Annotated in this window: 41 protein-coding genes, 2 pseudogenes and 1 riboswitch (1 of these 44 running past the window's edge); of the genes and pseudogenes, 32 read left to right on the forward strand and 11 right to left on the reverse strand. The window is 64.7% G+C overall.

Annotation, left to right across the window (positions count from 1 at the left end; all coding sequences use genetic code 11):
- Positions 1 to 143: 143 nt before the first annotated feature.
- From AC27E8_RS14520 to AC27E8_RS14555, 8 genes and pseudogenes are all read left to right on the forward strand, one after another.
- Positions 144 to 1,127, forward strand: a pseudogene (locus AC27E8_RS14520) (aldehyde dehydrogenase family protein); the annotation flags it as partial.
- Positions 1,128 to 1,283: 156 nt separating this feature from the next.
- On the forward strand, positions 1,284 to 1,706 hold the full coding sequence (locus AC27E8_RS14525) for a Na-translocating system protein MpsC family protein (protein WP_012810150.1): 423 nt from the start codon (positions 1,284 to 1,286) through the stop codon (positions 1,704 to 1,706).
- 280 nt (positions 1,707 to 1,986) lie between these two features.
- Entirely contained in the window at positions 1,987 to 3,501 is a 1,515-nt protein-coding gene (locus AC27E8_RS14530; protein ID WP_487099978.1) for an NADH dehydrogenase subunit 5, read from the forward strand.
- Positions 3,498 to 6,038, forward strand: a complete 2,541-nt coding sequence (locus tag AC27E8_RS14535) for a putative inorganic carbon transporter subunit DabA (protein WP_487099979.1) — start codon at positions 3,498 to 3,500, stop codon at positions 6,036 to 6,038. Before AC27E8_RS14530 ends, AC27E8_RS14535 begins: the two co-directional genes overlap by 4 nt.
- A gap of 250 nt (positions 6,039 to 6,288) precedes the next feature.
- Positions 6,289 to 7,143, forward strand: coding sequence for a hypothetical protein (locus AC27E8_RS14540; protein WP_487099980.1), 855 nt, complete (start codon positions 6,289 to 6,291; stop codon positions 7,141 to 7,143).
- Positions 7,144 to 7,214: 71 nt separating this feature from the next.
- Positions 7,215 to 8,662 (forward strand): annotated as a pseudogene (pelF, locus tag AC27E8_RS14545) (GT4 family glycosyltransferase PelF).
- Entirely contained in the window at positions 8,634 to 10,310 is a 1,677-nt protein-coding gene (locus AC27E8_RS14550) for a hypothetical protein (RefSeq protein WP_487099981.1), read from the forward strand. The pseudogene pelF and the gene AC27E8_RS14550 overlap by 29 nt, the downstream one beginning before the upstream one ends.
- Positions 10,297 to 11,355, forward strand: coding sequence for a hypothetical protein (locus tag AC27E8_RS14555; protein ID WP_487099983.1), 1,059 nt, complete (start codon positions 10,297 to 10,299; stop codon positions 11,353 to 11,355). Before AC27E8_RS14550 ends, AC27E8_RS14555 begins: the two co-directional genes overlap by 14 nt.
- Positions 11,356 to 11,381: 26 nt before the next feature.
- On the opposite strand, the gene AC27E8_RS14560 is transcribed toward AC27E8_RS14555, so the two are convergent.
- Complete coding sequence (locus AC27E8_RS14560; RefSeq protein WP_487099984.1) at positions 11,382 to 11,729, reverse strand: lipopolysaccharide assembly protein LapA domain-containing protein; 348 nt, start codon at positions 11,727 to 11,729, stop codon at positions 11,382 to 11,384.
- 148 nt (positions 11,730 to 11,877) lie between these two features.
- On the opposite strand from AC27E8_RS14560, the gene AC27E8_RS14565 reads away from it, so the two are divergent.
- From AC27E8_RS14565 to AC27E8_RS14580, 4 genes are all read left to right on the forward strand, one after another.
- Entirely contained in the window at positions 11,878 to 12,465 is a 588-nt protein-coding gene (locus AC27E8_RS14565; RefSeq protein WP_014463595.1) for a class I SAM-dependent methyltransferase, read from the forward strand.
- 171 nt (positions 12,466 to 12,636) lie between these two features.
- Complete coding sequence (gene kscP / locus AC27E8_RS14570; protein ID WP_487099985.1) at positions 12,637 to 14,295, forward strand: kumamolisin KscP; 1,659 nt, start codon at positions 12,637 to 12,639, stop codon at positions 14,293 to 14,295.
- A gap of 188 nt (positions 14,296 to 14,483) precedes the next feature.
- Positions 14,484 to 16,772 carry a 5-methyltetrahydropteroyltriglutamate--homocysteine S-methyltransferase gene (gene metE / locus AC27E8_RS14575; protein WP_487099986.1) on the forward strand — a complete coding sequence of 763 codons (2,289 nt, stop codon included), beginning with the start codon at positions 14,484 to 14,486 and terminating at the stop codon, positions 16,770 to 16,772.
- A gap of 84 nt (positions 16,773 to 16,856) precedes the next feature.
- Positions 16,857 to 17,870, forward strand: coding sequence for an LLM class flavin-dependent oxidoreductase (locus tag AC27E8_RS14580; RefSeq protein ID WP_487099987.1), 1,014 nt, complete (start codon positions 16,857 to 16,859; stop codon positions 17,868 to 17,870).
- Positions 17,871 to 17,927: 57 nt separating this feature from the next.
- On the opposite strand, the gene AC27E8_RS14585 is transcribed toward AC27E8_RS14580, so the two are convergent.
- Positions 17,928 to 18,539, reverse strand: coding sequence for a flavin reductase family protein (locus tag AC27E8_RS14585; RefSeq protein ID WP_487099988.1), 612 nt, complete (start codon positions 18,537 to 18,539; stop codon positions 17,928 to 17,930).
- A gap of 177 nt (positions 18,540 to 18,716) precedes the next feature.
- Positions 18,717 to 18,819: riboswitch (guanidine-I (ykkC/yxkD leader) on the forward strand.
- A gap of 88 nt (positions 18,820 to 18,907) precedes the next feature.
- Between AC27E8_RS14585 and AC27E8_RS14590 the strand changes: the two genes are divergently transcribed.
- Genes AC27E8_RS14590 through atzF form a run of 5 tightly spaced genes read left to right on the forward strand, consistent with a single transcriptional unit; the run spans position 18,908 to position 27,136 of the window.
- Positions 18,908 to 20,335: an APC family permease gene (locus AC27E8_RS14590; protein ID WP_487099989.1), complete on the forward strand. Its 1,428-nt coding sequence runs from the start codon at positions 18,908 to 18,910 to the stop codon at positions 20,333 to 20,335.
- Positions 20,336 to 20,387: 52 nt separating this feature from the next.
- A complete protein-coding gene (locus AC27E8_RS14595) occupies positions 20,388 to 21,122 on the forward strand; it encodes an urea amidolyase associated protein UAAP1 (RefSeq protein ID WP_487099990.1) in 735 nt (244 codons plus the stop codon).
- Positions 21,123 to 21,137: 15 nt separating this feature from the next.
- The gene (locus AC27E8_RS14600) at positions 21,138 to 21,791 is read left to right on the forward strand and encodes an urea amidolyase associated protein UAAP2 (RefSeq protein ID WP_487099991.1); all 654 of its coding nucleotides are present in this window, start codon (positions 21,138 to 21,140) and stop codon (positions 21,789 to 21,791) included.
- Positions 21,792 to 21,824: 33 nt separating this feature from the next.
- Entirely contained in the window at positions 21,825 to 25,430 is a 3,606-nt protein-coding gene (uca, locus tag AC27E8_RS14605; RefSeq protein WP_487099992.1) for an urea carboxylase, read from the forward strand.
- A 2-nt stretch (positions 25,431 to 25,432) separates the two neighbouring features.
- Positions 25,433 to 27,136, forward strand: coding sequence for an allophanate hydrolase (gene atzF, locus AC27E8_RS14610; RefSeq protein ID WP_487100045.1), 1,704 nt, complete (start codon positions 25,433 to 25,435; stop codon positions 27,134 to 27,136).
- A gap of 36 nt (positions 27,137 to 27,172) precedes the next feature.
- On the opposite strand, the gene AC27E8_RS14615 is transcribed toward atzF, so the two are convergent.
- Genes AC27E8_RS14615 through AC27E8_RS14625 form a run of 3 tightly spaced genes read right to left on the reverse strand, consistent with a single transcriptional unit; the run spans position 27,173 to position 30,291 of the window.
- Entirely contained in the window at positions 27,173 to 27,991 is an 819-nt protein-coding gene (locus AC27E8_RS14615) for a carbohydrate ABC transporter permease (protein WP_487099994.1), read from the reverse strand.
- An 18-nt stretch (positions 27,992 to 28,009) separates the two neighbouring features.
- Positions 28,010 to 28,951 (reverse strand): carbohydrate ABC transporter permease, encoded by a 942-nt coding sequence (locus AC27E8_RS14620; RefSeq protein WP_487099995.1) that lies wholly within the window; start codon positions 28,949 to 28,951, stop codon positions 28,010 to 28,012.
- A gap of 5 nt (positions 28,952 to 28,956) precedes the next feature.
- The gene (locus AC27E8_RS14625; RefSeq protein ID WP_487099996.1) at positions 28,957 to 30,291 is read right to left on the reverse strand and encodes an ABC transporter substrate-binding protein; all 1,335 of its coding nucleotides are present in this window, start codon (positions 30,289 to 30,291) and stop codon (positions 28,957 to 28,959) included.
- Positions 30,292 to 30,495: 204 nt separating this feature from the next.
- On the opposite strand from AC27E8_RS14625, the gene AC27E8_RS14630 reads away from it, so the two are divergent.
- Positions 30,496 to 30,762 carry a hypothetical protein gene (locus AC27E8_RS14630; RefSeq protein ID WP_487099997.1) on the forward strand — a complete coding sequence of 89 codons (267 nt, stop codon included), beginning with the start codon at positions 30,496 to 30,498 and terminating at the stop codon, positions 30,760 to 30,762.
- Positions 30,763 to 30,772: 10 nt separating this feature from the next.
- On the opposite strand, the gene AC27E8_RS14635 is transcribed toward AC27E8_RS14630, so the two are convergent.
- The 3 genes from AC27E8_RS14635 to AC27E8_RS14645 form a co-directional block, all read right to left on the reverse strand.
- The gene (locus tag AC27E8_RS14635) at positions 30,773 to 32,068 is read right to left on the reverse strand and encodes an MFS transporter (protein WP_487099998.1); all 1,296 of its coding nucleotides are present in this window, start codon (positions 32,066 to 32,068) and stop codon (positions 30,773 to 30,775) included.
- Between the two features lie 39 nt (positions 32,069 to 32,107).
- On the reverse strand, positions 32,108 to 33,487 hold the full coding sequence (locus AC27E8_RS14640; protein ID WP_487100000.1) for a methyl-accepting chemotaxis protein: 1,380 nt from the start codon (positions 33,485 to 33,487) through the stop codon (positions 32,108 to 32,110).
- Positions 33,488 to 33,611: 124 nt separating this feature from the next.
- Positions 33,612 to 34,526: an acetamidase/formamidase family protein gene (locus AC27E8_RS14645; protein WP_487100002.1), complete on the reverse strand. Its 915-nt coding sequence runs from the start codon at positions 34,524 to 34,526 to the stop codon at positions 33,612 to 33,614.
- A 125-nt stretch (positions 34,527 to 34,651) separates the two neighbouring features.
- Between AC27E8_RS14645 and AC27E8_RS14650 the strand changes: the two genes are divergently transcribed.
- The 9 genes from AC27E8_RS14650 to AC27E8_RS14690 all read left to right on the forward strand — a co-directional run bounded on the left by AC27E8_RS14650 (position 34,652) and on the right by AC27E8_RS14690 (position 44,753).
- Positions 34,652 to 34,777, forward strand: a complete 126-nt coding sequence (locus tag AC27E8_RS14650; protein ID WP_008336890.1) for a hypothetical protein — start codon at positions 34,652 to 34,654, stop codon at positions 34,775 to 34,777.
- 157 nt (positions 34,778 to 34,934) lie between these two features.
- Positions 34,935 to 35,825, forward strand: a complete 891-nt coding sequence (locus AC27E8_RS14655) for a phosphodiester glycosidase family protein (RefSeq protein WP_487100004.1) — start codon at positions 34,935 to 34,937, stop codon at positions 35,823 to 35,825.
- A gap of 18 nt (positions 35,826 to 35,843) precedes the next feature.
- Positions 35,844 to 36,833 carry a hypothetical protein gene (locus tag AC27E8_RS14660; protein ID WP_487100006.1) on the forward strand — a complete coding sequence of 330 codons (990 nt, stop codon included), beginning with the start codon at positions 35,844 to 35,846 and terminating at the stop codon, positions 36,831 to 36,833.
- 119 nt (positions 36,834 to 36,952) lie between these two features.
- The gene (gene lepB / locus AC27E8_RS14665) at positions 36,953 to 37,528 is read left to right on the forward strand and encodes a signal peptidase I (protein WP_367307094.1); all 576 of its coding nucleotides are present in this window, start codon (positions 36,953 to 36,955) and stop codon (positions 37,526 to 37,528) included.
- A gap of 15 nt (positions 37,529 to 37,543) precedes the next feature.
- The gene (locus AC27E8_RS14670; protein ID WP_487100009.1) at positions 37,544 to 38,524 is read left to right on the forward strand and encodes an aldo/keto reductase; all 981 of its coding nucleotides are present in this window, start codon (positions 37,544 to 37,546) and stop codon (positions 38,522 to 38,524) included.
- Positions 38,525 to 38,568: 44 nt separating this feature from the next.
- Positions 38,569 to 40,203 carry a peptide chain release factor 3 gene (locus AC27E8_RS14675; RefSeq protein WP_487100011.1) on the forward strand — a complete coding sequence of 545 codons (1,635 nt, stop codon included), beginning with the start codon at positions 38,569 to 38,571 and terminating at the stop codon, positions 40,201 to 40,203.
- Between the two features lie 5 nt (positions 40,204 to 40,208).
- Positions 40,209 to 41,891 carry a M14 family metallopeptidase gene (locus AC27E8_RS14680; RefSeq protein ID WP_487100012.1) on the forward strand — a complete coding sequence of 561 codons (1,683 nt, stop codon included), beginning with the start codon at positions 40,209 to 40,211 and terminating at the stop codon, positions 41,889 to 41,891.
- 473 nt (positions 41,892 to 42,364) lie between these two features.
- On the forward strand, positions 42,365 to 43,558 hold the full coding sequence (locus AC27E8_RS14685) for a glycosyltransferase family 4 protein (protein ID WP_487100014.1): 1,194 nt from the start codon (positions 42,365 to 42,367) through the stop codon (positions 43,556 to 43,558).
- Positions 43,539 to 44,753, forward strand: a complete 1,215-nt coding sequence (locus AC27E8_RS14690; protein WP_487100016.1) for a glycosyl transferase — start codon at positions 43,539 to 43,541, stop codon at positions 44,751 to 44,753. The genes AC27E8_RS14685 and AC27E8_RS14690 overlap by 20 nt, the downstream gene beginning before the upstream one ends.
- A gap of 19 nt (positions 44,754 to 44,772) precedes the next feature.
- Here AC27E8_RS14690 and AC27E8_RS14695 read toward each other — a convergent pair whose 3' ends face one another.
- Positions 44,773 to 45,237, reverse strand: coding sequence for a hypothetical protein (locus AC27E8_RS14695; RefSeq protein ID WP_041694980.1), 465 nt, complete (start codon positions 45,235 to 45,237; stop codon positions 44,773 to 44,775).
- A 155-nt stretch (positions 45,238 to 45,392) separates the two neighbouring features.
- On the opposite strand from AC27E8_RS14695, the gene AC27E8_RS14700 reads away from it, so the two are divergent.
- From AC27E8_RS14700 to AC27E8_RS14715, 4 genes are all read left to right on the forward strand, one after another.
- On the forward strand, positions 45,393 to 46,241 hold the full coding sequence (locus AC27E8_RS14700) for an NAD-dependent epimerase/dehydratase family protein (protein ID WP_487100018.1): 849 nt from the start codon (positions 45,393 to 45,395) through the stop codon (positions 46,239 to 46,241).
- An 88-nt stretch (positions 46,242 to 46,329) separates the two neighbouring features.
- Positions 46,330 to 48,534, forward strand: coding sequence for an alpha-galactosidase (locus tag AC27E8_RS14705; RefSeq protein WP_487100020.1), 2,205 nt, complete (start codon positions 46,330 to 46,332; stop codon positions 48,532 to 48,534).
- Entirely contained in the window at positions 48,531 to 49,655 is a 1,125-nt protein-coding gene (locus AC27E8_RS14710) for a Gfo/Idh/MocA family protein (RefSeq protein WP_487100021.1), read from the forward strand. Before AC27E8_RS14705 ends, AC27E8_RS14710 begins: the two co-directional genes overlap by 4 nt.
- Entirely contained in the window at positions 49,652 to 50,974 is a 1,323-nt protein-coding gene (locus tag AC27E8_RS14715; RefSeq protein ID WP_487100023.1) for a sedoheptulokinase, read from the forward strand. Before AC27E8_RS14710 ends, AC27E8_RS14715 begins: the two co-directional genes overlap by 4 nt.
- A 44-nt stretch (positions 50,975 to 51,018) precedes the next feature.
- Here AC27E8_RS14715 and AC27E8_RS14720 read toward each other — a convergent pair whose 3' ends face one another.
- Complete coding sequence (locus AC27E8_RS14720; protein ID WP_487100025.1) at positions 51,019 to 51,981, reverse strand: glycoside hydrolase family 113; 963 nt, start codon at positions 51,979 to 51,981, stop codon at positions 51,019 to 51,021.
- A 22-nt stretch (positions 51,982 to 52,003) separates the two neighbouring features.
- Entirely contained in the window at positions 52,004 to 52,462 is a 459-nt protein-coding gene (locus AC27E8_RS14725; protein ID WP_487100027.1) for a VOC family protein, read from the reverse strand.
- 105 nt (positions 52,463 to 52,567) lie between these two features.
- On the opposite strand from AC27E8_RS14725, the gene AC27E8_RS14730 reads away from it, so the two are divergent.
- Positions 52,568 to 57,671, forward strand: partial view of a glycoside hydrolase family 94 protein gene (locus tag AC27E8_RS14730; RefSeq protein ID WP_487100029.1) — the 5' portion only. Its footprint extends 3,119 nt past the window's final position; the window shows 5,104 of its 8,223 coding nt (coding positions 1–5,104); the start codon lies at positions 52,568 to 52,570; its stop codon lies beyond the right edge, outside the window.

Here is a 57,671-nt window from a genome sequence, read left to right on the forward strand (position 1 = left end):
TTATCCACAACAAAACGCATGCCTACAAAAATACAAATGAAAACACGGCGCATGCCTGTGGATAAGTCCGACAAGCCGCGCCGCAATAGGATCCCACATCCATCCATGAGTCTACGTGCTATGTCCAACTGTCGAAGTCGGGTTTGTCCATGCGCGCCTTGGCGCCTGCCGTCGCGTGCGGCAACGGTGTCGTCCTGAAGCCGCACGAAGAGGCTGCCATCACGGGCGGCACGCTGCTCGCGAAGGTGTTTGAGGAGGCGGGCGTGCCGAAGGGGCTGGTCAACGTCGTCGTGGCTGACGTCGCGGAGATCGGTGATGCGTTTCTCGAGCATCCGATTCCGAGAATCATCTCGTTCACCGGCTCCACAGCGGTCGGGCGGCATATCGCGGAGGTGGCGGGTCGGCACCTGAAGCGGGTGACCCTCGAACTGGGCGGCAACAGCGCGCTTATCGTGCTCGACGATGCCGATCTCGACCTCGCCGTCGACGCCGCGATATTCAGCCGGTTCACGCATCAGGGCCAAATCTGCATGTGCGCCAATCGCCTGATCGTCGTCAAGGATGTGTACGAGCAATTTCTCGGGAAATTTGTCGAACGCGTCTCGAAACTGAAGATGGGCAATCCTCGGGACCCCGAGACGGTCATCGGGCCGCTCATCAACCGCCGTCAGGTCGAGCGGCTGCTCGCCGTCGTCGATACGAGCCTTGAACAGGGCGCTCGAGTTGCCTATCGGGGACCCGTGGAGGGGAACGTCGTGGGGCCAGTGGTGCTCGTGGATGTGCGCCCGGAGATGGCGTGTGCCCGAGAGGAGATGTTCGGCCCCGTGGTGGCGGTCATACCCGTCGAGAACGAGGAAGACGCGGTGCGCGTGGCCAACGACAGCGACTACGGCCTGACGGGGGCTGTCATCACTCGCGACGTGGAACGCGGTGTGCGGATCGCCATGCAGGTGGAAACAGGGATGTTTCACGTGAACGACGGTACGGTGAACGACGAGCCTCTCGTGGCGTTTGGCGGCGAAAAGGCTTCGGGCGTCGGGCGGTACAACGGACAGTGGGGGATCGAGGAGTTTACCACGCTCAAATGGATTTCCATTCAGCGCGAACGGCGCCAGTATCCCATTTGACCACGCGGTCACGAGCGTCATGAGTACAGCGGGCCCGAGGATATCTCCGGGCCCCTCGGCCATGTTCCCCTTGTCGCCACGCGCATCCCCTTGTTACAATATTCACTGATGTCCAGCACGAGGCCGTGCAGCGACGGTGGATAGAGGGAGAGACACATGGCAGCATCCAAGCTGAAAGGCTGCATCGAGGCTGACATCTCGAACGCCTTGACGAAGTGGGAAAAGGACTATCTAGGGCGCGGCTCGGTCTCGGTCAAGACGGATATCCTGCGGGATATGATCATCGTTTCGCTGCATGGCATTCTTTCGTCCGCGGAGTATGCGCTTTGCGAGACATACGAGGGAATGTTGTCCGTTAAGCGGACGCGCACCAGCTTGGTGGAATCCGGTGTCGAGGATCTGAAAGAGATCATCCGCCGGATCACGGGCGAGGAAGTGAAGAGTTTCTTTACGGATTTGAGCACGCGGACGGGCGAGCGGATCATGGTGTTCCGATTGCATTCGGATCTCGAGCGGAAACTGGAGTCCGGCGAGTTCGAAGGCGGCCGCGAAGTCGTGGATGCGGGGCGGGACGCGTGACCGTCGCTTACGTGGGGTCATGTCCAGGCGAATGGCGGCGTAAAATCAATAGAGGAATGTCACCTATCTGTATCGGTACGGCGAGCGCAGCGCACAGCCTCTGGAGAAGGGGTTGACGAGGCGGTCCCGTATCGCCAACGTGACCGGGTGTTTGTTCAACTGGCGTGAGTTGACGAAAAACCGGCGTGACTCGAGGGACGGAGGTTTGAAACCTCTCTTCCGTCGAGCGCGCCGGTTTTTTGTATGTCAATGTCGAATGGCGCGGCGTAGGAGGGGACACATGGATTTCGTGAACGTTCGAGAAGTTGTAGCGGCCTGGGTGGTGGCCTGGATTGCCGCCGGTATGACGGGAGCCTTGGTTCAGCCTCTGCGCGAACCTTCGCGGCGCATTGGGATTCACCTTGCGAGCCTTGGCCTCGTGAGCCTCGTGTCGGTCGTCGGTCTTGTGACGGGGGCGACGGGTGTGCCATTGGGCCCGCTTCATCCGACCGGCCTCGGCTGGGCGATTTCGTTGTACATCAGTGCGCTTGGCCTCGTCGTTCAAACCTTTTCCGCACGTCACCTGGCCGGAGACGAGCGGTACGGCTCCTACTTGGCTTGGATGACCTGGATTTTGTTTTTTGCGAGTGCCGCTTGGATGGCAGACAATGTGTGGTTTTTCGCCGCGTGTTGGGTGGCGATGGACGCGGGGCTCATTCGGCTCATCGCGATGCAGCGTCGAAGCCGCGCCGCTCGGGCAGTGGCGCGGATGACCTGGGCGAGGCTCGCACCGAGCATGGCGGGCGTCCTTCTTCTTTGCAGCATGGCAGCATGGGCTGGGCAAACGTCGTCGCTCGGTGCGGGGATCCGCGCGCTCGCCGCGCACCCTGGCGCAAGCCTGGTCGCGGGCCTTCTTCTCGACATCGTGGCGCTCGCTCAGGCGGGCAACTGGCCATTCGGGCGCTGGCTGCTCGACTCCGCCGTAACGCCGACGCCCGTATCCGCTTTGATGCACGCCGGGTTCGTGAACGCGGGAGGGCTGCTTCTCGCCAAATTTTCTCCCGTCCTCGCGGCAAGGGGAATCCTCCCTCGCGCGCTGCTTGTGGCCGTGGCATGGATTAGCATCGCCATCGGCACGGGGATCCTCATGATCCATGCGGACTACAAGCGCCAGCTCGTCGCGTCCACGATGGCCCAAATGGGGCTCATGTTGACGGAGTGCGCAGTGGGTGCGTACGCCGTCGCGATGGTCCACCTGTTGCTGCATGGGCTGTTCAAAGCGACGCTCTTTCTGCGATCCGGCTCGGCCGTGCCGCGCCCAGACGAGGTATTGGTGAAGGCGGAGGAGCCCTCCCTTGGCTTTCCGTGGTCGCTGCTCGCTGGCTCAGCGTTGTTCCTGCTCTATACCCTGCCCCATCCGGCAGATGGGCTTCGCCTTCTGTCCGGTTTGCTGCTTGGCGCGGGATGTGCAGTTGCACTCACTTCCGCGATGACCCTACGGGTTGGGCGATGGGCGGGCGCCGCCGCTGTAGTTTTGGCAGGCGCGCTTGCGTTGGTGCTTCGCGACGAATTGATCCGTGCGTGGGAGGTCCTTCTGGGAACTCCACGACCGGTGGACGCGCAGCTCGCAGTTGCGGCCGCGGGCCTGATGGCGCTTCAGGCCGCGCTCTACGCTTGGCTTCGCAGTCGTTCTCGCGGTCCATGTTCCGTGCGCCTCTATGCGTGGCTCGCGTATCTCGGCGATGCGAGCCCGCATGCCATCGAAGCGCAGCCCGTGGCGCTTGAAACACTGGGAGAGGAGGCGATACTTTCGTGACCTCGTCACTCACGTTGCGTCCTGATCCCTGGACTCCGACATCCGCCGCAGCCGCGGCCGAGATAGCGCTCGACGTGACCGCCGTTCAATGGCCCCTCCCGGTGTGGATTGCGCGGCATCCCTGGCCGGAAATGGAACACATACCCTTTCTTGAGGCGATGCGGAGACTTCAGGCGCTCGGCGGGGTGCGGCTGTACCCCTCCTGGCGCCTGCTGCAGGACGCGTATTCCCGCGGAGAGATTGATCCAAACGCGCTCAAGGATCGTATGAATCGATACCTGGACCACCACGTCCCAGTGTCGCTGCGCGCGGCGTTTGCCCGTATTCAGCCCCGTCTTACGCAAGAGGAGGCCGAGCTTCCCATCACCGACGAAGCGGCGGCGCTCGCCGCGCGAACAGCTGCTCGCGTGGATCTGCCGCCTGAGGCGCTTCGCTTTGCGCTCCCGTCCGACGAATCGCGATGGCGCGTCGATGCGCTCACCGCGCGTTACCTTCGCCTGTACCTGGACCGGGGGCAGGCGGCGTGGCCGATGCCAGGGCGAGATCAGGGACTTTTCTCGGCTGCCCGCGCGCTCCTCATGCGCGATCCGTCGCTCGGCAAGGTGGAGAGGCGCCGAATGGAGGAGCTGCCGGAAGACCCGGACGCGGTGCTCGCGTTTGGGCTCGACCGGTTCCGCGTAGCGCCGCGCTTTGCGGCAGATTACTTTCGCGTGCATTATCTGCGCATGCCGGGCTTTGTGGGGGCGCTTCGGTATCAGGATAGGGAAGGCAGAGGCCAAGGCCGCCTGCTGCGCGAGTATCTGGCGTTGCGAGTGCTCCTGGAGTGGGCTTTTGCAGGGCCGGATGGCGTCTTTGCGCCGCATCCCGATCTCACCGGCCTGGCTCAGGCGGCTGCGCATGTCGCCGAGGCGGAGCACGACATGGCCGATGATCTCGTCCTGGTCGTGCACCGATACTTGACCGCGGATCGGTACGCTGTGTGGCTCGAGGCCTGGGAGCAGACGCTCGATGCGCATCTTGTCCAGTCTGGCGAGGCTCGCGTTCGCGCGCACGCAGTCGACGCCCAGTTGCTGTTCTGCATCGACGTCCGATCGGAGCCCTTGCGCCGTCACCTCGAGGCGCTTGGTCCATACGCGACGTACGGATGTGCCGGATTTTTTAACCTGGCGGTGCAGACACAGATCTTGGAGAGCGCGTATGCGCACCCGAGCTGTCCGGCTATCGTGACACCTGTGGCCCACATGCGGGAGCGAGCGATGGAGCCGAGCGCTTATCATCGCCGCCTCCGCGTCACAGGTGCTCTGCGGGCGATGTCGCTTTCGTTCAAGAAGTTGAAACAGGCAAGCGCGGCATCCCTCGCTTTGCCCGAACTGTCGGGCGGATATCTTGCGCTGCACGCCCTTCTCCAGTCGTTTCCGCGCGCATCGGCCCGGCTTCGCGGCTTCTTGCGCAATGGCCTGCTGCCCGTGGCCACGCAGTGGGAGCCTGCGGGCGAAGCGGATGACTCTGCGGCTTCAAGCCATTCAGCGGTTGGCGAAACTGCGCAGTTGTTCGCGTCGGCAGCCGCGGACTTGTTTCGCTCGATTGGGCTGACCGCGTTCGCGCCCATTGTCGTTCTCTGCGGCCACGAGGCGCGGGTCGAGAATCATCCACATCGGGCGGCGCTGGAATGCGGAGCCTGTGGCGGACAATCGGGACGGCACAACGCGCGACTGCTCGCGATGGCGCTTAATCAGGCGGACGTGAGACGCTTGCTTCGTCATCATCACGGCCTCCATATTCCGGACGAGACGGTGTTTCTCGCAGCGGTGCACGTCACGACGACGGACGAGATCGAGTGGATTGAGCTGCCGGGAATGTCTCCGGAAATGGAGCGCATGTGGCAGCAGCTCGACAGGGATTTGCGGCGAGCCGGAGCGCACGCGGCCGCCGAGCGCCTCGAGCAACTGCCCAGCGCAAAGGGGCGGATGGCTCGGCGTGAGGCCGTGCGCCGCGCGAGCGATTGGAGCGAAGCTCGGCCCGAGTGGGGGTTGGCGCGCAACCGCGCCTTTTGGATCGGCCGTCTGCCCCATCTCGATGCACAGCTGCGCGGCCAGGTGTTCGCGCACGACTACGATTGGCGGTGCGATCCCGACGGATCTCGCCTTCGCGCGATTGTGTCAGGTCCTGTGACTGTGGCGCAGTGGATCAATCTGCAGTATTACGCCTCAACGGTGGCGCCGCACGTCCACGGGGGAGGAAATAAAATCTTCCAGACGGTTACCGCCGGCGTAGGCGTGATGCATGGAAACGCAAGTGATCTGCTGCCGGGCCTTCCGTGGCAGTCGATTGCGGCCGACGACGGCCACCTGTACCACCGGCCGCTGCGGCTGACAGTGGTGATGGAAGTGCCCGTGGGGCACGCGGTCGACCTTCTCCGAGAGCATGACGACTTTCGTCAAAAGGTGAAAAACGGATGGCTGCGGCTGTGGGTGCTGGACCCGCAATGGAAGGCATGGTGGCCTGGCGACGAAGTCGTGAGACGCGCGCAGGCGTGACCGAAGTGCGTGGCGCTTTGTCATGGGGTTGTCACGTTTGGTGGTAAGCGCCCATTGCGTTACCTCCTGGTGTACCGTATCATGTGGCAACGAGGCATTCGTTCGTGCACAAAGGAATCGCGAAGGAATCAGGGGCTAGCTGCGATACCCAAGTGGGTTTGCAAGGGCGAATTTTCGTGTTTGAGCGCGGGGTGAGGGTGTGGTCGAACAATCCACACTGAGTTTCCATCAAGGCATGGAGCTCTATGCGATGGGAGAATACAGCGAAGCGCTGAAGGTGTTTTTGGAAGAGGCGAGATCGCTCGAGGGGAAGGTGCCGCAGCGGGCCGGGGTCGCATACCGCCAGGCGGCGCTCTGCGCACGGCGCCTCGGACGGATGGACGATTTCGACCACTATATGCGGCTCGCAGGCCGCGAATTCTTGCGGGCGAGCGAGTTGCCGGATCAGCCTGCCCAGCACATCCGAGAGTATTCGCTGCTAGCGGCTCAATGTTTTCTCGCAGTTGAAAATCTGGACCTGTCCTCTAAAAGCGTGACCCGAGCGAAGACGGTCGAGGTAGCCTTGGAGGAGCCCATGCCCGAGACGCTCGCCGCGGCTGGAGAAGAAGAACAAGAGGGACTGTCCGACGCTCGCGCCGGTTTGGGGGTTGGCGCGGGCGAGCCCGTGGACGAAGCGACGGAACACGGAGCTATTGAGCCGCATGGTGCGGGGCTCGGCGAGGACGCCAGACCCCTTCGCGAGGCCGCGGCAGGGGATGAGGAGAACGAATCACCGCGAAGTGAAACGCAAGACCATCTCGCGCGCGTCTTGCGGGAAGTGGAAACGCGGTTGACGGGCGCCACTGCCTTCGAGAGATTGGACGGTGCCCACGCTGGTCCTGCCGTGTCTGGAACGGGCGAGCAGGAGATCGGTACGGGTGAACCTGTCCCGCGGAACGAGCCTGCGCAGGCGCTGCCCCGCATGGAGGCGAGCTGGGCGGCTGAGGTGCTGGACGCAATTGGCGAGATCCACGCGCAGATGGTGGAGGCGGAGCGCCGCATGCTGGAGCTGGAGCGGCGGCTTCATCGGATGCTGCGCGAGCTGAGCGCGGAGGGACGCCTGTGAGGCCGCATAAGGTGCCAGTTTCGGACGTGTTGCTGGCCACCGAAGGCACGTATCCCTACACGCTCGGGGGCGTGAGTGCGTGGGCCGACCGGCTGATCCGCGGGCTTGCCGATCTGCGTTTCACGGTCTACGCGGTGGTCGCAAATCCCGGGGCGACGCCGCGCTACGCGCTGCCGGAAAACGTCGACCGGCTTCTGATGGTGCCGCTATGGGGGACGGATCGCCACGAGGAGTTCTCGTGGAATCCGCAGATGTCGTGGAACTTTGGGGTGCGCAAATCGTTTCAGCTCGATTTTCTGCCGGCCTACGAGGCGTTTTTGACAGCCTGCCTGCGGCCGGCTGAGGCGCGTCTGGACGAGGCGCTGGAGGCGCTTCGCGTGATGGCGGCATTCGCGGAGCGCGGGAACATGAAATACGCGCTTCGACACGCGAAGACCTGGGACATCCTTCGATCCCGCCTCTCAGAACATCCTTTGTTTCGCCACCTGAACTTGTTCGAGGCAGTGGACATCGGAAAGCTGTTGTATCGATACTTGGCACCCCTCGCCTTCCCGGTCCCGGAGGCTCGCATCTATCACGCTTCCGCGGCCGCCTTCTGCGCACTGCCGCTCGTGATCGCCAAAGAACGGTACCGCCGGCCGCTGCTCGTCACCGAGCACGGGGTGTATTATCGCGAGCGGCTGCTGTCCATCGGCAGGATGGAGCGGGCCGCGCCCTACCGCTACTTTCTCTCGAGTCTGTACGGCTTGGTGGTGCGCTTGGTGTATCAGGCCGCGGACAGCGTCGCGCCGGTGGCGAAATTCAACGCGCTGTGGGAACAAAAGCTCGGCGTTCCTCCTGAGCGGATTCATCCCATACCGAATGGCGTCGACCCGCGTGCGTTTCACATCACGCGCAATCCCGGATCAGGGAACCAGCCGCTTCGCCTCGTGATGATCGCGCGCATCGATCCGCTGAAAGACATTCACACCGCCATCCGCGCCATGCGTAGTCTTCACGAGACCTATGGGGGTCGGCCCGAGCTGGTGGGCGCCACGCTCACCATCTACGGGCCCGCGCCGGACCCCGCTTACGAGGCTTCGTGTCGCGATCTCGTCCGCGAGTACAGGCTGGAGAACGTCGTTCGCTTCGCCGGGCCGACGGACGACGTGAACGGCGCCCTCAACAGCGGAGATATCGCGGTCATGTCGAGCTCGTCCGAGGGATTTCCCTATGCCGCTGTGGAGGCGGTCATGGCGGGACGGCCATTGTGGCGACCAACGTCGGCGGGATGAGCGAGATTGTCCAGCCGCCGTACGGAATCCTCGTGCCGCCGCGTCGACCTCGGGAGCTGGCAGATGCCATCGCGCGGCTGGCGGCAAACCGCGGCCAACTGGCGGCGCTCGGGCGCCTAGGGCGAGAACGCATGCTGGCGGAATTTACACTTGATCGGTTTCTGGAACGGTATCGGGCGTGGTACAACGCTTGGGCGAGCGAAGGGGAGCGTGGGCATGAGCGCCGAGATCGAGAGACCGTTTGAAGGGTCGGGCGAGGACGAGATCCAGCAGCTGCACTCGCTCGCGTACCTCGTGGTGAGTCGACAACCCCATCCGCGCAACGTGCTCGAGGTGGCGGTTCACCTCGAGGACAGCGGCTATGGGAACGAGGCGGCCCAGGCCTTCGGCTTTCGCGATGTGTTCGACCTCGCTGAAGCAGTTTGGGAACGGATTCCTTTGTACCAGACGCCCGAGGAGATTGAGAAACCGAGCCCCATTGGATGGTTTCGGAAGGCGGCGGAACAGTACTTCCGCGGGGTCGGCTACACGGCCCCGTGGATGTTGAGCGTGTTGATGCTCTTCATCACGCGCGTGGCGCTTTGGTCGTCGCTCTCCGCCTCTCAGGAGGTCGCGACGGCGGTCAGCCTCGCGTTTTTCACGGCGACGGTGTGTGCCGGCGCCGTCTCGCAGGTGTTCGCTCTACGCGCGCTGTTTTACCTGGGTCAGAACAACTGGATCCTCTTCCGCTGGATTTCGACGCGCGCCATTGTGCACGGTTCAGCCGTGTCCGCGCTCGTCATTGCGCTCGTCTTCCGGTTCGCCATTGCGCCGGCATACGGCCCAGCGTACGGAAACCTCTTTCTCGAATATGCGCTCGCCATCTACGTCTTTCAGATTGCGCTGGCGCCGCTCTATCTCCTGCGGCGCATCCTCGGGCTTGCCGTGACCACGGCCGTCGCGCTCGTTATCACCTGGTTCGCCATATGGAACATCGAGCGCGTGAACAGCGGCGCGTATTTCGGCCAGGCCGTTCAACAGGCGCAGATCCTTGGACTGGTGATTGCCGGCGCAGGCGCGCTCATCGGCGTGTACTCATACGCCGTGTTGCGATCGCGGCGCCAGCTTCGCAGGCTCCTTCCCGAGGAAATCGGCGACGGCCCGCACGATCGCGACGTGCGCCGTGCCCCTGTACGCGTGCAGATTCCAAGGTTTCTGCCAGTGTGGCGTCAACTCTGGCCGTATGCGCTGTACGGGACGGGCTATTTCTCTATGCTGTTTGTGGACCGCATCGTGGCAGGTGTGCACTTCGGCGCGCTGCAGGGCGTGCACCATTACGTCTATCCGCCGACGTACGAACTGACGACGGATCTTGCCACGCTCGAGCTGTTTCCTATGATGGGGTTCGTTTTCTACTTCATGACCGAGCTCTCGGATCGATTCCTTGGGTGGATGATGCGCTATCGCGTCACTGAGGCTGAAGGGTTTCATCGCACGCTGTTTCGCTTCTTTATCACGCGCGTCGTACTGCTTTCCATCATCGGCATCGCGGTGGGGCTCGCGGCTCCCCCGGTCCTTTTGCACCTGCCGGCTACGCTCATCGCGCCCATTCTGGTGGCCGGTCCGCCGTATCAATGGGCGCTGCACCTCGCGGCCCTCACGTACGGCATTCTGCCCGTTGGGCTGTTCGCGAGCCAGTTCCTGTTCTTCTGGGGCGTGCGTTTCGCGTCTGCCCTCGCGGTGTGGGCCGGCACGCTCTTCGGCGGCCTGGTGGCGGCCGTGGCGGTGAATGGCAGCGATGCCTACGCCGTCTACGGCATGGTGACCGCCATCTTCGTGTTTTCGGCGGTCACGGTCATCGTAGGGATCCGAACCGCGCGAAGGGGAGATGTGCAACTGTATGCCAGCTATTGAGACTTCGCGCAGCGGGCGATTGCCCTATCGCCCCTTGGAGCGCGTCTTTTTGGCAATCACGCTGGTCATCTCGCTCGCGGTCGCCGCATGGGGCGTTTGGGTTGAGCGGCGCCCGCAGACCATGGCGCCGCTGCTTCGCGGCCCGGCCGGATCGCTCGTTCCGGTCGCCACGCCGGTAGTCACCGAATTTGATCAAGACTCGCAGGCGCCGCACCAGATCCAGGGCTCGACCTCCTGGCTCGTACCCCCCTATTATCAGTGGGAGGCGAACGGCAGCGCGGGCGCGAAACTCGGTTTCGTCCGCGTGCGCGGAGGGTTGCTGACGGTGGGCGTGCGAGCTGCCACGCCGGACTTCCGCGGCTATTTCCTCACGACGAGGGATCCGTTCCCGGCAGGATGGTATGCGCACACCTGGGCTGTTTCTCCGCCCGCGGTTACGTCGGGCGTGGGAGAGTTGGTGTTTGCCGTGCAGACGGCGACGACGGACCAGACGGGGCTCATCAACTACGTGTTTGTGTCCCTCGTGACGACGCGCGTCCGCGGTCATCTTCGTTCAACGTGGGAGATTGGCTACGCCTACGGATACGAGAAAAACGCGCACAGCGTGATTCTGAAAAAGATTCCCGAGAGCGCGGTTCAACCTGAAGGCGGAATGTATCACCTGGTGATTTGGACGAATGGCTCCACGGCGTATCGCGCCTGGATCAACGGCGTGGAGGTGTACGCATCCGACACACTCCACATGCAGATTGCGCCGCCATTTGACGCGTACCTGGAGGTTCAGGAAAAGAACACGCCGTACGCGGTGCAGTACCGGCGTTTCGCCGCCGTGCAAGCAGGCGGTGTCCTTCTGCGCGGCCTCCCCGCGCGCGCGGAAGTCTTGTGGCAGGGACACGCGTATCGCCCGAAGAGAGGTATCGTGGTGTTGCCCGTGTCCGCGCAGGCGGGAGAGGCAACCGGGCGCCTGTCTATCGCCATGGATGGCAAGGAGACAGGTGGCGAAGTGACGCTCTGGTCCGGGCAGGAGCTCGCGTACGAGTCGTGAGACCTTGGGGCAATCTTGCGTCCGCTCTACAGGTGAGGCGGTTCCGGTTCTCTCGATGTGCCGCTCTGTTCGGCGCCCCCGTGTTCGGCGCCCCCGTGCCCAGTCGCCGAGTTGCCTTGGCGTGCAAAGCTCGACTCGAGTTCGGCGATTCTTCGCTCTCGTGACCGGATTTCACCGCGCATGCGCCAGGCGTGGATGGACCAGAGGATGGCCATCAGGATCATGCCGAGCAGCACCGACAGGAGGATGACGAGCACCAGGTTGACGCGCGCCTGAGTGAAGACGAAGTTGACCGAGACGTCCGTCGAATTGGCGAGCGTGAAGACGACGATGAGAACCGCGAAGACGACCGCTCCAAGCACCTTCCACCGCATGAAAGCGCACCTCCTCACGAGTTATTGCCAGTATACCATCCGGGGCATCGGGGCATGTAGAACTTGACAAACGGCGCGGTGTGCGCGACGCTCGGGGTACAAAGCAAGCTACCCTGGTGTCGCGGATGCCCGGGAGGGAGGAAATCACATGCCTCACGTGTTTCGACCTGAGCACGCTGCGCGCCTCGTGGGTGAAGAGCGCGAGCGGCTGCTGCCGCCGGATCGGATCATCGATGCGATGAAGATGGACGGACAAGAGGATGTCGTCGACATCGGCGCGGGGCCCGGCTTTTTTGCCCTGCCGCTGGCGCGCCGCACGCAGGGGACGGTGTACGCTGTCGATTTGTCGCCGGAGATGCTCGCCATGCTGAGCGAGCGTGCGCGACAGGCGGGACTTGACCATGTGCAGGTCCTCGAAGCGACGGCCGATCAGCTTCCGTTGCCCGACGAGTCCGTCCATCGCGCCCTCATGGCCTTCGTCCTCCACGAAGTGCCGGACCAAGCGGCGGCGCTCCGCGAGGTGTATCGCGTGCTTCGCCCGGGCGGGAGATTCCTGCTGCTCGAATGGGACAAGCGTCCCATGGAGATGGGGCCACCCGTCGAGGAGCGTTTGTCGATCCACGCGTGTGAGGAGGCGCTTCGCACGGCCGGCTTTGAGATCCTTCATCGCATTTTTCCGAACGACGTCCACTACGGAATTGTGGCCGAGCGCCCAGGCCGCCCGTCCACGCCGTGAGCACCCGGCTGCATGTAGGACAGCAGGGGAGTCTCAGGCTCGGCGTAGCCGACCGCAGATGCCTAAATCTTGCGTAAAATCCACAACTTTTCCTCCAGCCGTGCTATACTGAGGAGAGCGAAGCCTGAAGCCCTGCATGCCCATCCGACTAGGAGAATGGAGTGGAAGGCGATGAGCGACATGGAGAAGCCTTGGAAGGAAGAGGAGAAGCGCGAGGTCCTCGCGGGGCACGCTCGCAGGCAGGCGCCGCAGGCTGTCGATAAGGGACCGGTGACCGGGGACCAGCGGATTTCCGTTACGGTCGTGCTGCGCCGCCAACGAGGCGATGAACTCGAGGCGCATGTGGAACGCCAGGCCGCGCTCGCACCTCACGCGCGAGTGCATCTGGAGCGAGAAGCGTTTGCCGCTTCGCACGGCGCTTCGCTCGACGACTTTGCGGAGATTCGAAAGTTCGCGGAAGCGCACGGGCTCACGCTCGATCGCGCCCACGTGGCTGCGGGCACCGCGGTGCTGAGCGGCCCGGTGGACGCCGTTAACCAAGCGTTTGGGGTCGAGTTGCGCCATTTCGATCATCCAGACGGATCCTATCGAAGCTACGTCGGCGACGTGCGTGTGCCGGCTTCCATCGCGCCTCTGATTGAAGCGGTGCTTGGCCTCGACACGCGCCCGGTGGCGCGGCCCCACTTTCGGCTGCGGAGGCGCACCGAGGGCGAGTTTGAGGCGAGATCGCAGTCCGCGGCGCCGACTGCGTACACGCCGCTCGACGTCGCGCAGGCGTACCAATTTCCCGAGGGGCTCGACGGACAGGGGCAGTGCATCGCCATCATCGAATTGGGCGGCGGCTACGACGAGCAGTCTCTGGCGCAGTACTTCGCATCGCTTGGCGTGTCCGTGCCGCAGGTGGTGAGCGTCTCGGTGGACGGCGCCACCAATCAGCCCACGGGCGATCCGAACGGCCCGGACGGCGAGGTCGAGCTCGATATCGAAGTGGCGGGAGCGCTCGCCCCGGGCGCCAAGATTGCCGTGTATTTCGCGCCGAACACGGACGCCGGCTTCCTCGACGCCATCACGACCGCGGTTCACGATCCGACGCACAAGCCGTCCATCGTGTCCATCAGTTGGGGTGGCCCTGAGGACAGTTGGGCGTCGGCGTCCATCGCGGCGATGAACCGCGCGTTTCTGGACGCGGCCGCGCTGGGGGTGACCGTCCTCGCCGCGGCGGGCGACAGCGGATCCACGGACGGCGAGCAGGACGGCCTGTACCACGTCGACTTTCCCGCGGCGTCGCCGTACGTGCTGGCCTGCGGCGGTACGCGGCTTATGGCGAGCGCGGGCCGCATCGAGCGAGAGACCGTGTGGAACGACGGCCCCGATGGCGGATCGACGGGCGGCGGCGTGAGCCGCATCTTTCCGCTGCCCTCGTGGCAGGAGCGCGCGAACGTGCCTCCTTCGGCGAATCCGGGCGCTGGCAGCGGCCGCGGCGTGCCGGATGTGGCCGGCAATGCCGATCCGGCCACGGGGTACGAGGTCGTGATCGACGGTGAGACCACGGTCATCGGCGGGACGAGCGCCGTGGCGCCGCTTTTCGCCGCGCTGGTGGCCCGCATCAACCAGAAGCTCGGCAAGCCAGTCGGCTATTTGAACCCGACGCTCTACCAGTTGCCTCCGGAGGTGTTTCACGACATCACCGAGGGCAACAACGACATCGCGAACCGGGCGAGGATCTATCAGGCGGGGCCGGGATGGGATCCGTGCACGGGGCTCGGGAGCCCCATTGGGATCCGATTGCTTCAGGCGCTGCTGCCGAGCGCCTCACAGGCCCAGCCGTAACGCGCGACCTCGCTTCAGGCAAGGAATACAATTGCGAAAGTTTGCAAGCGATGCTATAGTAGCGCCACGTAGAGACGGCGTCGGCACATGGCGACGCCCGGACGAACATCCGGGCGCCGCTTGTGTGTATCAGGGCCTGTTGCCCATCGCGGCGCCAGCCTTGATTCTGCGAAGGAGGAGAGCACAACTTGGCCTTCACCGCCACAATCGGATTTCCCCGCATGGGGCCTCGCCGCGAGCTCAAGCGGATGGTGGAACAGTTTTGGCAGGGCAAAATTGGGGAGGACGAGCTCACGTCCCGTGCTGCGGAACTGCGAAAACTGCGCTGGCAGGTGCAGAAGGACCGCGGCGTCGAGTGGATCGTCGCGAACGACTTTTCCTTCTACGATCACGTCCTGGACGCAGCTTGTTTGTTTCAGGCCGTTCCCGAGCGGTTCCGCGCATTGCCGTCGGGATCGCTTCAACAATATTTTGCTATGGCGCGCGGCACGCAGGACGCCACCGCGCTCGAGATGACGAAGTGGTTCGATACCAACTATCACTACCTGGTGCCGGAGCTCGAGCCTAAGCAGGTGTTCACGCTCGGCGTGAACAAGCCGCTCAACGAATATCTGGAGGCGAAGGCGCTGGGGATGGAGACGGTGCCTCAGCTCGTGGGCCCCACCACTTTCCTCAAGCTCTCCAAGGTGGTGGGCGGGGAGGCCGATCCGCTGTCGCTTCTTCCCAACCTCATCCCGGCGTACGAGGCGTGGCTTGCGTCTCTACACGAGGCGGGGGCCGCGTGGGTGCAGCTGGACGAGCCCGCGCTCGTGCTGGATCTCAGCGACGCCGAGCGCCAGGCGTTTGTGGACGCATACGCCGCGCTGGCGAAGGTAGCTCGCCCGAACATCCTCGTGGCGACGTATTTCGGCTCGCTCGGGGACAACCTGGCCATAGCGCTCGAGCTCCCCGTCGAGGGCCTGCATCTGGATCTCGTCCGTGGTCCAGACGCGCTTCAACAGGTTCATGCGCTCGGGTGGCCGAAGGGGCGCCGCCTGTCGCTCGGCGTCATTGATGGGCGCAACGTCTGGCGGGCCGATCTCGACACCGCCTACGCGCATCTGGAGCAGGGCGTGCACCTGGCTGGCGCGGAGCACGTGATGATTGCGCCCTCCTGTTCGCTCCTGCACGTGCCGTGGGACGTGGAACTCGAGACGGACATGGATCCGGAGATCAAGTCGTGGCTCGCGTTTGCGCTGCAGAAGTTGGACGAGATCGCGCTATTGAAGCGGGCCCTTGACGAAGGGCGGTCGGCCGTCGAGGCGCAACTAGAGGCCAATCGCTCGCTTCTCGCGTCCAGGCGGGCGTCGGCGAGGTTGAACCGCGAGGACGTGCGCGCTCGGCTCGACGAGGTCAAGACCTGGAAGCTCGAGCGCCAGTCCCCGCACGCGGTGAGGAAGGAAAAGCAGGCGTCGCGGTTCAAGCTCCCGCTCCTGCCCACCACGACCATCGGCTCGTTTCCGCAGACGCAAGCGGTGCGAGACGCTCGCGCGAAGTGGCGCAAGGGCGAGTGGACGACGGATGAGTACGAGGCGTACCTGCGGAGCGAAATCCGGCGGTGGATCGACATTCAGGAGGACATCGGGCTCGACGTGCTCGTGCACGGGGAGTTCGAGCGGACGGACATGGTCGAGTACTTCGGCGAGATGCTCGACGGCTTCGTGTTCACGAAGCACGGGTGGGTGCAGAGCTACGGTTCCCGCTGCGTGAAGCCGCCCATCATCTACGGCGACGTGGCGCGGCCGGAGCCGATGACGGTCCGCTGGAGCACGTACGCGCAGTCGCTCACCGAAAAGCCCGTGAAGGGCATGCTCACGGGGCCAGTGACCATCCTGCAGTGGTCGTTCGTGCGCGACGACATTCCGCGCGCGGAGACGTGCCGGCAAATTGCGCTCGCCATCCGCGACGAAGTGCTGGATCTGGAAGCGGCGGGCATCGGCATGATTCAGATTGACGAGCCTGCGCTGCGCGAGGGATTGCCGCTCCGGCGCGCGGACTGGGAGGCGTATCTCGACTGGGCCGTGGAGTGCTTCCGCATTGCGTCGTCTGGCGTGCGCGACGAGACGCAGATTCACACGCACATGTGCTACGCGGAGTTCAACGACATCATGCCGGCCATTCAGGCCATGGATGCGGACGTCATCTCGATTGAGACGTCGAGATCGCACATGGAACTCCTGAAGGCGTTCGAGCACTTCCGCTACGAGAACGACATCGGCCCGGGCGTGTACGACATCCACAGCCCGCGCGTCCCATCGGTCGACGAGATGGTGGAATTGTTGCGCAAGGCGGCGAGCGTGATTCGTCCCGAGCAGCTGTGGGTAAATCCGGACTGCGGTCTGAAGACGCGCGGTGAGCCCGAGACCGTGGCTGCGCTGCGGAACATGGTGGACGCGGCACAGCGCATGCGCGCAAGCCTGTCTCAGCCTGTCAGTTGACGCCGTTTCGGCACGGTCTGCCTCCGGGGGTATAATGGCGTTGGGCCGATTGCGCCCGCTTGGAACCGGGAGGAGGCCTGCTCAATGGACTGGGGTTTGACCAAGGGCGAGACGGCGCTGTCTGTGCTCGATCTCGTCCCCATTACGGAAGGAAGTACGCCTGAGGAGGCGTTTCGAAGGAGCGCGGAACTGGCGCAGCACGCGGAGCGGCTCGGCTACCGGCGATTCTGGGTGGCGGAGCACCATAGCATGCCGGGCATCGCGAGTTCCGCCACGGCCGTCGTGATTGCCTATCTGGCGCAGCACACGCGGACGATTCGCGTCGGCTCGGGCGGGGTCATGCTCCCGAACCACGCGCCGCTCGTGGTGGCGGAGCAGTTCGGGACGCTCGCGTCGATGTTTCCCGGCCGGATCGACCTCGGCCTCGGCCGGGCGCCGGGCACCGACGCCCCGACCATCCGCGCGCTCGGCGGCGATCCGGACCGCCACGGGCACGATTTTCCCGAGCGCCTCGCGGAGCTTATGCGGTATTTCCATCCGCCGGAGGACGAGGCGCGCCGGGTGCACGCCGTGCCCGGCGAAGGGATGGACATCCCCATCTGGCTCTTGGGCTCAAGCGACTTCAGCGCGCGGCTCGCGGCGGAACTTGGCCTGCCGTTCGCGTACGCGAGTCACTTCGCGCCAGATTACCTGATGATTGCCCTCGAGACGTACCGGGCGAACTTCCGTCCCTCGCAATGGCTGAAGGAGCCGTACGCGATGGTCGGCGCGGCGGTGGTGGCGGCGCCGACGGACGAGGAAGCTCGCTTTCTCGCGACGTCCTCGCAGCTTCAACAGCTCTCGCTGATCCGCGGCAAGCCGTCGCGCCTCAAGCCGCCTGTGGAGCGCGTGCAGGATCTGTGCTCGCCGTACGAGTGGCAGGTCCTCCAGACGCGCGGGCGCCTCGCCATCGTCGGCGGGCCGGACACGGTGCGGAACCGCCTCCGCGCGTTCGTCGAGGCGACGAAGGCGGACGAGGTCATTGTCACGTCTCAGATCTACGATCACGCCGCTCGCCTGCGATCCTTCGAAATCGTCGCGGACGTCATGCGGGCGTGAAAAGGCCCGGGTTCCTGTTCTCAGGAGCCCGGGCCTTTTCGTATCTGGGCGAACCGCTCACTTGGGCCGCTCGAGCGTGAACACCCGGCCGAGCAGGCTGTAATCGTTGCCGGCGAGCCGGGCGACGGGGGCCAGTTGATGCGGATCAATCCGCCCTTCGTGATACAGCGATTCGTCGACGTGGAAGCGGACGACGCGGCCGATGAGCAGGTCGCAGGCTGGAACGCCGCTGCGGCCTCCCAGGGGAAGTGCCCGCTCGAGGACGCATTCCATTCGCACGCGCGCCTCGCGCACCCCAGGGACTTCGACGGCGTCGCTTGCGACGGGCGTGAGCCCGGCCAGTTCCACTTCGCTCTGATCCGGCGGCAGTGTCGCCGCCGTTTGATTGATGGGTTCGGTGTATGGCTCGCTCACAATGTGGACGACAAACTCGCCTCGGTCCATGGCATTGCGCGCCGTGTCCTTCGGCTTTCCACCCTGGCGCTGCACCGACACGGAGACCATCGGCGGATCGGACGTGACGACGTTGAAAAAGCTGAACGGGGCCGCGTTCAGCACGCCGTCCTTCGAGAGCGTCGTCACAAACGCAATCGGCCGCGGAATGACGGTGCCAATGAGGAACTTGTAGCACTCGAGCGGCGTCATCTCCTCCGGATTGAGTGACAGCACGTCGATCACCTCTCTCCAAGCTTGCCCTCTTGTGAGGCGAAAGTCAAATACCCATACAGGTACATGTACATAGAAAGAAAGCGGTTGCGGTTTTGTTTGTGTAATATTACTTAACAATTTTTCTGAAAATCTCGCCGAATCTGTTGAACTTCCCGGCGAATCATGATATAGATAGTGACACAAGGTCTCTAGGGTTCCGCCGGCAAGGCCGGGTCTGGTCCGAGAGAGGCCAGCTCTCGAGCGCTCGAGAGCCGCACGGAGGGATAAAAGCCCGGGAGGTCCTGCTTTCTTGGGTTTTTGTCCCTTTTTTCATTCTCGGAAACGACAATTGGGTAGAAAACCTGACAAACGAGCGAGGAGGGTTCCCTGTGGAGGATTCGGTCGCCTTTGTCGACGCCGCGCGCCTGGAGCATCTGGGCTATCGACAGCAGTTGAGCCGGAAACTCAGCCTGCGTGACGTGGTGGGGCTCGCCATCGCCAACGTGTCGCCGACGATGGCGGTCTTGCTCCTGACGTCCGGCGTGTTTTCCATCGGCGGCACCTTTGCCATCGGGGCCGACGTCATTCTGGGCGCCGTCGTCATTCTCATCTCCATGTGCCTCGCGGAGTTGGGGTCCATGTTTCCGGTGGCGGGCGGCATGTACTCGCTCGTCCGCTTCGTGCTGCCAGCGCCTCTCGCCTTCGTGACCCTGTTCAATTACCTCATTCAGGGCGTCATCCTTCCGGCGAGCATCGCGCTCGGGATTGGCCAATTCGTCAAGGACCTCTTTCCTCATGTGCCGCTGTCGGAGCCGATGATTTCGCTCGTCTCCGTGGCCGTCGCCGTCGCGATTGGCGTCGTCCGCGTGGAACTCGGCGCGTACGTGACCATGGCCATGGTGTTCGTGGAGCTGCTCGTGCTGTCGACGGTCACGGTGGCTGCCTGGATCCACCCGCATCAGTCGCTCTGGGCGGTGACGTTTCACCCTGTGTATCTGGATGGCAGCGCACTGCGGCCCGTGACCATCGCGATGATGGCGGCGAGCCTCGCGCCGGCCTTTAACATCATCAACGGTTACGACGCGACGCTCGGGTTTGCTGAGGAACTGGTGGGCGGGCCGAAAAAGCTCGCGCGCGCCGTCATCACCGCCGCCACGACGGCGGCCATCGCCATTGTCGTCCCGCTCACCTCGGCCGTGGTCACCGCGCCCAACTTGAAGGCGTTCTTCGGCGCCGCGAGTCCCGTCATCTATGCGGTCGAATCGTCCCTCGGCCCGAATTTCCGGATTGTTCTGGATATCGGGGTGTGCATCGCGCTGTTCAACTCCATGCTGGTCTACTTCATGTACTTCGGCCGCGTGTTTTACACCACCGGGCGCGACGGCCTGTGGTGGCGATGGGCGAATCGACGCGTGGGACAGGTGAATCGCTTCAAGGCGCCAGGGCTCTGTGTGCTCCTGCTTGGGCTGCCGACCGCCGTGCTGCTATTCATGAGCCAACTGAACTGGCTCATCATCTTCTCCGGCACGGTCACGACCGTCGTGTACTTCTTCATCGGCCTGGCCGCCATCTGGAGCCGGGTGAAATTCCGGGATGATCCCCGTCCTTATCGGATGCCTGCATGGCCCATCGCGCCCGCGGTGGTGACCTTGTTCACCGCCTTCGCCATCGTCACGCAGGAGGCGCAATACCTGCTCGGCGAGGCCGTGCTCGCGGCGGCTTCCCTCGCGTGCTACGCGCTGTCGCGCTGGGTTTGGCGATCGCGCCAGGCTGCGGACGGCGAGGCCGAATGGCAGGAGGACGCCGTCAGCGGCTGACGCGAGTTCGAGTCCACCGTCCATGCCCATTCACGAAGGAGGTCTTCTAGACATGTCCATGGCTCTGTCGTCGTTCACGCCGCTTTACACGCTCTCCATTCCATCGGGCGGCCGCTGGTCCATGCGCATCGGCCGCGGCAAGCGCCTCGTGGTGCGCGCCGAAGGCTCCGGTGCGAACGCCGCCCTGTGGCTCTACCGCGCCGATCATCCGGCGGAGCGCCTGAACGTGCCCGACACGCTTAAGGCCCAGCACACGGCGAAGATCTCGCTGTACGACGTGCTGATGAGCGACGAGGGGCGCGCGATGGCGACCGTCGTGCACGACACGGTCGGCTGGCACGATCCGCTCTCCGGCGTGCAGACGAGGGCGGACGTCGACCGGCGCTATGGCGAGACCAACTTCCAGCGCCACCGCAACGCCATGCTCCGCTCCGGCTACGAAAACGCCGTAAAGGAGCTCGTGCGAAACGGCTTGGACGCGGGCGATCTCGTCCCTCCCGTGAACCTCTTCTCCAAGGTGTGGTGCGACGAATCCGGCCGCATGCACTTTGTCTCGGAGTTTGCGCCGAAGGGCAGCGAAATCGGGCTGCGCATGGAGATGGACGTGATCGCCATCGTGAGCAACACGCCGCATCCGCTCGACCCGCGCAGGCCGTATCCGTCCGTGCCGCTCACCCTCTCGGTCTACCAGGACGAACCGACGGATCCGCGCGATCCGCGCCTCAAGACGGACGAGGCGCGCAGAGCGATGGAAAACACCGTGTGGCAATACGCGCTTTTGCGCTGAACAAGGAGGATGTGTATGCCATCTCTTGCGTTTGATCGCGATCGCGACCTGGTCACAGCTGACACCCGCCTGGTCCTGCCGAGTGGAGAAGGGTTCATGTGCACGCTCCAGCCGGGCGACGTGCTGCGCATTGTGGATCTCGAGGGAAACCAGGCCGTCGACACGCTGTTTTTCGACGCGGACCGCCCCTACGACCATTACAGCGCTGCGAAGACCATCGCGGCGCAGGGCAACATCTACCTCACCACTGGTTCTGTGCTCCTCACCGAGTCCGGACGGCCGCTCATGCGGATTGTCGAGGACACCTGCGGCCGGCACGACACGCTGGGCGGCGCGTGTTCGGCCCAGAGCAACACCGTGCGCTACGGCCACGACAAGGTGCACATGCACAACTGCCGCGACACCTTCATGCTGCAGATTGCCATGCACGAGCCGCGCCTCGCGAAGCGCGATCTCGCCCCGAACGTGAACTTCTTCATGAACGTCCCAGTGACGCCCGACGGCGGGCTGGAGTTCGCGGACGGCATCTCGGGCCCGGGCCGCTACGTGGAGCTGGAGGCGATGAGCCGGGTCATTGTGCTCATGAGCAACTGCCCGCAACTCAACAACCCGTGCAACGCATACAACCCCACGCCGGTCGAGATTGTCATCTGGCGGCGCGGGGTCTGAGTGGAGTCCATTCGGTCAGCGAGGGGGATGCCGATGTTTCGCAAAGTGTTGATCGCCAACCGCGGCGCCATCGCGGTCCGCATCATACGCACGCTCAAGAAGATGGGCATTGCATCGGTGGCCGTGTACACCACGGCGGACGAGGACAGCCTGCACGTCGATCTCGCCGATGAGGCCCTCTGGATTGGCGAGGGGCCGGTGCACGACTCGTATGTCAACGCAGAGAAGATCCTCGACGCGGCATTTCGGTCGGGCGCGGACGCCATTCACCCCGGCTACGGCTTTCTGAGCGAAAACGCGGCGTTTGCCCGGCAGTGCGCCGAGCGCGGGCTGGTGTTTATCGGGCCGGATCCCGAGCAGATTGAGAAGTTCGGCTACAAACACGTCGCGCGCGACGTGGCGCGGCGGGCGGGGGTTCCGCTCTTGCCGGGGACCGATCTCGTCCGCGACCTTGAAGAACTCCGCCGCGTGTGTGCCGACATTGGCTATCCGGTCATCCTGAAGAGCACGGCGGGCGGCGGAGGCATCGGCATGCGCGTGGTGGAGCGCGAAGACGCGCTCGCGGACGCCTTCGAGAGCGTTCGGCGACTGGCGGGTCAGCACTTCCGCGACGACGGCGTGTTTGTGGAGAAGTACGTGCCGCGCGCCCGCCACATCGAGGTGCAGATCTTCGGCAATCGCCAGGGCGAGCTCGTGGCCATCGGCGAGCGCGACTGCACGCTGCAGCGGCGCAACCAGAAGGTGGTGGAGGAGTGCCCGGCGCACGTGCTCTCCGATGAGACGCGCCGGCGCCTGCACGAGGCCGCGCTGTCCGTGGCGCGCGCCGTGGGCTATCGGAGCGCCGGAACCGTGGAGTTTTTGTACGATCCGTCGTCCGCCTCATTCTACTTTCTCGAGGTCAACACCCGCCTGCAGGTCGAACACGGCGTCACGGAAGAGGTGTACGGGATCGATCTCGTCGAGTGGATGATCCGGGAGGCGGCGGGGGAGCTCACAGACCTGGAGGCGCGACTGCCTGCGCCCTCGGGCCACAGCATCCAGGTGCGCGTGTACGCGGAGGATCCGGGCCGCGAGTTTCGCCCATGCGCCGGCAGGGTGGACGGCGTGGTGTGGCCCAGTGGCGCGCGCGTGGAGACGTGGATCGACAAGGGAGTGACCGTCAGCCCCTATTACGATCCGCTGCTCGCGAAGATCATCGTGCGCGGAGCTTCGCGCGATGCGGCGGTGCAGGCGCTGCGCGACGCGCTCGCCGAGGCGCGGGTGTACGGCCTGCAGAACAACCTCCGCTACCTGCGCGCCATCGCGGACTCGGACGCGTTCGCGGCGGGCGACGTGTATACCAAGTGGCTGGAGGGATTTGAGGCGCCGGAGCGCGCGATGGAGGTACTGGACGGCGGCCTGCAGACGACGATTCAAGACCTTCCAGGGCGGCTCGGCCTGTGGGACGTCGGGGTGCCTCCGTCGGGGCCGATGGACGCGCTGTCCATGCGCATCGGCAACCGCCTGCTCGGCAACCCGGAAGGCGCGCCTGCGCTCGAGTTGACGCTCCGGGGCGGATCGTACGCGTTTCGAGACGACGTCTGGATCTGCCTGACCGGCGCGGACATGCGCGCAGAGCTCGAGGGCCAACCGGTGCCGCGCTATCGCCCGGTGCTCGTTCGCCGGGGACAGGTCCTGCGCTTCGGGGAGTCCACCGAAGGGCTGCGCGCGTATCTGTGTGTGCAAGGCGGGTTCGACGTGGCCCCTGTGCTCGGCAGCGCCTCGACATTTGCGCTCGGCGGGTTTGGCGGGCATGGGGGTCGAGCGCTCATCGCCGGAGACGTGGTGGGCATCTCGCCCGCGGCGGGCGAGGTGGCGGACGAAGGCGTGGAGCCTCCGTCCTTCGGGCGCATCTGGGAGCTGGGTGTGGTGCCCGGGCCGCACTGCACGCCCGAGTTTTTGCCTCCGTCGTATCTGGAGATGCTCACGTCCACCGACTGGACCGTCCACTTCAACAGCTCGCGCACGGGCATCCGGCTGAGCGGACCGGCGCCCGTGTGGGCGCGCGAGGACGGCGGCGACGCCGGACTTCACCCGTCCAACCTGCACGACAACCCGTACGCCATCGGGTCGCTCAATCTCACGGGCGATCTCGCCGTCCTGCTGGGCCAGGACGGCCCGAGCCTCGGGGGCTTTGTCTGTCCCGTCACCGCGCCCGCGGCGGAGATGTGGAAAATCGGACAGCTTCGCCCTGGCGACACGGTGCGGTTCCGCCTCGTGAGCCTGGCCCAGGCGCGCGAACTCGACGCCATGCAGGCGCGATGCCTCCAAGAACCCGCTCAATTCGGCAAGGCGTATCAACTTCCGCTTCCTGAGATGCCGTTTTCGTCCTTCGCGGAGGCGGCCGAAGCCGCGTACCTCGCGCGCGAATCCAAGGGGCACGCATTTCCCGTCTGCGTCCGCGCCGCAGGGGACGAGTACGTCCTCGTCGAATTCGGCGACATGGAACTCGACTTGCGTTATCGGTTCCAGGTGCACCTGCTCATGGACGCCATCCAGAGCGCCGGCGACATCCCGTGGATCGACCTGACGCCAGGCATCCGATCCCTGCAGATCCACTTCGACCGCTCCCGGATGACGAGCGAAGAGGTGGCGCGCCGCGTCCTCCGCCTCGACGCCAGCGTGCCGGATCTGTCGACCGCCAGGGTGCCGTCGCGCATCGTGCGCATGCCCCTTTCCTTCGACGATCCGTCCGTGCAGCTCGCGATTGAGCGGTACCAGAAGAACGTCCGCCCCGACGCGCCTTGGTGTCCGAGCAACATCGAGTTCATGCGGCGGGTGAACGGGCTCGAGCGGATCGAAGATGTGCAGCGGATCGTCTTTGAGGCCAAATACCTGGTGCTGGGGCTCGGCGACGTGTACCTGGGCGCGCCTGCCGCCACGCCGGTCGATCCCAGGCACCGCCTGGTCACGACGAAGTACAACCCGGCGCGCACGTGGACGCCGGAGAACGCGGTCGGCATCGGCGGATCGTACATGTGCATCTACGGCATGGAGAGCCCCGGCGGGTATCAGCTGTTTGGCCGCACGCTGCAGATTTGGAACACGTTCCGGCAGACCGGATCGTTCCGGGACGGGAAGCCGTGGCTGTTGCGCTTCTTCGATCAGGTCGAGTTCTACCCGGTCACGCCGGAGGAGCTTGAGGAGATGCGCAAGAAGTTCGTGCGCGGCCGCTACGACATCGAGATTCGAGAGACGGAGTTCGATCTCGGCGCATATCTGAAGTTCCTGGAAGAGATTCGAGACGACGCGGCGGCTTTCAAGGCGCGGCAAAAGCAGGCGTTTCACGAGGAGTTGGAGCGGTGGAAGGCCATGGGACTTGCCGCGTACACGAGCGAGACCGTGGTCGAGGAAGAGGAGCCCGAGGAGGACGGCCTCACGGTGCTCCGGGCGCAGATGCCGGGAAGTGTGTGGAAGGTGCACGTCAAGCCCGGGCAAATCATCCGGCCGGGCGATACCATCGCCGTGATCGAGAGCATGAAGATGGAGTTTCCTGTGGAGGCCACCTGCGCCGGCGTCGTCCGCACGGTGCACGTGCGCCCGGGGCAGGAGCTCCGGCCCGGCGGGCCGATTGTGGGCATTGAGGAGGTGTCGGCTTGAGCATGACGACCGTGGAGGCGCTTCGGCGCGCATACCGGACCGGGCGGCGGACGCCGGCGGACGTGATCGACGAACTCATTCGTGCGGCGGAGTCGCACGCCGCGTGGAACGTGTGGATCACGCCGCCCTCGTGGGAGAGGATTGAGCCGTATCTCCAGGCGCTCTGCGCAGACGAGATGGATCAAAAGCCGCTCTGGGGCATTCCGTTTGCGGTCAAGGACAACATCGATGTCGCCGGCATGCCGACCACGGCCGCCTGCCCAGCGTTTGCGTACGAGGCGCCGGCGCACGCCGCGGTGGTGGAGCGGCTGATCCGCGCGGGGGCCATTCCGGTGGGGAAGACGAACCTAGATCAATTTGCGACGGGGCTCATCGGCACGCGCAGCCCGTATGGCGAGGTGGCGAATGCGCGCCATCCGGAGTGGGTGAGCGGCGGATCGTCGAGTGGATCGGCGGTCGCCGTGGCGCTCGGCATGGTGCCGTTTGCGCTCGGGACCGACACGGCGGGTTCCGGGCGCGTGCCGGCGGCCTTGAACGGCGTCATCGGCTACAAGCCTCGCGTCGGCGGCTGGCCGAATGACGGTGTGGTGCCGGCGTGTCGCACGATCGACTGCGTGAGCGTGTTCACGCGATCCGTCGCGGACGCGGCGTGGGTGCAGGCGGTCATCGCCCCGGCGCCTGCCGCGCAGGGCGCGCCGGATCGCGCGGTGGTGCCGAAATCGCTCGGCGCCTGGTTCGGCGCCAAGGCGGACGCGTATCGCAACGCGTGGGCCAGGGCGCTGTCCAAGCTTGAGGACGCCGGCGTCGCCGTGGTGGAGATGGATCTGCCTGAACTGGACGAGGCGAGCGCGATGCTGTACGAGGGCCCCTGGATTGCGGAGCGGTGGGCGAGCCTCGGGGCCTTCGTCGAGGCTCATCCCGACGACGTGCTGCCCGTGACCCGAGCCATCCTCGAGTCCGGCCGGGATCGCCTGGCGAGCGATCTCTTCCGGGCCCAACACCGCCTTTTGGACCTGCGCCGCTCCGTGGAGGAGAAACTGCGCGGCGCTGTGCTTTTCATGCCGACCGTCGGCGGCACCTGGACGCGGGACGAGGCGCGCTCGGAACCTTTAGCCACCAATCGGGCGCTCGGCGCGTACACGCATCACGCGAACCTGCTTCACTTGGCCGGCTTGTCGCTCCCGTGCGGCGAAGCAGATGAACAAATGCCGTTTGGCGTCACGCTGTACGTCCCTGGCCAACGCGAGGCCGAGCTTCTGGCCGCGGCGCGCTGGTGGCTTGATCCCCGCGAGGATGTGGCGACACGTGAGGACGAGATGGAACTCATCGCGGTCTGCGGCCTGCACATGCGAGGCATGCCGCTGAACGGCGAGTTGGTCGATCTCGGCGGAGAATTCGTCGGTGTTTCGCGCACCGCGCCTTTGTATCGCCTCTACCTGCTGGACACGGATCCGGTGAAGCCCGGACTCGTGCGCGCGGACGGCGGCGCGGAGGTGGAGCTGGAACTCTGGAAGCTGCCGCGGCGCGCGTGGCCAGCTTTCATGCAAAAAGTTCGGCATCCCTTGGCACTTGGAAAGATCCTGCTTTCCGACGGGCGGGAGGTGACGGGCTTCGTCTGCGAGGCGGGTGCGGCGAAGCGCGAGGACATCACGGTCTACGGAGGTTTCCGGGCGTGGTGCGAGCGCGGCAGGGTGGTCATTTCGTGAACGGTCCGCGGGGGCGCCGTCTCGGCCCCCGCCCATTCAACCGTTGATGCCGCTGGATTTCGACAGGCCGCGTAGGATGGGTTTGCGGAACAGCACGAAGAGGGCGATCATCGGCAGCGTCGCGAACATCGCGGCGGCGGACAGACCTTGCCAGTTGGACGAATCCTGCGTCAAAAAGGTGGACAATAACACCTCGATGGGCTGAACCCGAGGACTCGAGGTGACCATGAGCGGCCAAATCAGGGAGTTCCAGCAGCCGATGAAGATGTAGAGTGCGATGGTGAACAGAATGGGTCTCGACAACGGCACGACGATGCGCCACAGGAACGCCAGATGGCCGCAGCCGTCGATCCTCGCCGCGTCGTGGTACTCCCGCGGCAGCGTCAGCAGGTGCTGGCGCAAGAGGAACACGCCGAAGATGCTCGCGCCGTACGGGATGATCTGGGCGATGCGCGTGTCCACCAGGTGCAGCTTGGCCATTGTCACGAAGTTCGGGATGAGCAGCGCCTGTTCCGGGATCATGAGCACCGCCAGGAGCGCGGTCCACACCACGGTTTTTCCTCGAAACGGGATGTAGACGAGCGCGTAGGCGCAAAGCACGGTTGTCGTCAGGGCGATAGCGATGGTCGCGAGGGCAATGACGACCGTGTTGAGGATGGCGAGCATCCACGTGTTCCCGCGCCACGTCTGCACCCATACGGAGAAGTTCCAATCCGGCACCAGGTGAGGCGGATAGACAAACACGTCCTGTGGCCGGTCCAACGACGTGACGAACGCAATGTAAATCGGCAAGAGGAACGCTAGCCCGAGGGCCAAGGCCAAGGCGGCGCGTAACACGCGTCCGATGGTGCGCATGTCCATCCTCCTCGTACATCACTGGTAAAACGTGAACCGGTGACCGATCCAGCGCGTCAGGGCGGTGACTGCAAAGATGCAGACCACGAGCATCGCGGCCATGGCGGCGGCGTAAGAGAACTGTCCGTCCGTGAACGCCTGCTGGTAGATGTACAAAAGCGCCGTCAGCGTGGCGTTCTCCGGACCGCCGCTCGAAAGACTCAGTGCGTACACCTGCGCAAAGGCCTGCAGAGAGCCGATGGTGGTCATGACGGCGATGAAAAAAAGCGTCGGCGAGATGAGCGGCAGCGTGATGCGGAACAGCCGAGTCCACGGCCCTGCGCCGTCCATTCGCGCCGATTCCAACACGCCTTCCGGCAACTGAGACATGGCGGAGAGCAGGATCAGCACGTCAAACCCAATACCGTGCCAAAGCGAATACAGCACGACGGCCGGCATGGCCCAGTGGGGTGAATTCAACCATCCGATGGGCCTGAGGCCGACATCTCGCAAGAGTGCGTTCAAGATGCCGAAGTTTGGATTGTACATCCAGAGCCATCCGATAGCCGTTCCGACGGCCGGGGTGATGTACGGGAGCACCACCAAAGACTGCGCGAACCGGAAGAGCCGCCGATTCGATTGAAGCAGCGCGGCCAGTGCGACGGACAACACCAGGGTGGAGGGCACCATCATGAGGGCGTACAAGCCGGTGTTCGCCATCGAATGCCAGAACAGCGGATCGGACAAGGCCGCATGGAAGTTGCTCAGGCCCGCGTACCTCGCCGTGCCGCCGGGGTGAAAGTTAAAAAACGCGAGCGCGAAGGCGAGCACGGCCGGAGCGTAGACGAACGCCACGAGAAACACAAAGGCGGGCGCGAGCAGGCACGCCGCCAGAAGACCTTCCCGCAGGCGGGATGGGCCGGGGGAAGGCTCGGCGACGGACTGCGCCGGCGAGCGAAGAAACGCGTCGGTCACGGACATGGACATCAGCTCCTGCGCTCGCCGCTCAGGTATTGATTGCCGATGTTGTTCATGTTCGCGATGGCCTGTTGCGGCGATTCCTGCCCGTTGAGTGCCTTCAGCAGTTCAGTCTGCATAGCGGTCAGCGCGGCGTCATATTGTGTGGCGTTCGCGGCCGGGTCCGTGAGCCAGGTGGACGGATTCGTGAAAGCGGCCGCCTGGTCGGGGTGGGACGCATAGTACGGTTTCAGCTGGGCCGCCGCGGCTGGGCCAATGGGAAGGTAATTCGCCGCTTGATCCCATTGCGCGTTTTCCGCCGGGCTCACGAGCCAGCGGATGAACGTCCACGCCGCATCCTGCTGGGCTTTGGTTCCCGTGTTCAGGATGGCGAGGCTGTCGCCATCGACGTAGTTGTACGCGCGGCCCGAGGTGCCAGCGGGCGCCGGCGAAGCTTTAACGGGGAACTTGCCGCCCACCGACTGCACGTCATAGGTCCACCCTGCGGACGATTCGATGAGAAGTCCAATGTTGCCCGTCCCGAAATCCAATTGGTAGTCGTAGTTTTGCGTGAGGATCATGTCTCCATGCGCGACGAGATCGCGCAAAAAGGACAGGGTGGCGACGGCCTGCGGGTTGTTGAGGGCGAACCGCGTCTCGCTGCCGGACGCCCATATCTTTCCTCCGTTGTCTGCGACCATCGTCAGGAACTGCTCCATGGAGGGGGTCCAAGCAATGCCGTGGATGCTTCCGCCGAGCGCTGTGATCTTCTGCGCATCCGCCCCGACCTGCTGCCACGTCTTAGGAGGCGACGAGATGCCGGCCTTCTTGAACAACTCCGCGTTATAGAAGATCACCATATGCCCGTTTTCCTCGAACGGGAGAATGTATTGTTTGCCCGGCTCGATGGCGCGGCCGTTCCAGACAGAGGGATAGAAGAACGAGGCGAGTTGAGCCTTCGTGAAACCGCTCGGCCCGTCGATGTACGGCGTCAGGTTCACGAGGTACCCGTCCGACACGAACTGCTGCGCGGCGTCGAGGTGAGGCATAATGACGTTCGGCGCATCGCCCGCGGTCATCGCGGCGGTGACGGGCTGAATCTGCGCGTACTTGTCGACTACGGTGACGTGGATGTGGGGATGGGTGGCGTTAAACTCGTCGACGAGGGCGTGCATCTCCTTCTTCAGTGCACCCGAAGGATGCCCGTTCCAAAATGTGATCTGAACCACGCCGTCTGTGCTGGCCGCTTCCGCAGGTGCCACGCGAACCGCGGTCTGCGCGTGCGCGCGCTCCAGCGCGATACCGGTTCCCGCGCCTGCCAAAATCGCGGCGAATGCGGTGCCGAAAACCCAGCTTCGTCTCACGTGAATTCTCCCCCTTGAATGCCCGAATATTGGGTCAAGACCATCTTGAGATGCGGGTTTGAAGGAAGGCTTGTGTTTTTGTGAAGCGCATGTAAGAAGTCTGTATCTTTTGTTTATGGTCCGCTGGCCGTCGAGATGGACCTCAGGGGGTGGCGTGTGTGTATCCGTTCTGGGCATGCTAAGCGAGCGAGGGGGGAGCAGGCGGTGAAGAAGGACATCCAGTCCACGAAAAAGCAGACACCCATCACGGAAGCCCAGAACGCCATCGCGCAGGCGGAGCGCGCGGCGAAGCAGGCGCTTTCGCACACCAACCGCACAAGCCTCATGTCCGCCGAGGAGGCGCTGAGGCAAGCAGAAAACGCCGTGGAGAGCGCGGGCGGATCGTCCAATTCCCAGGCTGTGGCCGGACTCCACGATCACCTGAATCGCGTCCGCGCAGCGCTTGACGACGCGGAAGCGCAGCAACCGTGAGGCGTTCGCTTCACGGTTGCTTCATTTTTCCTGTCTTTCGCATACTTGAAAGCGCTTGTTTGGTCAAGAGCGGGTGGGATTCGATGTGCCGATAGTCGGACGTCGCATAAAGCGCGGCGAACGCGCCAGCCACGCCCACACCGCACGCCAAGAGGAGGAACTCCGGCGCGACGCCCTGCTGGAGAATCCACGAGGACATGGCGTAACTTATCGGCGTGAATCCAACGCTGACGAGCATGAGGACGGACATGACGCGGCCGAGCTTTTCTTCGGGGATGCTGCTTTGCAAAAAGGCGAGGAACGGAATGTTGACGATGCTCATGAGGATGCCAACCAGGCCGAGCGCCGCCATCCCTTCGATGGGCACCTGCCAGTACCCGACCGTCGCCATGGCCAGACCCATGAGCGCGCCGCACATGCCAATCCAGATGAGCTTGCCCTGAAAGCCCTTGAGCAGCGCGACAATCACGCCTCCGACAATGGACCCAATGCCGAGCGCAGACTGGTATTCGCCGAGCACCGCGCCCGTCCAGCCTCGACCGCGGATCATCACCGGCACCCCGATGCTGAGCGGACCGATGCAGAACAGATTCACCACCAAACTCAGGCACATGACGATGAGCAGGAGGCGGATCTGCACCACAAATCGGAGGCCATCCGCGATGTCGCGCAAAACGGCTGAGACCCCTTGGACGGGCTCCGCGAGGCCGCTGTGCGCGCGAAGGCGAAGCCAGAACACCGTCACGGCCGCGACAGCAAATACGAAGGCCACCACGACGAACATCAACCGGTAGTCTCGCTGCGCCAGCAGGACGGCCGCGAGGATAGGCCCCATTACCGTGCTCGCCTGCTGCACGGTCTGAACGATGCTCGAAGCCTGAGTCACGTGCTCTTCTTCGACGGCGGTCTGCACGATGGACGAGGTAGCCGGGTAGTAGAACGAGTCGATCACGCCGAACAACACGGCCATCAGGTCGATGGCCCAGAGCGGCGCTCGCGGGCCGAAAAGCGCGATGCGAAGCGCGAAGGCGGCCAGGACGGCTGCACGGGCAGCGAGGGAAATGCCCATGATCCACTTGCGGCTGACCCGGTCTGCGATGGCGCCGCCGACCAGCATGAAGATGACGCGCGGCACCGAGGCGAGCGTCATGGTGGCGCCGAGCGCGAGCTGCGAACCGGTAACGGTCAACGTGTACCAGCTCAAGATGGTGAAGTACGCATTGTCGCCGCCCACCGAAAACAGCGAGCCCAACACCAGAATCCACAGATTGCGCTCGCGCACAAGCCGCCTGTCGAGATTCAGCAACGCGTTCGCACCACCTTGCTCGCTGGATCGCTCTCCCTTCTAAATATACACATCTGCTCCGATGCAGCCAACCACTTTTTGGTCATGGACAATCGGTACGCTCACCGTGATGCATCGCCTGCGGCTTTGCGCCGAAAGGTAAGGCGCGGATATGTACGACTCCCCAGCCAGGGCGGCCTGGAACCACGCCCTTTGCGAGGCGTTCAGGAGACCCGCGGGAGGATCGGAGAATACGAACGATCCGTCCGCGCGATTCAACCAGATGGATCCCAGGTTGTGCTTGGTCTTGAGCTCCAGAAGGATCCACTGGACCGATTCTGGTTCGAGGTCCGCGGCGCGGAGACGGGAAGAGGCGAGCGCGAGCTCGCGTTTCAGTGCTTCCAAGTCCTCCGCGTCGACGGCAGGCGCCGATGTGGGCACAAACGACTCAAATTCCGCAACCTCGCCAGACAGCTCGTCGGCCGTCTCTCGCAAATGGGAGGCGACTTGCGTCAGCTTGTCCACTTGCTGGCGGGTGGCCGCGTTCTCCGCCATGAGCGAGACGAGATCGTCAGCGGCGTCTCGCATCGACGCCTGCGCCCGTCTTACGCCTCGTTCTGCGTCGGCCAGATGATGGAACGCTCGATCCGCCTCTCCGCGCGTGTGTCTCGCGTCAGAGGCCATGTGCGCTACCTCGTCGCGCGTCGCGGCGAAGAAGCTCTCGAGCTCGCGCAGGGCCGTGGTGGCAACATGGGACGCCGATTGGGCTTCGGCGCCGATGGCCGCTAGGGCGTCGACTTGAGCTCGGATGTTCGCGAAGTTGTTTGCGCTGTGCCGGAGTGCGTCCTTCGCTTGTTCCGCCAGGCGGCGCACCTCGTCCGCGATCACGGCGAAACCGCGGCCGTGATGGCCAGCATGCGCGGCCTCGATGGTTGCATTCAGCGCGATGAGCGAGGTCTGCTCGCTGATGCTGCGGATGGCTTCGTGCACGGTGCGGATGCGATCCAGGCCCGTGAGCATCTCTGACACGCGCGAATGATTCTCCTCGATGGCGGCGGAAAGCTTGCGCAGGGTGCGCATGGCTTCCTGGACGTGCTCCAAGAGGGCGGGGACGCGTTCTTCGAGATCCTCTGCTCGGCGCGCGATGCGCTCCATGGAGGCTTGCGAGTCCGAAAACGTTTCGAGCGCGGCCATCACGTGCGCGGCCGATGCGTCGAGTTCTTCGACAGCGACGGTGGCTCGCTCGCACGTGCGGACTTCGGTCGATTCGGCGCGATCTGCGAGGGAGACGAGCTCCCGGACGGATTGGCCGACGGCGGCCGTGGTGGCGTCCAACCTGTCTGCCGTCACGCGAATCGCGGCCAGGAGTTCCGCGATGAGGGGAAGATGAGGCGGCGCCCCGCCTTCCACGTCCCGATTGCGCCGAAGAAGCGTCCACAAGGCGACCCACTCCTGTCTAAATGTCATGGATGATTCCATTATGGGGGTCAAGGTTGGGGTTATCAAGAAGATATGATAGATAACATGACACAACGGCGAACGCGGGCGCGTTCGCCGTCTGGTTTCAGATGGGGAGAGGCACCCCGAGTTGTTCTAGCAACCTGCGGTCGATCTCCATCCTTGCCGTCTTGAGCGGATCGACGATTTGGCAGATGCGGAGTCGCCCGGCCGCGCTCAGCAGCATGGTGGCGTCGGCGAGATGGAGGCGAGCGGCGGCCGAGAGCCAGGTGGCGGCCCGCTTCGTCGCCAACTCGGCCGCCTCATCTAAGGTTGCTGCAGAGGCGATGACGCTCACATCGTCCGGAGACACCACCATGGGCGCGGGGCAGGTCGCGCCGCGCACCACGTTCAGCCGCACCGTCACACGGCCTGCGATTTCGACGCCCGACACGCCAACTTCGCCGTCGCCCATGGCCGCGTGGAGATCGCCGAGTGCAAACAGGGCGCCCGGGGCGGAGACGGGGAGCAGCAGCACCGCACCTGCCGTGATGCGCGTGCAATCCATGTTTCCGCCGTGATCGCCAGGTGTGCCACACGGGACCTCGCCGCAAGCGGGAGCCACGCCGATGACGCCAATCATCGGCCTCAGCGGCGCACGCACCCCTCCGGGCAGGACGACCTGGTCTTGATCGATCTCGACGAAGCGAATGGCATTTTCGGACAGTTGGGCGCCCATGACGCCGAGGCCGGGGCCGGTGGTCATGATGCCGCGCTTGGCGAGTTGGATGTCCAGGATGTGGACCGCGAGAAGGTCTCCCGGCGCCGCTCCCTCTACGTAGACGGGGCCGGTCGCGGGATTGATGCGACTCCAATCCAGCGTGCCAAAGTCCTGGTCTTCTCGCTCGATCTGGTTTTCGAAACAGTCGCACGTCTCGATGTGCACCACCGCGCCCTCGGAAACGGACAGGGCGGGAGGATGGGATGGCGCGAGCGAATACACGATGTGCGTGGAATCCAGGGTGTACGCCGCGGTGGACATGAAATTCCTCCTCTCGGATGCTTGGCGTGTGTCCATGTGCCCATGCATGTCTTTGACACCTGCCTTGAATTCACCTGCGGGCATTTTAAAGGCTGCGGCATACTAACGCCGAAGGGGGGATGAAGGTGTCTAATAGTCGACACGAGTCCAAACCGCTGCACAACGACGCCAACAAGACACTGCCGACGGAAGAGCGAGAAGAACGCATTCCGGGCGAAAAGCTAAGGGTGAAACTCGGCAAGAAGAAGTAAGATCGGGCGCGTGGGTGGACGGCTGTCCTGCCACGCGCCCGGTTTTACGGAGGAGCGCGGCGACCAAAGTTGGGCAGGGATTCGACCTCGCCCTGGCGAAATGAAGCATGGTGCAATCGCGCCCAGAAGGCCGTGGGCGTGACGAAGGTGAGCGGGCGTGATCGCAAAGAAGCGCGCGGCGGCACTGGCCGCGGTCATGTATTTGGCGCTTGTCGGTTGTGTCGCTTCGTTTGTGTACCGGTGGAATGTGCCCAAGCCAGTCGAGCGGGACCGCGTGGTTCGCGTGGCGAGTCCGTCGCGTCCGCTGCCGAGGCTTGATGCTCCGGTCTTCGGCGCTCCGCTGTACAGACCGCCCACACCTCCCTCCGGGACGCGGCTGTCCGTGATCCACGAGCCGACCTTCACGGCGTACGTGTTGTGGGTGCGGGATCCGCGGCGCGTCGAAATGGTAGAGACGCGCTATCCCGGCGACGTGGGCGAAACGGTCGAACAATTCGTGAATGACTGGCATGCGGTCGCGGGCATCAACGGCGGATCGTTCACGGACACCAACTGGCGCGGGACGGGAGGGCTTGTGCAAGGCATCGTGATCAGCAACGGGCGGATTCTCAAGCGCGCGAGCGGTTCCGAAAGCATCGTCGGTTTCACGGCGGATGGGCGCCTCATCTCAGGCACCTACACGCTCGCCGAATTGCAGTCGATGGGCGTGACGCAGGCGCTCATGTTTGGGCCGACGCTCGTGGAACATGGCGTGGACCAGATCCAGGGCGCCGGCGACTGGGGCTATGCGCCGCGCACGGCGATAGGGCAAACGGCGGACGGGACGGTCATCCTCATGGTGACGGACGGACGCGAGCTCCACGGGCCTGCGGATATCGGAGCGAGCCTCGGGGACATCGCGCGCCTCATGATTGCGCTCGGGGCCGTCACGGCGGCCAACCTGGACGGCGGCTCGTCCGCCACGCTGGTCTACGATGGACACCTGATCAATCAGCCTACGGACATCCTCGGCGAGCGATACGTCGGCACGGCCGTGATCGTCAAATAGCGCGAAAGAGGTAGGCGTGTGAAGCTGAAGCGGCTGGGCATGTACCTAACCATTCTGGCGGGGACCGCAGCCGTGCTGTGGGGAGCGCAGGAAGCCGCGCGCAGTCGCCCCGCGCCTGTCCGTTGGCACACCGTAGTGGTCCACGAGCCACCGCAGGAGCCCATCCTGCAGATTCCCCTTCGCGCGCAGACTGTCGCGTTGCAGCGCGCGCTGGCATGGGATCCGAGCCCTTCCCGCCTGGCGGCGTTCGCCATCGAACCGAAGGGCGAGCTTTGGGTGTTCGAGCTGCGGACGGGCAACAGCGTGGCGCGGCTTCGCTTCTCGTCTGGCTTGGCAAGCGCGGCGTGGGTGAGCGACAGGCTCATCCTCCTTCTCACGGGCGCCGGGCAGCTTGAGACGTACGACGTGTGGAACCACGTGCTGAGGTTTATCGCTTCGCTTCATCCGCCCGCGGGCATGGTGTGCCACGCTATGGCCTGGAGCGGCTACACGAACGACCTGTACGTCATCTTCGCCGGCCCGTGGGGCAATCAGGTCTACTACTTTGACACAAATGAGCATATGTACGTGGAATCTATCGGCGACCTCTCGATCCGCCAGGCTTACTACAGTGCCACGGATCTCACGTTGTACGTCGTGGACGCGCACCATCGGCTGTGGGCGGATCGCGAAGGACTCCTTCGCCCGTTGGCTTCTCAGGTGGCGCTGATCCGCGGCGCTGGGAATTCCGTTGATTGCGCGGCGCTTAACGCCCGAGGGGAGGCCGTGGCCGTCCGTGCGTTTGACGGCCGCGCGTGGACGACGCTGTGCCGGTTGCCCTCACCTGTGCCCGCCTCGAGCTTGGTGATCGATCACGCCGGTCACACGTACATCGTGAGTCGGCAATACATCGAGGATCCTTCCGGCCGCGTGGCGCGGGCGCCCCAGGGCGCATTTTTCTTCGCTGCGCAGAGCGCGGACGCGGTGGTGGTTGTCCGCGGAAGCGCGTACGGAATTGCGGTGGATTGAGATCCCGGTCCGGGCGAAGTTCTCGATGTGAAGGCCATGTGGATGTCGTATAATGTTGGTCGACTGCCGAGGCAGCCTTCCGCGTAGCTTCGGACATGACAGAGCAGGGAAGTGGCAACGTGGAACAGCGACAACCGATGGAAGAGAAGCCGAAGCGCAACTGGTTTTCCGGCCTGCTTTTGCCCATTCTGATTGGCGTGGCCATTGCCATGGCGCTTCGGATGTGGGTGGTGAGCCCCGCTCGGGTGCCCTCTGCTTCAATGTACCCCACCATCCCTGCGACGAGCTCCCGGAACTTCGCATACGTGATTGTCAACAAGCTGGCGACGGAGCTTTGGCCCATCCACCGCGGGGAGGTCGTCGTGTTTCACTGGCCGGACGATCCGAGCGAGCTCTTCGTCAAGCGCGTGATCGGCCTGCCTGGGGACACGGTGACGGTGACGTCCAATGCCGTGTATATCAATGGCAAGAAGCTCGTCGAGAACAATCCGGATATTTCGAAGTACAACGGCACGGTCGTCGGGACGTGGAAAGTTCCTCCGGGATGCTACTTTATGCTCGGCGACAACCGACCCATCTCCGACGACAGCAGGCTCTGGGTGCACAAGTTTGTGCCGCGCTCCATGATTGTGGGCGAGGCGGAATTTGTCGTCTATCCGTTCAACAAAATGAGCGTCATCTCCCAACACGTCTGAGAGGAGTGAGCGCAGATGCAGTATGTGCGCCTCGGCAAGACAGGGCTCGAGGTTTCGCGCATTTGCCTCGGATGCATGAGCTATGGGGATCCGGAGCGCGGCACGCACTCGTGGGTGCTGCGGGAAGAGGAGGCGCGCCCGTTCATCCGGAAGGCGCTCGATCTCGGCATCAACTTCTTCGATACGGCGAACGTGTACTCGCTCGGCGCCAGCGAGGAGATCCTCGGCCGCGCGCTGCGCGATTTCGCCAGGCGGGACGAGGTCGTGATCGCCACGAAGGTGCACGGGCGCATGCGGCCGGGGCCGAACGGCGGCGGGCTCTCGCGCAAACACATCTTCGAGGAGATCGACAACAGCCTGCGCCGCCTGGGCACCGATTATGTGGACCTGTACCAGATCCATCGGTTTGACCCGAACACGCCGGTCGAGGAGACGATGGAGGCCTTGCACGACGTCGTGAAGGCGGGCAAGGCGCGCTACATCGGTGCCTCTTCCATGTACGCGTGGCAGTTCCTGAAGCTTCAGCACGCGGCCGAATTGCATGGGTGGACGAAGTTCGTTTCGATGCAGAACTACTACAATCTCCTGTATCGCGAGGAGGAGCGCGAGATGATGCCGCTGTGCCAGGCGGATGGCATCGGTGTCATTCCGTGGAGCCCGCTTGCGCGCGGGCGGCTGACGCGCGACTGGGACACGCGCACGGCGAGATCGGAGACCGACGAGTTTGGCCGAAAGCTGTACGCACTGACGGAGGCGAGCGATCGGCGCATCGTCGAACGGGTCAAGGCCGTGGCGGAACGGCGCGGGGTGCCGATGGCGCAGGTGGCGCTGGCCTGGGTGCTGTCGAAGCCGTTCGTGACGGCGCCCATTATCGGCGCGACGAAGCTCCATCACCTCGAGGACGCTGTGGCGGCGCTCGAGCTTCAGCTGACGCAGGACGAGATCGCCGAGCTCGAAGAGAACTACGTGCCGCATCCGGTCCTGGGTCACCAGTGATACGTATCGGTTCATCATGTCGGATGAAAGGGGCGCGGTGAAGAATGTCCGTGGAATTAGAACCCAAGCAGGCGCTCCTCGACGCAGGCTCGCGCTATGCGAACCGTCGAACGTTCGCCATCATCTCGCACCCAGACGCAGGAAAAACGACGTTGACCGAGAAGCTGCTTTTGTTCGGCGGCGCCATCCGCGAGGCGGGCGCGGTGAAGGGGCGGAAGGCGCGGAGACACGCGACGAGCGACTGGATGGAGATTGAGAAGCAGCGCGGCATCTCGGTTACGTCGACCGTGCTGCAGTTCGATTACATGGGATGTCGCCTGAACCTGCTCGACACGCCGGGCCACGAAGATTTCAGCGAGGACACGTACCGGACGCTCGCGGCGGCGGACAGCGCAGTGATGCTCATCGACGCGGCGAAGGGCGTGGAGCCGCAGACTATCAAGCTGTTCGAGGTCTGTCGGATGCGCGGCATCCCCATTTTCACCTTCGTCAACAAGCTGGACCGCCACGGCAAGGATCCCTTCGAGCTGATGGAGGAAATTGAGCGCGTGCTTGGCATCCGCTCCTGCCCAGTGACTTGGCCCATCGGCATGGGACCTGATTTTCAGGGTATCTACCACCGCATGGAAGGGCGGTTCGAGCGCTTCACGAGCCGAGCAGACGAGACGCGCGTGCCGGTGCCGGACCTGAACGATCCGGCCCTCGCTGAAGTGCTCGGCGAATCGCTCTGGCAAAAGCTCAAAGACGACATTGAACTGCTCGATGTCGCCGGCGACCCGTTTGATGCGGATCTCGTCCGCCAGGGCAAGCTGACGCCGATGTACTTCGGCAGTGCGATTGCCAACTTCGGCGTCGCGTCGTTTCTCGAATCGTTCATTCAGCTCGCGCCCGCACCCGGCCCGCGCGAGAGCAGCGCCGGCTTGGTCTGCCCGCACGATCCCGTCTTCACGGGCTTCGTCTTCAAAATTCAGGCGAACATGAATCCCGCTCACCGGGATCGCGTCGCGTTTGTCCGAATCTGCTCGGGCAAGTTCGCGCGCGGCATGACCGTGACGCACGTCCGCACGGGAAAGCGCCTTGCGCTTACGCAGCCCCAACAGTTCTTCGGCCAGGAGCGTGAGACCGTCGACGAGGCATACGCGGGCGATATCATCGGCATTCACGATCCCGGGCTCTTCCGCATCGGCGACACGCTCGCCGAGCGAGGAAGTCTGGAATTCCCGCCGCTGCCCTCCTTTTCGCCAGAACACTTTGCGCGGGTGTCCGTCCCGAACGCGATGAAATACAAGCAGTTTCACAAGGGAATTGCTGAGTTGTCCGAGGAGGGCGCCGTGCAGGTGTTTCGCCAGGCCAACCGCACGGAGGACTTGATCCTCGGCGCCGTCGGCCAGCTTCAGTTTGACGTGTTTGTCTACCGCATGAAGCACGAGTACGGCGTCGACGTCGAGATGATCCGATTGCCGTATCAGTTCGCACGGTGGCTGGAGTCCGACGAACCCGTCGAACACCTCCAGTTCGATCGATACGCGACGCTCGTCGTGCGCGATCGCGATGGGCGCACGGTGCTCTTGTTCCAGACGGAATTCGCCATGCAGTGGCTGTTGGACAAAAACCCGAATGTGCGCCTGCACAAGACGTCGTTCGAACTGGACGCGTCCCGAGGGCGCTCGAAGGAGTGAGGCGCGTGCCGACGGCGGCCTACATGACCTACTCGCAACTCGTCCAACGGCTGCGCCAACTCGCCGACTTGGCGCCGGATCTGGTTCGTCTCGAGATCATCGGGAAGAGCCGGCTCGGCCGAGATCTCTTTGCCGTCGCGCTGACGGATGCGGCGACGGGATCGGCCCTCGACAAGCCGGCCGTCCTGGTCGACGGCAACATTCACGCGGGCGAGGTGTGCGCATCGAGCGCCGTCGTGTATTGGATCGAGCGCCTGGTTGAAGAGCGGGACAGCGATCCGGCCGTGCGCGAGTTGCTTCGGACGCGCACCGTCTACGCCATCCCGCGCATTGCGGTCGACGGCGCGGAGGTGTATCTCACCACGCCCGCCAGGCTTCGCTCGAGTCCGCACCTGTACCCGCACACGTTGCCACCCGACGGCTTTGTCGAGGACGATGTCAACGGCGACGGGCGCATTCTGTGGATGCGCGTGCCGGCGGAGGACGGGGCCTACGCTGTCGACGAGATCGACCCGCGCGTGATGCGCCCACGGCAGCCCGGTGAGATAGGCGGTGTGTATTACCATCTGTTCCCCGAAGGCCGGATCGTGCGGACGTCGCAAGGCGGGGCGCGACCGGCTGCGTCCTCTGCGCGGGATGTGCGCCTGTACGGCATGGATTTCAACCGGAACTTCCCGATCCGCTGGGCCGGAGAGAGCGGCCAGCCGGGGGCGGGGCCGTTTCCGCTTTCGGAGCCAGAGTTGCGGGCGCTCGCGGATTTCATCCAGGCGCATCCGAACATCGCCGCGTACGCCGCGTTGCACACCTCGGGCGGTGTCATTCTGCGCCAGCCCTCGACCGGCGACGATACGGTCTTGTCTCCGCTCGATCGCGCGCTCTTTACGGAGGTCGCCCGGATGGGTGAGCGGGAGACGGGGTACTTCTCAGGCTCCAACTACGAGAAATTTGCGACGGGCCACGAGGCCGTCCTCATGCCCGGCGCGGCGGACGACTGGATGTATGATCACCTGGGCGTGCTCAGTTTTACGGTGGAACTCTGGGATTTGCGCCGGCGCGCTGGGGCGCGAGGGTACGGCGAGATCGGCATGCGCAAGATGATGTCGCTGACGGTGGAGGAGCGGCTCGAGGACGAGCGCAAGGTCGTCGACTACGTGGCTCGCGAGTTTCCCGATGCGTATACGCCTTGGACGCCGTTTGACCAGCCCGATTTCGGGCGCGTGGAGATTGGCGGCTTGGATCCCAAGTTCGTGATTCAGAATCCGCCGCCCGCGTTGCTAGAAGAAGAATGCGATCGCGTCGGCCGGTTTCTCACGCGGCTGGGCCTGACGACGGCGCGACTTGTCGTGACGGGCCTGTCCGTGGAACCCGTTGCGGCGGGCGTGTACCGCGTGATGGCGGAAGTGGCGAACGCGGGCTTTTTGCCGACGACGAGCACGAAGAAAGGGAAGGATCTGGCACTCGAGGGCATCCGCGCGGAGTTGCATGGGGCGTCGGAGGTCCTTGCAGGTGCCTCGCCGTGTGAGTTGGATCACCTCGATGGGTACGGGTTTTACGGTAACGGGCGCCTGCCGGCGCATCAGCGGGCGCATGTGGAATGGGTGGTGCGCGGCGCGCCGGGAAGTTTCCTCGAGGTCCGTTTTTCCGCGCCGCGCGCGGGGCAGGCGACGGCGAGCGTCGCGCTTCCTTGAGGCGCGCCAGGCGTTGTGCTTGGAATCTATCCTTCAACACGGAGCGGTGTGCGACGGCACGCCGCTTCGCTTCGCTTTTCTAGTGGATATTTCCTATGGATTCTGATAAGATGAAGGAAGAGGTAGGGAGAGAACCGGTGCGCGGTTGGGCCCTACCGATAGAGTGGAGTGGACATTGCGGGAAGCGCGGCCGTTTCAGCCGCGCGCCATGGCTGGGTCAGAGATGCAAAGGTTGGGAGGTGGGAGTGGCGTTGCGAGAATTCGTCAACGGGATTACAATATTAGCAGCCGACTTCAACGAGTGCTAACAGGGTGTTGCCTTCTCGCACACCATGACGTTCCACCGCGGTGTGTCCGTCAACTGCTCTCCCTGCGCTTCCTCGATGCATACTAGCCGCAGGTACTCGCGCACAGTCACGTGTTGGAAACCGTCGCGAATCGGAGCCAGACAGCACACAGGAGGTGGTGCGTGCATGACGTTGGAAATCGGATATGTCAGCACTTATGTCCCCCGGAAATGCGGACTTGCCACATACACTCACCATTTGCGCCAGAGCGTTCGCCGGGCGGCGGGACCGTCCGCGGCTGATCAGGTCATCGCCATGTTGGCCCCAGATGAAGATGTGAAGAACTACAACCGGTCGTATTGGTTCCTTCGCCGGGATGAGCGCCGAGATTATGCGCGCATCGCGCGGCGGGTGAACGACAGCCGAATTGGCGTGGTCTCCCTGCAGCACGAATTTGGCATCTTTGGCGGCGAAGCAGGGTCGTACATCCTCGACTTCATCGACGCACTGGACAAACCGCTCGTGACGACCTTTCACACCGTCTTTCAAAAGCCCATGTCGCCTTATCGCGAAGTGCAGAAGGAGATTGCCGAGCGAAGCGATCGCATCGTCGTGATGAATCGCCAGGCCATCGACTATCTTGTCGACGCCTTCGGCATCTCGCCGTCGAAAATCCACTATCTTCCGCACGGGACGCCGGTGCGATCCGTGACGCCAAGGGCCGAGTTGCGCAAGCAGTTCGGCTGGCAAGACCGTGCGGTCATCGTCACGTTTGGGCTGCTCGGTCCGAGCAAGGGCATTGAGTTCATGTTGGACGCAATGCCGGATATCGTGCGCGAGGTCCCGAACGCGCTGTACGTGATCGCCGGGCAAACGCACCCGGAAATTGTCAAGCGCGAGGGCGAGGCGTATCGCGAGTCGCTCATGCGGCGGATTCATGACCTCGGCTTGGACGATCACGTCGTGATGCTCAACCAGTACATGTCCGAATCCGACATCGTGGACCTCATCACGGCGGCGGATCTCTACGTCACACCGTATCCGAATATGGAGCAGATCACGAGCGGGACGCTGGCCTACGCGGTCGGCATGGGGCAGGTCGTGCTGACGACGCCGTACGCGTACGCGCGCGACCTTCTGAAGGACGTGCCGGAACTGCTCGTGCCCTACGGGGACACGCGCGCGTGGGCGGATCGGGCTGTGGAAGTCCTGACCAACCGCGATGTGCGCGCGAAGTACGCCGAGCGGATTTCGGCGATTGGCGCAGACATGACGTGGCCGCGCGTGGGCGAGCGCCATTGGCAGTTGTTCCAGGACGTCGCCCTGCGGGCTCGCCATCGCGCATCGGGGGTGAAGGGATTTGCGGTCATCGCACACTGATGGGCTGCCGGTTTCGCTGGATCACCTGCGCCGGATGACGGATGACACAGGGCTCATTGAGCACGCGATTGGCCGCATTCCTCGCCGTCAGGAAGGGTATTCCACCGACGACAACGCGCGGGCCCTTTGGCTCGCGTACGAGTGGCTCCACTACGCCCGCGAGCGGGGCCTGGAGGCGGAGGCGGCCGATCTCGCGCGGCTCATCGACATCTACTTCGCGTTTTTGGCATGGGTCCAGAAGCCGGACGGCTGGTTTCACAACAACGTCTCGTACGATCGCCGCTTTGAGCTGGAAGTTCCGTCGGACGACTGCCAAGGGCGATCCGTGTACGCACTCGCAGTGGGCATGTGCGAGGAGCGCGATCCGGCCCGGCTGACGGCCTACGCGCAAGTGCTGCGCCGGGGGTTCGAGGCGGCTTTCGGCCTCACGCACGCGCGCGGCGTCGCCCACGTTGTGGCGGCTGCCGCGCGGCTGTTGCGCCGTGCAGAGGGAGCCGATGCTCCCGAAGATGCGGTGCCCGAGTTCTGGGCCTTTGTCCGCCAGCGCCTGCCGGGCGTCGTAGAGCGCGGCGCGCGCGATCTCGTGTCGCGGTTCGAGGCACACGCGCGCAGCGACTGGCCCTGGTTCGAGGACCGCATGACGTACGACAACGCGGTCATGCCCTGGGCGCTCTTCGAAGCCTATGCGCTCACCGGTGAGGCGCGATGGAAAGAAGTAGCAGAAGTTTCACTCGACGGGCTCCTCGCGCGCATGCGGGCGCCGGAGGGGTGGTTACGGCCCATTGGAAACCGCGGCTTCGCGGCGCCTGGCTTCACAGCCATCTGGGACCAGCAACCGCTCGAAATCGCCCAGCTCGCCATTGCGTGCGAATCGGCCTGGCGGGCGACGGGTGACGAGGCTTATCGGCGGCTTACGGCCGAGTGCCAGCGCTGGTTCTACGGTGAAAACGACAAAGGGGTGCCCATGGCCGATCCGGCCGACGGCAGTTGTTGCGACGGCCTGACGCCGCAGGGTCCCAACCTGAACCGCGGTGCAGAGTCCACGTGGTCGTACCTGATCACCGAGATCCACGTCGAGCGGGCATTTGCCGATGATCTGGACGCCGCGCGAGCATTTGGCGCATGGGTGGGCGTTCCGCGCCACACTCTTGCGTCCGCACGGTCGAGACGTGCGCTCGGCGGTTTTCACCGCTGATGTCACGCGCCGGCCAGCCTCACAGTGGGGCGAGGCCGGCGTTTCCGTTTTCCTTCATTCGCTGATACCAGCCCAGAAAGGCGTTCTCGATGGCACTTCGCATCTTGGGCTCGGAAAACTCGCCGTGATAGAGTCGCTCCTCATCCCGCCAGTCGGCCCACAGGCCGTTTTCGCCCGGAGCCTGGGTCCAGAAGTCGTCCTTCGCCCGGATGTCGAACACCCCGTTCTTGTACTTCGCCATCACTTTGAAGCGAGGGCTGTAGAAGTGCGAGTTGAGAAAGGCCACCACGAGCTCGACGGACTCCGTAGTCACGACTTTCGCCTCCAAGGCTGAATCGCCTTCATGAATAGACTTGGCGATCTCGTTGAACAGCCGAACGGCCTCTTCTTTACACTCCGTGTCGCTCATGACGACGTGCGCGTTGACGTTCAGTTCGTCTCCGCGCTCGCGGATGCGCGTCATCTCTTGGTGAAACGCGTCCATCCCATCGCATCCTTTCCGCACGCTCTTGAACACATCGTCTCCTTGATTCTGCGTTTCATGCGCACCCGCCCGTTCACACTTGGTGTACAATGAAGGCGTTGTCATGCGCTTCGCACCAAGGGTTGCACATCATCCAGGATGGGAGGCATGTCGCGATGCGCGTCGTCATCACCGGAGGAAGCGGCCTGTTGGGCCCATGGGTCATTCGCGAGTTTTTGAGCGCAGGCTACGACGTATTGAACGTCGACACGCGCCCGCCCGCTGAGGAACTGTGCCCCACTGTCCTCGCGGACCTCACGGATCTCGGAGACTGTTATCAGGTGCTTCAGGGCGCTGACGCTCTGGTCCATCTCGCCGCATTGCCTCGCGTCGGCATCCGCACGGACGCGGCCACCTTCGCGCTCAACACGGTGTCCACGTACAACGTGCTGGAGGCGGCGGGATCGCTCGGCATACGCAAGGCCGTCATTACGTCGAGCGAATCTTCGTATGGACTCGTGTTCGCCAAACATCCGTTTGCGCCGAAGTACGTGCCTGTCGACGAGGATCATCCGCAACTCCCCCAGGACGCCTACGGCCTGTCGAAGGTGGTCAACGAGCTGACCGCAGAGACGCTCCACCGGCGCTACGGCATGCAGATTGTGTCGTTCCGGCTCGGGAACGTGATTGCGCCCCCGATGTACAGAAACTTTCCTGACTTCATCAAAAAGCCGGAGGTTCGCAAGAACATCCTCTGGTCGTACATCGACGCGCGGGACGCCGCGGTGGCGTACCGGCTGGCCGTGGAGAAGGACGGCCTCGGGTGCGTCAAACTCAATATCGCTGCGGATTGGACCAGCATGGACCTGACGAACGGCGAACTTCTCGCGGCGTGCTACCCCGAGGTCACCGACATCCGCGTCGACCCGAACGGCTACGAGACGCTGCTCGCCAACCGCAAGGCGAAAGAAGTGCTCGGTTGGCAGCCGATTTACCACTGGCGAGACGAAGTCGCGAAGCTCTGAGGCGTTGCGGCCTTCGCGCCCGCCGGGCACACCCCGAGCAGCGCGCCAACAGGGCGAGCCTGTGGCGCTTGGGAAGGGACGAACTTCGATGCCCATCATCTTTCACTCGGATGAGCGCCTGTTTCACCTGATGACGCCGAGATCGAGCTACGTGATTCGCGTCGGCGACCAAGGCACATTGGAGCACGTCTACTGGGGCGCCAGGTTGGAAGACGCATCGGATCTGGTGCGCCTCGCGCGCGCTTGCGAGCGTCTGGATGAGCGCCCCGAGCACATGCGCGCCACTGACATCGGTGCGCTTCGCCTCGAGTACCCCTCGTTCGGGACGGGCGACCACCGGGATCCCGCCTACGAGGTCTTGCAGCCTTCGGGCAGCCACGCATCCCAGCTCGTGTACGAGTCGCACCGGATCCGACCCGGCAAGCCGCCGCTTCCGGGTTTGCCCGCGTTTTACGTCGAATCCGATTTCGAAGCCGACACGCTCGAGATCTCGCTGGTCGATCCGGCCATCTCGCTGCGCGTGATCGTCTCCTACACCGCCTACCGCGACTTCGATCTCGTCTGCCGCCACGTGCGCTTCGAGAACGCGGGGACCGAACCGCTCGTCCTGCGCCGGGCACTCTCCGCATCTGTCGATCTCGACCTGCGGCAGGCGGACTTCGTCCAACTGTCCGGCGCCTGGATCCGCGAGCGGTTTATCGAGCGGACGCCGCTTTCGCCTGGGCGGCATGAGATCATGAGCCGCTCCGGCGCGAGCGGCCACAAGCACAACCCGTTCTTCGCCCTCGCGGCGCCGCATGCGACGGAAGAGGGCGGCGAGGTGCGCGCGTTCGCCCTCGTCTACAGCGGCAACTTCCTCGGCGCCTGCGAGATGGAGCCCATGCGGCAAAACGTGCGCGCGCAGATCGGCATCCATCCCGCCGACTTCGCCTGGCGCCTCGAACCCGGCGAGCGGTTTGTCACGCCCGAGGCGGCGCTCGTGTACTCGGACGAGGGATGGGGTGGCATGTCGCGCACGTTCCACCGCGCCATTCGAATGAGGTTGTGCCGAGGCACTTATCGCGATGCCGTCCGCCCCGTGCTCATCAACAACTGGGAAGCGACGTATTTCCAGTTCGACGAGGACGATCTCGTCGAGATCGCCGAGCAGGCGCGCGATCTCGGCGTGGAGCTGTTCGTCCTCGACGACGGCTGGTTCGGCCAGCGCGACGACGATACCACGTCGCTCGGCGATTGGTGGCCGCACCCTCGCAAACTCCCGCACGGGCTGCGCCATCTCGCCGATCGCATCCACGCGCTCGGGCTTCGCTTCGGCATCTGGATGGAGCCGGAGATGGTGTCGCCGCAGAGCGAGCTGTACCGCGAGCACCCGGACTGGTGCCTGCACGTGGCGGATCGGCCGAGGTCGGAGCGGAGGCATCAGCTGATGCTCGATCTCACGCGCGAGGATGTGCGCGCCTTCGTGGTGGACGCGGTGTCGCGCGTGATTGAAGAAGGAGTTGTCGATTACATCAAATGGGACATGAATCGGCCGATGACCGAGGTCGGATCGGCCGCGCTTCCGGCGGAGCGCCAGCGCGAGGTCGCGCACCGCTATGTGCTCGGGCTGTACGAGATCCTGGAGACGCTCACCAGCCGGTTTCCGCACGTGCTGTTTGAGAACTGTGCCTCCGGCGGGGGCAGGTTCGATCTCGGCATGCTCCACTACATGCCGCAGACGTGGACGAGCGACAACACTGACGCCGTCTCGCGGCTGAAGATTCAGCACGGCACGAGCCTCGTCTATCCGCCGGTGGCGATGGGCGCGCACGTGTCGGCCGTGCCCAACCACCAGATGGGGCGCGTGACGCCGTTCGCCCTTCGCGCCGGCGTCGCGATGTGCGGCAACTTCGGCTTCGAGCTCGATCCGCGGCGCCTCTCGGACGCGGAGCGGCGCGAGGCGCGTCAAGCGGTGGAGCGGTACAAAGCGCTTCGCCAGCTCGTGCAGTTTGGGGACTTCTATCGGCTGCTGTCGCCGTTTGACGGGCCCGAGGCGGCCTGGATGTTCGCCGCCGTGGACGGTAGTGAGGCGCTCGTCGCCTATTTTTGCACGTACCCGGATCCCATGGATCCGCCGGCGCGCCTCGCCCTGCGTGGCCTGCGGCCCGAGGCGCGCTACGTCTGCGAGGCGCTCGGCGAGAGCTTCCGCGGCGACGCGCTCATGCGCCACGGCCTCATCATTCCGCGCCACATGGGCGACGGGCAGGCCGTGTTCATTCATCTCAAGCAAATCGGGGAAGGTGATGGCCTGTGATTCGCGTTGGTGTGATGGGCTGTGGCGTGATCAGCGAGGTGTACCTGAAGAACCTTCGATCCTTCGGCATTCCCGTGGCTGCGGTGGCGGATCTCGACGCGGAGCGGGCCGCGGCGCGCGCCGAGCAGTTTCAGGTTCCGGCGCTCACGCCCGACGAACTCCTCGCGCATCCCGACGTGGATCTCGTCCTCAATCTCACCGTGCCGAAGGCGCACGCCGACATCGCGCGTCAGGCGCTGGAGGCGGGCAAACACGTGCACACAGAGAAACCGCTCGCGCTTCAAGCGGACGATGCGAAAGCGCTCGTCCATCTCGCCCGCTCTCGCGGGCTTCGCATCGGGGCCGCACCAGACACCTTCCTCGGCAGTCACCTCCAGACGGCGCGCAAGCTCCTGGACGACGGCTGGATTGGCGAGCCTATCGGCGCGACGGCGTTCATGATGAGCCATGGGCCGGAGCGCTGGCATCCGAATCCGGACTTCTTTTACCAGGCCGGGGGTGGCCCGATGTTTGACATGGGCCCCTACTATCTCACGGCGCTCGTTCACCTGATGGGGCCCGTTCGCCGCGTCGCGGGCACGGCGCAGACCACGTTTTCGACGCGCGTGATCGGCTCGCCAAATCGATTCGGTGAGCGCATCCCCGTGGAGATCCCGACGCACGTGCAGGCCCTGCTCGAGTTCGAGCGCGGGGCCACGGGCGTGCTCGTCACCACGTTCGACGTGTGGCACTCCGAACTGCCGCGCATCGAGATCTACGGCACCGAGGGGACGCTTGCTGTGCCGGATCCCAACTACTTTGACGGCACGGTGCGCGTGCGCCGCCGGGGTGCGGACGGGTGGTCGCCTGCGCCCGCGCTCTTCGGCTTTTCGGAGAACCGCCGAGGCCTCGCGGTGGCCGACATGGCGCTCGCCATCCGCGACGGCCGTCCGCACCGCGCGTCGGGCGATCTCGCCATGCACGTCGTCGAGATCATGGAGGCCATCCACATCTCGGCGCGCGAGGCGCGGCATGTCGACATTGTCTCGCGCACCGCAAGGCCCGAGCCCTGGCCCATCGGCTACGACGAGGCCGCGCTGGCGCTCGACCTGCGGGGCGAAAGCCAGCGGGATCCGTCATGAAGGCGCTCGGCGTCGATCTCGGCACGACCTCCATCGCCGCGGTGGTGTACGACACCGCGGCGAGTCGCGTCGTGTGGTGTGAGTCCCATCCGCACGGTGCCCAACTGCCGACGGACGATCCGCTCGCGTCGATGCAGGACGCCGAGCGCATGCTGGCCCTCGTCGAGCGCATGGTGGAGAAGGGGTTATCGGAGCATCCCGACGTGGCCGCCATCGGCGTCACCGGGCAGATGCACGGCGTGGTGTATCTGGACGCGCATGTTGCGCCGGTGAGTCCGCTCTTCACATGGCAGGACCGGCGCGCGGGCCAAGAGGCGTCGCGAGGCGAGACGTTTGCCGAGTGGCTGTCTCGGCTGACGAGATGCCAGGTGCACACTGGCTACGGGCTTGCGACGCACGCCTATCTCGCGCATCACGGCCTCGTGCCCCAAGGCGCGCTGTGGATCGCCACGCTGCCGGACGCGTTTGCGGCCCGCCTCGCCGGCCTGTCGCGGCCGCGGGCACACGCGTCGCTGGCGCACAGCATGGGCGGGTTTGATTTGGAGCAGGAGACGTTTGCCGCGAAGGGCTTGCAGGCGGCCGGAATGGACCTCTCGTTCCTGCCAGAGTTGGCGCCGGATCTTCACATCCTGGGCGAGCACCGCGGCATTCCCGTGGCAGTGGCGCTCGGCGATCACCAGGCGAGTTTCCTCGGCGCGGTGGGCGTGGAAGAGGGCGGCGTGCTGGTGAATATCGGCACGGGCGCGCAGGTGTCGGTCTGCGTGCGGGGAAGGCCCGAGCTGCCGCCTGGCGCGGAACTGCGGCCGTTTCTGGGGGAGCTGCGCCTCGCGGTCGCCGCGACGCTCGCGGGCGGAGCGGCGTACGCCCTCGTGGCCGCGTTTTTCGATCGCGTCGTCCGCTTGCACGGGCTCGCGCCGACGCGTTCCACCTACGACGTCCTGGACGAGGCCATTGCGGCCTGGCGCCAATCTGGCGGGCCGTTTCCGCGCGTGCGCCCGACGTTCTTCGGGTCGAGACTGAGCGACGAGGACGGCGCCCGGGTCGAGCGATGGACCGCGGCGGCCATGGTGCCCGAGGCGTTCGCCTGGGGCGTAATCTCAGGTGTGGCGGAGGAACTGTACGAGGGATTTTGCCGTCTGCCGCCGTCCGGGCCGGACGGCCCTCGCGCCCTCGCAGGCGCGGGAAACGCGCTGCGCGTGAACCGGCACCTGCGAGACGCGGTGGAGGCGGTCTTCGGGTCTCCCTTGCGGCTCGCGCCTCATCCGGAGGAGGCCGCGCAGGGCGCCGCGCGCTGGGCGGCCATGGCCGTCACCGCGTGACGCGTAGCCCGTCGACCGGATGGCGCGGACGAACCGAGTGCCCGTCATCGATTTGCGATGGCCGAGAACGCCCGCGCCACGACGTCCTCGGCCGGTTTGCCGTAAATGCAGTAGCTTCCGTCCTCGGACGCCGCTTCGCGCGGGTACAGCTTCCACGGCCATTCCCACAACATGTAGCCCTTGAACCACGGCTCGTCGGGCATGGCGGAGAACATGGCTTCGTAAAACCGCGCCTGCTCGTCGAGACAGACGGCGCCTGGGTGCCGGTAGTCCCACGGGCAGGCGCCGGAGCCGGAGCGGCTCGGGCACCCCACTTCCATGAAGAAGAGCGGCTTTTCATGCGCCTCTGCCACCTCGCGGAGCACAGGCACGCGATCCCGCCACCGGTCGATGGGATAGTAGGCGCTCGACGAGATGAGGTCGACCGCGTCCCAAAACCGCACGTGCTCCTCGCGCCCGTGGTTGCAGTTGTACGTCACGAGGCCGTCGTACTCGCTGCGCACGCGCGCGATGGCCTCGCGCCACATGCCCTCGTGCGGCTCGGCAGTCGTCATCTCGCAGCCCACGCAGAACATCTCGCAACCCGTGCGCTTCGCCACATGCGCGTAGTGGGCCATCATGTCGGAGTAAGACCTAAACCACGCTTCCCAGCACTCGAGGTCCGGGCCGTGCTCCTTCTCGAACCGGATCTCGCCTCGCCACGTCCCGTCTCGGCAGTTCACGGTCGGCTTCAGGCACACCTTGAGCCCGAGTGCGTGGGCAAGCTCCGCCATCGACGCAATCTCGTCGTCGCTCACGGTGACCGGCGGCCCATACGCGATGGCGGGATCGCCCGGGTGCTCCATGAGGCCCGCGAAGGCGAGCGTCACCCAGTTGAAGGGCTGTTCGGCAAGCGCACGCATCGATGCGCGCGCCTCGTCGGTTCCCCACGTCCCGTGCTGGCCGACGAAGCCAAAGGTCATGCCTCGGATGAAGCCGAGATCGAATGCGCTTTCGATCCGTCCCATCCCAGTTCACCTCCAAGGCGCCTCAACGGCGGTCGTTTTCCAGCAGTTCAATCACGGCTCGCGCAGACGACGCGCCGTCGAAGTACGCGTATCGGCCGCCTGTGTATTCGCCTCGCTGGAGAAGCGGAAGCCCCGCTTGGATCATGCTCTCGGTGTGGGCGGCCATGCCGTCGACTTCAAAGGCGATATGATGCACACCCTCGCCGTGTTCATCGAGCCAGGCGCGCCAGGTGCTGGGATGTTCGTCGGGTTCGATGAGCTCGATGTCGAGGTTCTCGAGGCGGAAAAACGCAAGTTTGGCGCGCGCCTGGGTCGGTTGTCCCTGGTATTCCGTCCGCGCCTGCTCGTACGCCTCGGTCCAGTGCCACTTCGGCACGTCGCAGCCGAGGAGCTTCGCCCAGGCGGCGCTCGCCGCTTCAATGTCCCGCACGATGATGCCAATCTGCGCAACGCGCCGCGTCCCCAATGGATACGCTTCCATACGCCTTCCTCCCAAAACGTTTTGACACCATCTTACCACGTCCGTTGGCGCCCGTGTCAGCGCGAACCGATTTATAATCCAGACTTCAAACGGGAATGTTTACATATGCTGCCGTTTTATCTGTTCGTTCGGACGGGCGATCCGAGACTCTCGGCGGCACAAGGAGGACCTATGGCGTTCGACACAGAGCTCGAGAGGCGCGCGCATGCATTGGCGCTGACGCAAGATATCAGTTCGACGCGCGGCGGAGGAGCCGACCTGTGGCCCATCCTGCGCCGGCTAACGGCGCGTGTCCGGAATTTCGCCGCCAGGCTCGAGCGGGAACCTGCGGCGTGTTCCGAGCCCGCGCACGAGTGGCTGATCGATCACGCCGCCTATCTCGAACTCCAGGCGATGCTGGCGGAGCGCCTGTGGCCGAACGCCGTCGTGCGGAAACTGCCGAGGATGGTCGAGACCGGGGAGCCTCGCGTGGTGGCGCTCGCCACCGCCTACCTCGATGCGGTGCGCGGACACATCGAGGCCGAGACGCTCATCCGCTTTGTCGAGGCGTACCAGGACGTCCAGGTGCTGACGACCCTCGAGTGCCATCAGCTTGCCAACGGGCTGCGCATCGCGATTCTCACGCGGATTGCTGAAGCGAGCGAGGAAATTCAGCGTCGGTACGAGGCGTGCCGCGCCATCGAACGCTTACTCAGCGAGATCGAGCAGGGAGGCGGGCCAGCGGCCGTGCGGCGCGCCATCGACCGCTTTTCCAAAGGGCGTGAGCTCGGTGCCGTGGAAGTGGTACACCTCGTGCATCACCTGTCCGAGTGGGAGCCGGATAGCCAGGAGTTGCGCGAGTGGCTGGCGGCGCACGTCGCCAACTCTTCCGAGAGCATCGAGCGGCTGACGACGTACGAGGCCGAGTGGCACACCGAAATTCAGGTGCTCATCGGCAACTTGGTGCAGAGCCTGCACGCGCTGGAGCGCATGTCTTGGCAGCCCATGGCGTCGCGCATTTCCCGGGTGGAGGCCTGCCTGCGCGAGGAGCCGACGGGCGACTATATGCGGCTCGATCCGACAAGCCAGAACGTGCTCGCCCATCAGGTCAGCTGGCTCAGCGAGGCCTTCCGCCTGCCCGAGGCGATGATCGCGGAGACCGCCGTCTCACTCGCGCGGGACGCGTGGGAGAAGGCCGGATCGCCCACCGCCGCAAGCGACCTGCCGCGGGAGGCGTTTGTGGCGCATTATCTGTGCGATCCCGACGGCATGCACGCGCTTCATCGAACGCTCAAGGAGCGCGCGAAGCCGAGGGCGGTGCCGCAAATCGCGCTGCGCCGCCACCCGCTGCGCACGTACCTGCTCGGTGTTGCGCTCTTGTTCGCGGCCATCCTGTGGGCGGTGCTCGATGGATTCACGGGCGGATTTCGCGCATCCGTTGGCGCGACACTTGCACTTGCCGTCCTGCTCGCGCTTCCCGTCAGCGAGTGGGTCCTCGCCCTCGTGCACGAGGGGATCCGCCGCGCCGTTCGGCCCGTGCCCATCCTGCGCCTCGACTTCAGCGAGGGGATTCCAGAGGATGCTCGCACCATGGTGGTGCTCCCCGTCCTATGGGCAAACGAGGCCGACGTCGACGAGGCGTTCGACAAAATCGAACTTCACCATCTGACGCAGCGGGGAGACAACGTCTATTTCGCGGTGCTGTCGGACCTGCGCGACGCCGGTGCGCCGGACCTGCCGGAGGACGAGTTCTTGCTCGCCCGGGCGCACGCGCGACTTGAGGCGCTTCGCCGCAAGTACGGAGCCGCCCGCTTCTTCTGGTTTCACCGCCACCGCGTTTTGAACCGCGCAGACGGCGTATACATGGGCTGGGAGCGAAAACGGGGGAAGCTGGTCGAGCTGATCGAGCTCATGCGCGGCAAGCGCGACACCACCTTTTGCGTGAAAGATGGAGATCTCGACGTCCTACCGACCATTCGCTACGTGTTTACCGCCGATCTCGACACCGAGCTTCCCATCGGCGCCGTGCAGCGCCTCGTCGGCACGATGCACCTTGGCTACAACCGGCCGCGGCTCAACGCCCGCGGCACGCGCGTCGAGCAGGGCTACGGCGTGCTCCAGCCGGCCGTAGCCGTCAGCCCGCGCTCAACGCAGGTGTCGCGCTTTGCGCGCCTCTGGTCGGGCGAGACGGGCGTGGATCCCTACGCGTTCGCCATCTCCAATCCGTATCAGGATTGGTTCGGGCGCGGCCTGTTCGTCGGCAAGGGACTCATCGACGTCGATGCCTTCCACGCCGTGCTGTGTGATCGCATCCCGGACAATAGGGTCCTGAGCCACGACATCCTCGAAGGCGGATTCTTGCGCGCGGGGCTCGTCGCCGATGTGGAGGTAGTCGAGAGCCAGCCTGCGACGCTCCGCGCCTACATGCGCCGCGCCCACCGCTGGGTGCGAGGAGACTGGCAGTTGACGTATTGGTTGCGCCGGGTGTGTCGAGATCGCCGCGGCCGGGCGCAGCCTGTAGACTTGTGCGGTTTCACCCGCTGGAACATCGTCGATCACGTCCGGCACAGCCTGGTCCATCCGGCGCTTGTGCTGCTCATCGGCCTTGGTGGCGCTGGCCTTTTGCCCGGGCCGGCGTACGCGTACGGCGCCGTGCTCCTAATCACCGTGTTTTTGCCCGTTCTGCGCCAGCTTGACGCCGTCCGGCCTAGCGAATGGTCCTGGCGGGGCGCCGCGACGGCGCTGGGCCAGAGCCTAGTCATGCTCGTGACGCTGCCGTTCATGGCGGTGGTCGAGGCGGACGCCAGTTTGCGCGCGCTTTATCGGATGCTCATCAGCCGGAGGCGGTTGCTCGAGTGGATCCCGTCCTCCCACGCGGACCGTGCAGACGGATCGCCCGCGCCTCTTCTCTACGAGCCCGCGGGTTACGCGGTCGCGCTGGCCTGCTCGGTGCCTGGGCTCTTCGGTACCTGGGAACAGGTGCTCTTGGGCGCTCTCGCGCTTGCGGTGTGGTTGCCCGCGCACGGTGTGGCGCGATTTCTCGCCCAACCCGCCGGTCCACCGCGCGTGGATCCTCACCCGGACCTTTCCGCGCACCTGCGCGAAGTGGCCGTGGCAATGTGGCGGTTTTACGAGCGGTACGTCGGCGAGGAGGATCACCACCTGCCGCCGGACAACGTGCAGCTTGAGCCGGTGGAGCGCGTCGCGCACCGCACCTCTCCCACCAACATTGGGCTCTATCTCCTGTGCGTCGCCGCGGCGGCAGATCTGGAAATCATCTCGAAGGAACACGCCGTGCACCGCCTGGAGCAAACCATGGCGACGCTCATGTCCCTGGATCGGTGGCACGGCCACCTGTTCAACTGGTATGATACGCGGACGCTCAGACCCCTTCCGCCGAGGTACGTCTCGACCGTGGACTCCGGCAACCTGGTCTGCGCGATGTTGGCCTTGAGCCAGGCGCTTCGCGAATGGGCGGCATCCGACGCGGATGTCGCCCCTCGCGCGCGCCGCCTTGCGGACGCCGTGGAGGGCTTTGCGCTGGAGACCGATTTTCGCCCGCTGTATCGCCCGGATCTCAGGCTTTTTTCCTTGGGCTTTCACGCAGATCGAAACGAGCTCGAGAAGATCGTCTACGATCTCCTCGCTTCCGAGGCGCGCCAGGCGAGTTTCATCGCCATCGTGAGTGGCCAGGTGCCTGCGTCTCACTGGTTCGCGCTGTCCCGAACCATGACGCGCGTGGGCCGACACCATCCGCTCTTGTCCTGGTCCGGCACGATGTTCGAATATCTCATGCCCGCGCTTTTGATGCGCCACCTGCCCGGCACCCTCTGGGAGGAGACGTATCGCGGCGTGGTGTCGAGACAAATCGCCTACGCGCGGGAGCGCGGCGTCCCGTTCGGCATCTCGGAGAGCGGCTTCTACGCGTTCGATCGCGACCTCAACTACCAATACCGGGCGTTCGGTGTGCCGGGGCTCGGGCTGGACCGCGGCTTGGAACGCAACCTCGTCGTGGCGCCCTATGCGACCATGCTGGCGCTTTCTTTTGCCCCTGAACAGGTGGCTGACGCCCTTAGGCAATTGCGCGAGTTGGGCGCGCTCGGGCCGTACGGCTACTACGAGGCCGTCGACTTCACGGCAAGCCGCCTTCCGTCGGGAGAACGGTACAAGGTGGTGCAGAGCTTCATGGCCCACCATCAGGGGATGGCGTTCATTGCCATCGCCAACTACCTGCAGCGCAATCTTTGGGTCGAGCGGTTTCACCGCTTGCCGCTTGTGCGCGCGGGCGAGTACATGCTGTATGAACGCATGCCCAGGCGCCCGGCGCTGCTCCTCAAGCCAGTTCACGCCGCGCACGCGCCGAACTTCGACCGCCCGGTCTACGCGCGCCGGCGGAGCGGAAACGATGACGCGTGGAACGCGGTCTCCAACGGCAGCCTGACGAGCTTCGTCGACGCGCGGGGCGAGGGTGGGATAATCTGGCGCGGCATCGCAGTCACGCGCTTCCGGCCGGATCGGCACCTGCCGTATCGCGGACCCGTGATGTACGTGCGAGATGTGGATCGTGGCGGCGTCTTTCGCACCACGTTGCACGGGGGCGCGGGACACGTGGAGGCGGAGTTCCGCCCGGACAAGTCGAGCTTGAAGCGCGTGGTGGACGGGATCGAGAGCGAGTGGTCTGTGCTCGTGGCGCCGGACCGAGATGTGGAGATTCGGAAGTTGGTCCTTCAGAACCTCGGCGAGGACATTCGCCGGCTCGAGGTGACCTATTTCGCCGAACTCGCACTCGCGAAGCCAGCGGCGGACATCGCGCATCCGTCGTTTCAGCGCTTATTTGTCGAGACGGGCTGGGACGAGGCGCGCCAGGTGCTGTGGGCGCGGCGCAGGCCCGAGTCGGACGATGAGCCGGACGTGTACGCGGCGTTTCACCTTGTGGCGGACGAAGAAGCGCCGGCACCGGTCGAGTGGGACTCCCACCGGGCGCGGTTCGTCGGGCGCGGCGGCCGTCTCGCGGCGCCGCAAGGGCTCTGGCAACGCCTGCGCGGCGAAGTTGGATCGGTCGCCGATCCGGCCGCGATTCTCCGCACAACTGTGGCACTCGCGCCCGGGGAAAAGCGCGCGCTCTATGTCATCACCGCGCTCGGCGAGGCGCGGGAAGAGGTCGTGGAGAGGGCGTTTGAAATGCGCCAGCCTTCGGCCTTATCGCGCGCGGCGCAACTCGCATGGATGC

The organism is Alicyclobacillus sp. CIJ1, from assembly GCF_057538885.1.

Coding starts and splice junctions, on each gene's coding strand:
- AC27E8_RS14525 (WP_012810150.1), top strand. CDS start 1,284: ATGGCAGCATCCAAGCTGAAAGGCTGCATCGAGGCTGACATCTCGAAC.
- AC27E8_RS14530 (WP_487099978.1), top strand. CDS start 1,987: ATGGATTTCGTGAACGTTCGAGAAGTTGTAGCGGCCTGGGTGGTGGCC.
- AC27E8_RS14540 (WP_487099980.1), top strand. CDS start 6,289: ATGGGAGAATACAGCGAAGCGCTGAAGGTGTTTTTGGAAGAGGCGAGA.
- AC27E8_RS14550 (WP_487099981.1), top strand. CDS start 8,634: ATGAGCGCCGAGATCGAGAGACCGTTTGAAGGGTCGGGCGAGGACGAG.
- AC27E8_RS14555 (WP_487099983.1), top strand. CDS start 10,297: ATGCCAGCTATTGAGACTTCGCGCAGCGGGCGATTGCCCTATCGCCCC.
- AC27E8_RS14560 (WP_487099984.1), bottom strand. CDS start 11,729: ATGCGGTGGAAGGTGCTTGGAGCGGTCGTCTTCGCGGTTCTCATCGTC.
- AC27E8_RS14565 (WP_014463595.1), top strand. CDS start 11,878: ATGCCTCACGTGTTTCGACCTGAGCACGCTGCGCGCCTCGTGGGTGAA.
- kscP (WP_487099985.1), top strand. CDS start 12,637: ATGAGCGACATGGAGAAGCCTTGGAAGGAAGAGGAGAAGCGCGAGGTC.
- AC27E8_RS14580 (WP_487099987.1), top strand. CDS start 16,857: ATGGACTGGGGTTTGACCAAGGGCGAGACGGCGCTGTCTGTGCTCGAT.
- AC27E8_RS14595 (WP_487099990.1), top strand. CDS start 20,388: ATGTCCATGGCTCTGTCGTCGTTCACGCCGCTTTACACGCTCTCCATT.
- AC27E8_RS14600 (WP_487099991.1), top strand. CDS start 21,138: ATGCCATCTCTTGCGTTTGATCGCGATCGCGACCTGGTCACAGCTGAC.
- uca (WP_487099992.1), top strand. CDS start 21,825: ATGTTTCGCAAAGTGTTGATCGCCAACCGCGGCGCCATCGCGGTCCGC.
- atzF (WP_487100045.1), top strand. CDS start 25,433: ATGACGACCGTGGAGGCGCTTCGGCGCGCATACCGGACCGGGCGGCGG.
- AC27E8_RS14615 (WP_487099994.1), bottom strand. CDS start 27,991: ATGCGCACCATCGGACGCGTGTTACGCGCCGCCTTGGCCTTGGCCCTC.
- AC27E8_RS14620 (WP_487099995.1), bottom strand. CDS start 28,951: ATGTCCGTGACCGACGCGTTTCTTCGCTCGCCGGCGCAGTCCGTCGCC.
- AC27E8_RS14645 (WP_487100002.1), bottom strand. CDS start 34,526: ATGTCCACCGCGGCGTACACCCTGGATTCCACGCACATCGTGTATTCG.
- AC27E8_RS14670 (WP_487100009.1), top strand. CDS start 37,544: ATGCAGTATGTGCGCCTCGGCAAGACAGGGCTCGAGGTTTCGCGCATT.
- AC27E8_RS14675 (WP_487100011.1), top strand. CDS start 38,569: ATGTCCGTGGAATTAGAACCCAAGCAGGCGCTCCTCGACGCAGGCTCG.
- AC27E8_RS14685 (WP_487100014.1), top strand. CDS start 42,365: ATGACGTTGGAAATCGGATATGTCAGCACTTATGTCCCCCGGAAATGC.
- AC27E8_RS14695 (WP_041694980.1), bottom strand. CDS start 45,237: ATGGACGCGTTTCACCAAGAGATGACGCGCATCCGCGAGCGCGGAGAC.
- AC27E8_RS14700 (WP_487100018.1), top strand. CDS start 45,393: ATGCGCGTCGTCATCACCGGAGGAAGCGGCCTGTTGGGCCCATGGGTC.
- AC27E8_RS14705 (WP_487100020.1), top strand. CDS start 46,330: ATGCCCATCATCTTTCACTCGGATGAGCGCCTGTTTCACCTGATGACG.
- AC27E8_RS14715 (WP_487100023.1), top strand. CDS start 49,652: ATGAAGGCGCTCGGCGTCGATCTCGGCACGACCTCCATCGCCGCGGTG.
- AC27E8_RS14720 (WP_487100025.1), bottom strand. CDS start 51,981: ATGGGACGGATCGAAAGCGCATTCGATCTCGGCTTCATCCGAGGCATG.
- AC27E8_RS14725 (WP_487100027.1), bottom strand. CDS start 52,462: ATGGAAGCGTATCCATTGGGGACGCGGCGCGTTGCGCAGATTGGCATC.